The sequence below is a fragment of the Kluyvera huaxiensis genome (assembly GCF_040149365.1).
Classification (GTDB): Bacteria; Pseudomonadota; Gammaproteobacteria; order Enterobacterales; family Enterobacteriaceae; genus Kluyvera; species Kluyvera intermedia_A.
Genome location: NZ_JBEFLV010000016.1, coordinates 57,672 through 115,342 on the forward strand (window position 1 = coordinate 57,672; position 57,671 = coordinate 115,342).

Below are 57,671 nucleotides of genomic sequence, written 5' to 3' on the forward strand. Positions count from 1 at the left end.
TCCAGCAGGCCGAGCTTAACGAGCTGGCCGTCGGTGACGATCAGCGCCTTGCCCCACTGCTTACCAGCAACCAGATTGACCATATCGCCGATAGCGCCCGCGCCGTGCAGGCTGATCTTTGGCAGTGCTAACATAAAACTCATGGTGTTTCTCCTTGATACCTATTTGTGAAATCCTGCCCTCCCTCATCCGGTGGGGTGGCTTGAACTCCACGGTTTTGAGTTAGCTGGTTTGCAGGTAACAGAATTTTCCCCTGCGGAACGTTGCCCGCAGGAGCTATGCGACGCCCTTACTTGTACAGATTTAATGCGCTGGCCATCGGGGTGACGCCAAAGCGCTGGCCGAGGGCTATCAGTTCTTGCTGGGTGATGGTTTGCTTCATGCCGCCCATTGAGTACACCTTTACAAGGACTTCGGCGGATTTCTCGGCGGTATCAATCAGGCCAAAGGTTTCATCGAGCGTCGGGCCGCTGCCAAAGACGCCGTGGAACGGCCACAGCACCAGGGAGTGCTGCTGCATGGATACTGCGGTTGCCTGGCCGATTTCATCGGTGCCCGGCACCATCCACGGCAGAATTCCTACGCCGTCCGGGAAGACCACCAGACACTCGGTGCTGCCTTCCCACAGTTTTCGGGTAATCAGCGCGCTGTCGTTTTCCAGTACGTAGGTCAAGGCGATCAGGTTGGTGGCGTGGCAGTGCATGATCACGCGGTCTTTACCGCCGGTCAGCTTGATACGTTCACAGTGTGACAGGAAGTGCGCAGGCAGCTCGGACGTCGGTACCGCTTCGTGAGTCAGCCCCCACAGAATATGGTAGCCCGCACCGTCGCTATCGACCTTCACCACGCCAAGGTTGGCGGCAGGGTCGATCTGGACGTTACGGAAGAATTTACCGGAGCCGGTGACGATAAACGGTGTGTTTGCCAGCATTGGCATTGGCTGGCTCAGGGCGATATAGCGTGGCTTGGCGTGGAAATCTGCGGTGAATGGCGCGATGTCGGCTTCGTCCAGACGCAGGGTCAGGTTGCCGCCGTTACGCTCGTCCCAGCCTTTTAACCAGGCGTCGGAGGTGGCTTTGATCATGCCCTGAACGAACCAGGAATCGGTAATGTTGTGCATAGTATGGTTGTCCTGTGACTTTAATGTCCGATGGCGCTGCGCTTATCGGGCCTGCAATGACTGTTGTATTGGTGCGGGTTTTCCCCTCACCCTAACCCTCTCCCTACAAGGGAGAGGGAACCGTTCGGTGCTGCGGTTTACCCCATTGTGTGAGGGCGCTGTCCGGTTTTCTCCCTCTCCTCAAAGGGGATAGGGAACTGTTCGGTTTTCTCCCTCTCCCTTGCAGGGAGAGGGCCGGGGTGAGGGTCACTCACCCGCGCTTGCTCAGAACCTCTTTCTCGTAGCCACGAACGCTTTCCAGCCACTGGCTGCCAGCAGGGGTGTCGTTGCGCTGGCAATACATTTCCCACACCGCTTGCCACGGCAGGCATTTTTGCTCTTCCAGCAGCGCCAGACGTGCGGTGTAGTCGCCGGACGCTTCCAACTGACGTAGTTCGGCGGTAGGTTCCAGCAGCGCGCGCAGCAGGGCTTTCTTCATGTTGCGAGTGCCAATGACCCATGCTGCGATACGGTTGATTGAGGCGTCGAAGAAATCGAGGCCAATGTGGACGCGGTCGAACAGGTCGTGGCGGATGATTTCGCTGGCGATAGCCTGGGTTTCGTCGTCCAGCAGCACCACGTGGTCGCTGTCCCAGCGTACCGGGCGGCTCACGTGCAGCAGCAGATGAGGGACGTACAGCATGGCGGCAGAGATTTTGTCGGAGATCACTTCAGTCGGATGGAAGTGACCGGCATCCAGGCACAGTGCGGTCTGACGGCTGGTGGCATAACCCATATAGAATTCGTTGGAGCCGACGGTGTAGCTCTCAGCGCCAATACCGAACAGTTTGCTTTCTACAGCATCAATGTGGTGCGCCGGGTCGAGTTTTTCGCTGATGACTTCATCCAGCGCGGCGGCCAGACGCTGGCGTGGTGCCAGGCGGTCAACGGTTACGTCTTTCATACCATCCGGGATCCAGATATTCATCACCGATGGCGTACCCAGTTGCTCGCCAAAATAAGCGGACACGCGGCGGCTGGCTTTGCAGTGATCGATCCAGAATTGACGGATTTTCGGGTCAGCGTGGGACAAGGTAAAGCCATCAGAGCTCAGCGGGTGCGAGAAGCATGACGGGTTAAAATCGAGACCCAGCTTGTGTTCTTTCGCCCACTCAACCCAGTTTTTGAAATGTTCTGGTTTGATTTTGTCGCGCGCAACCGGGGTATCAGATTCCAGATAGATAGCATGCAGGTTCAGGCGTTTTGGCCCTGGGATCAGACTCAATGCTTGTTCCAGATCGGCACGCAGTTCGGTGGCATTACGCGCTTTGCCCGGATAATTACCGGTCGCCTGAATCCCACCCGTTAAATTACCTTCTGGGTTTTCAAAACCCGCTACGTCATCACCCTGCCAGCAGTGCATAGATACCGGTAAGCGGTCGAGCTGGCGTAAGGCTTCTTCGACGTCGATACCGACGGCGGCATAGCGTTGTTTCGCGAGTTCCCAGGCTTGGTCAAGTTGAGTGGTCATGCGCAAAGCTCCTTAGTCTGTCGTTGTTGCTGAAACTGCGCAACGTAACGGGCAATTTCATGGTCTGGATTAGGGGTAAAGGTCGTGAGACCGTAGTTGCCGGTCACGACCTTGCGGAAATCGTCGACGTTGGACAGCTCGTCCAGCGTCATTAACTGGATGCCGATATTGCCGAGGGTGGAGGCTTCAATTGGGCCCGCCACCACGGTGATACCGCAGGCATCGGCACACAGTTGGTTGAGTAGCTGGTTCTGACAACCACCGCCGACAATGTGCAGTTGGCTAAACGGCTTACCGCGCAGCTGTGCCAGTTCGTTTAATACGTCGGCGTAGAGCAGCGCGAGGCTGTCGAAAATGCAGCGCGCGAGTTCAGCCGCGGTCGATGGAACCGGCTGTGCGGTTTCGCGGCAGGCAGCCTGAATTTCGGCGCTCATATTTTCCGGGTTGATAAAGCGGTCATCGTTCGGAGTAATCAGGCTGCGACAGGTTGGCAGCGCCGCCGTTTCGGCAATCAACTCCGCCAGGTTGCGGATGTTTTGCTCTTTCAGTACGCGCTGTAACAGCCACAGCCCCATGATGTTTTTCAGCACTCGATAACGGCCTTCTGCGCCGCCTTCGTTGGTGATATTTGCGCGCTGCGCCTGCTCGCTGGTGTAGGGCTGTTTACTTTCAAAGCCCATTAGCGACCAGGTACCTGAAGAGAGATAGGCGGCGTCGGCACTCACCAATGGCGATGCAATCACGGCGCTAGCGGTATCGTGGCTGGCGACGGCAACAAGCGGAATTTGATTGCCCTGCGGGCAAATCCAGTGACCAACTACGTTGCCAGGATGGGTTGGCGTACCAAACCATGATGCCGGCGCACCGGTCCAGTTCAGCAGGTCTTCATCCCAGTTATCGCTGTCGATATTGATAAGCTGTGTGGTGGTGGCATTGGTGTATTCCCAGTTCATTTTTCCGGTCAGACGATAGCCGAAGTAATCCGGGATCAGCAGCGCATGAGCGGCTTGCGACACCAGCTCCGGCTGCTGTTCAACCAGCGCGCGCAGCTGATATAGCGTATTAAAGGGGAGAAACTGAATGCCGCTGCGGCGGTAGATGTTGCTTTTGCCCAGCTGGTCCATGGCGATAGCCATCACGCCGTCGGTGCGGCTGTCGCGATACGCCACCGGCAGGCCAACTCGTTGGCCATCTTTGCCCAGCAGCACATAGTCCACGCCCCAGGTATCAATACCGATACTGTCGATAAGAATGCCTTCATCGCACACTTTATTGAGCCCGATGCGGATCTCGGCTTCCAGGCCGTCGATATCCCAGGTCTCAAAACCGTCCTGTTTGTGCAGGTTGTTCACGAAACGGTGGATTTCGCGCAGTGACAACGAACGTTGTGCGGCATCGAAACGCGCCAGCATTACACGTCCGCTTGAGGCGCCTAAATCGACGGCCACGCAATGGCGAAAAGTCATGGTAAGAGTCCTTCTATGAGTCATTACCGCCCAGTCTAGAAAAAGGGCAATGACACAACCTTCTCGCCACTGACAGGCGAAATAGGGCGCTGGCAAGAAAGCAAAGATGAACGTGAGGGAGTTCACAAATTCCTGTGATGAGGCCATTTGGGGGCGGTGTGATGGCGACCTCATTTCCCGATCTTTCCGGCTGTTTCTTGAAAAAACGACCGGGTTTGCGCGCTTTAGTGTCAAAACGTCAAGGTCAGATCGCTCACCGACTATTACTATCCTGATAATATTTCTCATCTGTCGGGAGTCGTTATGACCGTACTACACAGCGTGGATTTCTTCTCATCAGGTCAATTGCCCGTTGCTATCGAACCACGACTTCCGCAGGCCGCCTTTCCCGAACATCATCATGATTTCAATGAGATTGTTATTGTTGAACATGGGTCAGGTATTCATGTGTTCAATGGTCAGCCTCATACCATTTGCGGAGGCACGGTTTGCTTTGTCCGTGACTTCGACCGACACCTCTATGAACACACCGATAATTTGTGTCTGACCAACGTGCTGTACCGTGCGCCGGATGCTTTCCAGTTTTTGTCAGGTCTGAACAAATTGCTGCCGCAGGAGCAGGACGGCCACTATCCTTCTCATTGGCGCGTGAACCAGAGTACGTTGCAGCAAGTCAGGTCTATCGTCAGCCAGATGGAAGCGGTGGAGGACGGCACCGATATGATGTCGCTGGCTAACCGTGAGATTCTGTTTATGCAACTGCTGGTCGTGCTACGAAAAGGCAGTCAGGAACAAGGGACCGAGGATAATGATGCCCGCCTTAACCAGCTGATGGCCTGGCTGGAAGAGAATTTTGCGCAAGAGGTATGTTGGGAAGGGCTGGCGGATGATTTTTCGCTCTCTTTACGCACGCTGCACCGGCAGTTGAAGCACTGTACAGGCCTCACGCCACAGCGCTATCTCAACCGTCTGCGCCTGATTAAAGCGCGTCATCTGCTGCGCCATAGCGATGAAAGCGTCACCGATATTGCCTATCGTTGCGGTTTTGGTGACAGCAACCATTTCTCGACGCTGTTCCGCCGGGAATTTAACTGGTCGCCGCGCGATATCCGCCAGGGGCGCGATACGATGCTTCAGTAACGCGAAGGTAATCACCGTTTTTTACCGCAAAACGGCTAATAATAAAAAGTTGTTAGCCGTGAGGTGCCCGCGTGTCAGGCCAGTTAATTCTTCGAAAATCCGACTTTTTCGCCAGCCCGACGCAGGCCGTCGCGGTGGCCGACCGTTACCCGCAGAACGTGTTTGCCGAACACACCCATGATTTCTGCGAGCTGGTGATGGTCTGGCGAGGCAACGGGCTACACATCCTGAACGATCGCCCCTATCGCATCACTCGCGGCGATCTCTTCTACATCCGTGCCGAAGATAAGCACTCCTACGCCTCGGTTAACGATCTGGTTTTACAGAATATTATCTACTGCCCCGAGCGCTTAAAGCTTAACGTTGACTGGGTTTCGCATATTCCAGGGCTGCACGGCTCACATTGGGCACCGCACTGGCGTATCGGTAGCACCGGTATGACCCAGGCGCGGCAGATAATGGCCCAGTTGGAACAGGAGAGTCGTAAAGACGATGCGTTAGCCAACGAGATGTCCGAGCTGCTATTTGCTCAACTGGTGGTCTGCCTTAAACGTTATCGTTACGCGACGGATAACCAGGCGGCGACGCAGAGCGAAGCGCTGCTGGATAAGCTACTGACGGTGCTGGCCGGCAGCCTTAATCGGCCGTTTGCGCTGGATATTTTCTGTGAGCAGCAGGGGTGCAGTGAGCGTACGCTGCGCCAGCAGTTCCGAAGCCAAACGGGGATGACGGTGAACCACTATTTACGTCAGCTGCGGATTTGCCATGCGCAGTACTTGCTGCAACACACCGAAATGCTCATTAGTGAAGTGGCGATGCTGTGCGGATTTGAAGACAGTAACTATTTTTCCGTGGTGTTTAACCGGGAGATTGGCGTTACGCCGGGGCAGTGGCGGCAGCGCAGTCGCGTTGCCGCCTAAGTGACTTAACTTGCCATACCTAAGCCAACAATGTTGGCGGCGATGATAATCACCACACAGCCCAGGCTCAACACGCTGACCGGACGGCTGCCCGCGTTTTTCCACTCTTTCAAGACCAGACCGACTATCCCACCGCAAAGCACGTAGAAGCTCATGTGCAGCATCCAGCTCATGTAGTCATACTGTGCGGGAATGCTGGCGTGGCCCCAGGCGTAGAAGAAGAACTGGAGATACCACATTAATCCGCCCAGGGCGGACAACAGGATATTGCTGACGATAAGCGGTTTTGCCAGCGAGAAGTCTGCTTTAATCGACAAGTTTTTGACTTTTACCAGACGAACAAAGCAGTACCCGAGATTGACCAGCGCGCCACCGCCCATGATCACCACGTAGCTAGGTAAGGCGACATACAGGGGGTCAACGCCTAATGCGGCCGCAGCCTCATGCATCGGTTTTGCGGCACTCATCGCAAAGGACATCCCGGCAGAGAAGATGCCGCACATGACGGCCAGCACCAGCCCTTTCTTGAGATTAAACTCTTCCGCTTTGATCCCCATATTGCGTTCTTTAAGCTGACCGGCCCGAGTCACAATGCCTACGCCGATGACGGCAACCATCACGCCAAGCAGCGTCATCTGGCCGCCTTTCGTGTGGATGAGTACGCCAAACTGGCCGTTAATAATGGGGGTGAGTAGCGTACCGACAATCAGCGTAATACCGATCGCGATGCCTATCCCCATCGACATGCCGAGATAGCGCATGGTCAGGCCATAGTTGATGTTACCAATCCCCCACATGGCGCCGAATAAGAACACCGGCAGGAGCGTTGAAGCGCTAAAAGAGTGGTAGTAAGCCCAAAAATCGGGAAGCAGTAAGGCACTGATTGTCCAGGGAAGCAGAATCCAGGAGACAATCCCGCCGATAGACCACATGGTTTCCCATGACCAACGCTGAACTTTCTTGAACGGGGCATAGAAACAGGCTGCACTGGCTGCACCTATCAAATGCCAAAAAATACCCATCGTAATTGCATGGTTCATTACTTTTATCCTCATCCGTTTTTTATCGTACGAATCGTCGTCCAACGTGATGAGTGTAAAAATTAGTCAATTTTTTGACCTTTCGGTCGTTGCCATTCATGAGTAAATACTGGCAGTGAACGGTGCAATAGGCTGTTCTTCCTCACAAAATGCTAACCATAACTCGCGGTTATATCCTTATAAAAACTACGGCATTGATAATCATTTTCAATATCATTTAATTAACTATAATGAACCAACTGATTACGCGGCGTTTACAGGTTTGCCGCCCGACAATAATGGAGATGATTATGAGCTATACCCTGCCATCACTGCCTTATGCGTACGATGCCCTGGAACCGCACTTCGACAAACAGACGATGGAAATCCATCACAGCAAGCACCACCAGGCTTACGTCAACAACGCTAACGCAGCGCTGGAGAGCCTGCCGGAGTTCGCTTCCCTGTCTGCGGAAGAACTGATCGCGAAACTGGATCAACTGCCGGCTGATAAGAAAACCGTTCTGCGTAACAACGCAGGTGGCCATGCTAACCACAGCTTCTTCTGGAAAGGCCTGAAAAAAGGCACCACCCTGCAGGGCGATCTGCTGGCAGCTATCGAGCGTGACTTCGGTTCCGTTGATAACTTCAAAGCTGAATTCGAAAAAGCAGCGGCGACCCGTTTCGGCTCTGGCTGGGCGTGGCTGGTGCTGAAAGGCGACAAACTGGCTGTGGTTTCTACCGCGAACCAGGATTCCCCGCTGATGGGTGAAGCTGTTTCTGGCGCGTCCGGTTTCCCAATTGTGGGCCTGGATGTGTGGGAACACGCTTACTACCTGAAATTCCAGAACCGTCGTCCGGACTACATCAAAGAGTTCTGGAACGTGGTGAACTGGGATGAAGCCGCGGCACGTTTCGCAGCTAAAAAATAATTTGCATTGCCGGTCTGTAGAAGCGAGTCTGATGACTCGCTTTTTTTGTATCCGCGTAAGGAGCAGCAGATGCATTATCCGGTTGACGTGTTCATTGGCAAAATCCGCGATTACGACGGTAGCCGCCCAAGTGCTATCGCTAAAGTGCAGATAGACGGCGAGCTGGAGCTCACCGATTTAGGACTGCTGGGCGATGAACAGGCGGAAAAAAAAATTCACGGCGGCCCTGACCGCGCCTTATGCCACTATCCTCGCGAGCATTACGCCGAATGGGCACGAGACTTCCCTGAACAGGCCTCTTTATTTTACGCCCCGGCATTTGGGGAAAACTTGTCGACGGAAGGTATGACCGAACACAACGTGTTTATCGGCGATATTTATCGCTGGGGTGAAACGTTAATCCAGGTCACTCAGCCGCGCTCTCCGTGCTTTAAGCTCAATTATCACTTTGCCATCAGCGACATGGCCTCGGTAATGCAAAACAGCGGCAAAACGGGCTGGCTGTATCGGGTGATTGCAGCGGGTAAGGTATCCAGCGATGCACCTCTGGAACTGGTATCGCGGCTGAGCGATGTGTCGGTGCATGAGGCGGGCGTTATCGCCTGGTCTATGCCGTTTGATGACGAGCAGTACCATCGGCTGCTGGCTGCCGCCGGGCTGTCGGTGAGCTGGAGCAGAACGATGCAAAAGCGCCGCTTAAGCGGCAAGATTGAAGATAATTCCCGAAGATTGTGGGGTAAATAGTCGGGGATAGCTCAGCGCTTATTCCGGCTGAAGACAACGCTAAAAAAATCGGCCTGCGCAAGCAGGCCGATATTGTTTTTAGGTTCGCTTATACAGCGGTAGCCAGAGCGTTAATCGCAAACCACCCAGCGGGCTGTCGTCGGCTTTGACCCAACCACGGTGCTGCTGAATGGCGCTTTCAACAATTGCCAGGCCAAGCCCTGTGCCGCCAGACTCGCGGTCGCGTGCCTCATCGGTACGGTAGAACGGACGGAAAATCTGCTCTCTGTCGTCCGGGCTAACGCCTGGGCCGTCATCATCGACATGGACGGTGATACCGTCTTTATCGACCGAGAAGCTCACCGCAATTTTGGTATGCGAATAACGCAGCGCATTGCGGACGATGTTCTCCAGCGCGCTTTCCAGCGCATTCGGGTTGCCGTACAGCGGCCATGGCCCTGGTGGATAATCGACGCTAAATGATTTACCCATCTGCTCCGCTTCAAACGCGGCGTTGTCCAGCACTTCGCCCCACAGCTGATTGGCTTTTAGCGTCTCGCTCAGTAGCGCATTCTTCTGCTGATTGCGCGACATGACCAGCATGTCATTAATCATGCTGTCGAGGCGCTGTGCTTCCGTCTCGATACGCTCCAGCTCCTTGCTTTCACCACTACGGCGACGCAGCAGGGCGGTGCCCAACTGCAGGCGCGTCAGCGGTGTACGCAGCTCGTGAGAGATATCGGAGAGCAGACGCTGCTGTGCGGTCATCATTTGCTCCAGCGCCATCACCATCTGGTTAAAGCTCGCGCCCGCCGCTAAAAACTCCTGCGGCCCGGCTTCCAGCTCCGGATGCTGACGCAGGTTGCCCTGGGCCACTTCATCGGCGGCGTTTTTCAGCTTACGCGCCGGTTTCGCCAGACTCCACGCCAGCCATAGCAATAGCGGCGCGCTGACCAGCATCGTGACAATCAGCAATAACAGCGGCCTGTCGAACAACAGGTTGATAAAATCGGACTGCGAGCTGCTGGCTGGGCGAATCAGGTATAACTGGTAGTTATCTTCACCGTCGCGGATAGAAAATGGCCCGACCAACTCTACGCGGCCGTATTTTTTCTTCTGCGGATGATCGGAATTGTCAGATTGGCCGATAAAGTTACGGATAATCTGCATCTCGTTGCGTTCAGCGCCGATCACGCGGCCTTCACTGGTGACCAGCAGCAGACGCTGGCCCGGCGGGGCCCATTTATCAATTGCGCGGAACAGCCGACGCCACCACATCAAATCATTGGGGGGATCGTTCGCCAGCTCTTCTTCAACGTGCTGCTCGATCATCAGACCCTGGCGCTGCTCGCTATCCAGCAGCTCCGTCATCTGGCGTGAATCAAGTTTTGGCAACATTAAAACCAGCATCAACACCAGCGCTAGCGTGAGCCAGAAGATGGCGAAGATGCGTGCGGTTAAACTTCCAATCATGAAGCGGAGACCATCAGGTAGCCACGACCACGCAGGGTTTTAAACCATGGATGACCGTCTTTACGCTCCGGCAGCTTCCGGCGCAGGTTGGAAATGTGCATATCAATGGCGCGGTCGAACGGTGTTAAGCGTTTACCTAGCACTTCCTGACTTAAGTGTTCGCGAGAAACCACCTGGCCCAGGTGCTGTGCGAGCAGATAAAGCAGGGTAAATTCGGTACCGGTCAACTCCAGCGTCTGGCCATCAAAGCTGGCTTCCTGGCGGCCTGGGTTCAGGCTCAGGGAATCCACTTCGACGGTTGGCGAACTGGTATCGCTATTTTGCTGCTGTTCGCTCCAGTGTGAACGGCGCAAAATAGCGCGAATACGCGCGACCAGCTCGCGATCGTTAAATGGCTTAGGCAAATAGTCATCTGCGCCCAGTTCGAGGCCCAGAACGCGATCCAGCTCGCTTCCGCGTGCGGTCAACATAATGACGGGTGTCTGGTGTGTCTGTCGCAATTCTTTAAGCGTGTCGATACCGTTCTTTTTCGGCATCATCACGTCGAGTAAAAGTAGGTCGATGCTGTCATCAATCAGCGCTAACGCTTGTTCGCCGTCGTGGGCGACAAGAACGTTAAAGCCTTCCATATCAAGGAGTTCCTTGAGCAGCGAAGTCAATTCCCGGTCATCATCAACTAACAAAATTTTATTCATATTTTAATCCCTCCGAGGCAGAAATTACGTCATCAGGGCTTGCTAATCCATGACTTTACGTTGTTTTACACCCCCTGACGCATGTTTGCAGCCTGAATCGTAAACTGTCTCTCGTTGATTCGCGACACAATAGTTTTTGGGAGCATGTGATGCGCAATGTTATCGCTGCCGTCATGGCCTCAACGCTGGCATTCAGTGCACTAAGCCAGGCAGATGAAGTCGTCACCAGCGTTAACTGGCACCCGGCGGAAGCTAACCCGCTAAGTAGTGGCCAGGGCCATATGTTCGACGGTATTAGTTTAACCGAACATCAGCGCCAACAAATGCGCGATCTGATGCACCGGGCACGACACGAACGTCCACCCGTTAATGTTAGCGAAATGGAGACAATGCATCGCCTTGTCACCGCAGAAAAATTTGATGAAGCCGCTGTGCGAACTCAAGCCGAAAAAATGGCTGAGGAGCAGGTGGACCGCCAGGTTGAACTGGCGAAGGTTCGCAACCAGATGTATCGCTTGCTTACACCTGAGCAGCAAGCGGCTTTAAACGAGAAGCACCAGCAGCGCATGGAGCAGCTGCGTGATGTTGCACGGATGCAACAAGGTTCGAGTAAGACCCTGTTTAGTAGCAATACCCGTAGCAACCAGTAACAACCCTGTTTTTCCTTGCCATAGACACCATCCCTGTCTTCCCCCACATGATGTGGGGGTTTTTTTTGTCTTAAATTCGTCACCGCGCACCCCCCATACATTCCGCTATAATACGCAGATCTGAAGGCGGGAGCGTTTATGAATCAAACTTATGGCCGACTGGTCAGTCGCGCGGCGATAGCGGCAACGGTGATGGCGTCGCTGTTGCTGGTGATTAAAATTTTTGCGTGGTGGTACACCGGGTCGGTAAGTATTTTAGCGGCCCTGGTGGATTCGCTGGTGGATATTGCCGCCTCGCTGACCAACCTGCTGGTGGTGCGCTATTCGCTGCAACCGGCAGATGAAGAGCATACTTTTGGCCACGGAAAAGCGGAGTCGCTGGCGGCGCTGGCGCAAAGTATGTTTATTTCAGGGTCGGCGCTGTTTCTGTTTTTAACCGGTTTTCAGCATCTGGCGCGTCCAACGCCGATGAGTCAGCCGGGCATTGGCGTCATCGTCACGGTGATTGCGCTTATCAGTACCTTAATTCTGGTAACGTTTCAGCGCTGGGTGGTGAGAAGAACACAAAGTCAGGCTGTACGCGCAGATATGCTTCATTATCAGTCTGATGTTATGATGAACGGTGCGATTCTTATCGCACTCGGCCTCTCCTGGTACGGCTGGCATCGTGCAGATGCGCTGTTTGCATTAGGAATTGGCATCTATATTCTATATAGCGCGTTACGCATGGGATACGAAGCGGTTCAGTCGTTACTGGATCGTGCTCTACCCGATGAAGAACGACAGGAAATTTTCGACATCGTTACCGCCTGGCCTGGCGTGAGCGGTGCTCACGATCTCCGAACGCGGCAGTCAGGGCCGACCCGCTTTATTCAGATCCATCTGGAAATGGAAGATGACCTGCCTCTGGTTCAGGCGCATTACGTTGCCGACCAGGTAGAGCAGGCGATTTTGCATCGTTTCCCCGGATCCGATGTGATTATTCATCAGGATCCCTGCTCTGTTGTCCCACAGGGCAGCAGAGGAATTTGAACTTTCGCAGTGGTTGTACAAAACGTGAGCTACATTGGCATTATTTGTATAAATAACCGCCGTTTAGCCTGACCTGAATCAATTCAGCAAGAAGCGCTTGATATACTATCTCTAGATAGAGTCGTTCTCTCCCTCGAGATTGATGGGAGCGCTTCGGGCAGAAGAATTAATTTTTAGCATTCCTAAGTTCAGAGGTAGTCATGATTAAGAAAATCGGTGTGTTGACAAGTGGCGGTGATGCGCCGGGTATGAACGCCGCCATTCGCGGTGTTGTGCGCGCAGCGTTGACGGAAGGTATAGAAGTCATGGGTGTCTATGACGGTTACCTCGGCCTGTACGAAGACCGTATGGTTCCGCTCGACCGCTACAGCGTGTCCGACATGATTAACCGTGGCGGCACATTCCTGGGCTCCGCTCGCTTCCCGGAATTCCGCGACGAAAATATTCGTGCAGTGGCTATCGAAAACCTGAAAAAACGCGGGATTGATGCGCTGGTTGTTATCGGCGGTGATGGTTCTTATATGGGTGCTGTGCGCCTGACTGAAATGGGCTTCCCATGCATCGGTCTGCCAGGCACCATTGATAACGACATCAAAGGTACTGACTACACCATCGGTTTCTTCACTGCGCTGAGCACCGTCGTTGAAGCGATTGACCGTCTGCGTGACACCTCTTCTTCCCACCAGCGTATTTCCGTTGTTGAAGTGATGGGCCGCTACTGCGGCGACCTGACTCTGGCGGCGGCAATTGCGGGCGGCTGCGAATTTATCGTGGTTCCGGAAGTTGAATTCAAACGTGACGATCTGGTTGCTGAAATCAAAGCCGGTATTGCGAAAGGTAAGAAACACGCGATTGTGGCGATTACCGAGCACATGTGCGATATCGACGAGCTGGCGCAGTTTATCGAAACTGAAACCGGCCGTGAGACACGTGCTACCGTTCTGGGCCACATTCAGCGCGGCGGCTCCCCGGTTCCTTACGACCGTATCCTGGCGTCCCGCATGGGCGCGTACGCGATTGAACTGCTGCAGCAAGGCTTTGGCGGTCGTTGCGTGGGTATCCAGAACGAAAAACTGGTTCACCATGACATCATCGACGCTATCGAAAGCATGAAGCGCCCATTCAAGGGTGACTGGCTGGAATGCGCTAAGATGCTGTACTAATTCGCCGTTTGCCCGGTAACGGGCAACGTACGGACGAAAAAAAAGCCTTCTCATTGAGAAGGCTTTTTTATGCCGAACTTACTCGATATCCAGCGGATCTTCCGACAGGATAATACCGGTGTTATCGGCATAGAGATGGTCGCCGGAGAAGAAGGTCACGCCGCCGAAATTGACGCGGACGTCGCTTTCGCCAATACCTTCGCCTGCGGAGCCTACCGGAATCGCGGCAATCGCCTGGATGCCGATATCCAACTCTTCTAAATCATCGACCTGACGGACTGCGCCGTAAACCACAATGCCTTCCCACTCGTTTTGCGTGGCCAGGCGGGCTAGGTCGGCATCAATCAGTGCGCGACGGACAGAACCGCCGCCGTCGACCAGCAGAATGCGGCCCCGGCCGTTCTGTTCGAGCAGATCGTACAGCAACCCGTTATCCTCGAAACATTTTACGGTGATAATTTGTCCACCAAACGACAACCGTCCGCCAAAGTTGGAGAACAGGGGTTCCACGACGTTGACATCTTCCTGGTAGATGTCGCAAAGCTCGGAAGTATCGTATTTCATAGGATTAACGCTCAGTTGCTGCGAGTGATTTTAGTATATCGCGCTCTATGCATTGTTGGCAAAATCATCAATTGTTAATTGATATTTGTCAGTTAAGCCAACGTCTTGCTCAGCACGATTCCGATGACGAACAGCAGGTTAGTTAATAGCGCACCTTTTACCGTCCGCTCGAGCATCGGCGGCATCGCCTGCGGCGAGAGTTCGCGCATCACGTAGCGCGCCTGTTTCACCAGCAGTGGCGCTGCCAGCACGAACAGCCAGCCCCACGGACTGTGCAGGGTGAAAAGGTTAAACAACGCCAGACAGACCAGTGTCCCCATCAGCAGACAAACGTGATACCGGCGGGCATTAATCGGCCCCAAGCGAACGGCCAGCGTGTTTTTACCGTTCTCACGGTCGCTGTCGATATCGCGCAGATTGTTGATATTGAGCACCGCCGTTGCCAGCAGGCCGCAGGCGGTAGCGGGCAGGATAATTGCGCTGCTCAGACTGTGCGCCTGTAAATACCAGCTGCCAATCACGCTCAGCCAACCGAAGAAAATCAGCACCGACACATCGCCCAGGCCAATGTAGCCGTAAGGGCGGGTACCGACGGTGTAGGTAATGGCTGCGATAATCGCCAGCAGCCCCAGCACCAGAAAGCCGATAAAGTCGCCCAGCGTCTGATAGGCCGTAAACAGCAAAGCCAGGCCAAAGAGGCAGATAAGCGCAACGGTAATCATCAGCGCCCGTTTCATCTGCTCCTGGGTAATCACCCCTTTTTGCATCCCGCGCAATGGGCCGATGCGATCCGGTTTATCGCTGCCTTTCACCGCATCGCCGTAGTCATTGGCGAGGTTAGAGAGGATTTGCAGCAGGCTGGCGGTAATCAACGACAGCACGGCAACGGCGGGATCAAAGTGTCCCTGCCACCAGGCGAGGGCGGTGCCTACGATTATCGCGGCACAGGCCAGAGGTAATGTTTTCGGGCGCAGACTTTCCAGCCAGGCCTGAGTGCGGCTTACAGGTGTATTTGTCATTAGTTATCAGCCAATAAAAATGGGGCTTTTCAGCCCCATCAATTTAAAGATGAAAATGCAGTGTCCGCGATTATAGGATAAAACGGCTCAGATCTTCATCTGCGACTAATGCATCCAGATGTTTGCTCACGTATTCCGCATCAATTGTGATGCTTTGGCCGTTCAGGTCGCTGGCGTCATAGGAGATATCTTCCATCAAACGCTCCAGAACGGTATGCAGACGACGAGCACCGATGTTCTCGGTGGTTTCGTTAACCTGCCAGGCTGCTTCGGCGATACGCTTGATACCGGACTCGGTGAATTCGATATTCACCCCTTCGGTTGCCATCAGCGCTTTGTACTGCACGGTAATGGACGCGTTTGGCTCGGTCAGGATACGCTCGAAGTCGCTGGTGGTCAGCGCCTGCAGTTCAACGCGAATTGGCAAACGGCCCTGAAGTTCTGGGATCAGGTCAGACGGTTTTGCCACCTGGAATGCGCCAGAAGCGATAAACAGGATGTGGTCGGTTTTAACCATACCGTGCTTAGTGGAAACGGTGCAGCCTTCAACCAGCGGCAGCAGGTCACGCTGTACGCCTTCACGAGAGACGTCAGGGCCGGAAGATTCACCACGCTTACAGATTTTATCGATCTCATCGATGAACACGATACCGTGCTGCTCAACCGCCTCGATAGCGTCTTGCTTGAGCTCTTCTGGATTCACCAGCTTCGCCGCTTCTTCTTCAACCAGCAGTTTCATCGCATCTTTGATTTTCAGCTTGCGAGGTTTCTGCTTCTGACCGCCCAGGTTCTGGAACATGGACTGCAGCTGGCTGGTCATCTCTTCCATTCCTGGAGGCGACATGATTTCTACGCCCATCGGAGCGGCAGCTAGATCGATCTCAATCTCTTTGTCGTCCAACTGGCCTTCGCGCAGTTTTTTGCGGAATGCCTGACGCGCAGCAGAAGGTTCAGACGGCTGTTCAGACTGGCCCCAGTTGTTTTTAGCCGGTGGGATCAGCACGTCGAGAATACGCTCTTCGGCCATCTCTTCGGCGCGATAGCGATTTTTCTCGATGGAGTGTACACGCACCATTTTGATCGCCGAATCGGTCAGATCGCGAATGATGGAGTCGACTTCTTTACCCACATAGCCCACTTCGGTGAACTTGGTGGCTTCAACTTTGATGAACGGTGCGTTGGCAAGCTTGGCCAGACGACGGGCGATTTCGGTTTTACCGACGCCGGTTGGGCCGATCATCAGAATGTTTTTCGGCGTTACTTCGTGGCGCAGCTCTTCATCAAGCTGCATACGGCGCCAGCGGTTACGTAAGGCGATAGCAACGGAGCGCTTGGCCGCGTCCTGACCGATGATGTGTTTGTTCAGTTCGCTGACAATTTCGCGTGGGGTCATTTCAGACATGGGAGATCCTTACGCCTTAGACGGTAATTCTTCGATGGTGTGGAAATGGTTGGTATAAATGCAGATATCACCTGCAATATTCAACGCTTTTTCAGCAATTTCACGCGCGCTAAGCTCGGTGTTTTCCAGCAGAGCACGGGCTGCGGCCTGGGCGTACGGGCCGCCAGAACCGATAGCAATCAGGTCATTTTCCGGCTGCACGACGTCACCGTTACCGGTGATGATGAGCGAGGCGGTTTCATCCGCGACCGCCAGCAGGGCTTCCAGCTTGCGCAGCATACGGTCGGTACGCCAGTCTTTAGCCAGCTCAACGGCGGCTTTAACCAGGTGCCCCTGGTGCATTTCCAGTTTACGTTCGAACAGTTCGAACAGCGTGAAGGCGTCCGCAGTACCGCCCGCAAACCCGGCGATTACTTTGTCGTTATACAGACGACGAACTTTTTTCACGTTGCCCTTCATGACGGTATTGCCCAGCGTGGCCTGGCCATCACCGGCAATTACAACGTGGCCGTTACGGCGAACACTTACTATTGTTGTCACGAGCAGACCCCTTTGTTGCAAATACGGAAATAGAGGCCCCGTACCGTGTACGGGGCAGAATGTAATTATAGATGGGGGGGATTTCGGGGGTTTCAACCCCCTGAAGCGAGCCTAATGCAGTTTGCGTGACCCGCCATCTTCAGGCGAGCAATGGTGCTATCGGCGTTATCCTTGCCTTTGACCGGGCCGATAACCACACGATTCCAGCCGTTATTGGTGGTGATTTTGGAGTCAAAGCCTTCAAAGGCCAGCTGTGCACGGACGGTTTCTGCCTGTTCAGCACCTTTAAATGAACCGCACTGCACCATCCAACGGCGCTCATCTTTTTTCTCGGTCGCTTTTGGCGGCGTGGTTTCACGCACAACCGGCGCAGCGGCCTGCGTTTTAGGCTGTGTGGCTGCGGTGTGCGCAGGCGTTTGCAGCAGATCCTGATACGCCGAGTTTGCAGCCGTAGATTTTGGCGGCTGCTGAGTTTGCGTTTGACGCGGTTGCTGAACCGGCTGAGGAGCACGTGTTTGCGGCTGTTGCACCGGCTGCGTTTGCGTCCACTGCTGTTGCTGAACCTGCTGCTGCGCCAGGCGTTGGCGCTGTAGCGTCTGCTGACGCTGGGCAGCCGTTTGCTCGTTCCACGGTACTTCGGTCAGTTGTGTAGGCTGCTGGCGCATATCTGCCTGCATTTGTGCCAATAGCTGACGCTGTTCGTCGGTGAGCTGATTTGGGTTGATAACTTCCCCGCCAGCAGACGGTTCGGTTGGCGCACGGGCGCCCGGCTGGCGGCTTTCCAGCTCTTTAATGTAACGCCAGCGTTCTTCCGGTTTCGGTGGCAGCCCATTCCCCGCGATCTGGCGGTTCTGTAGCGATTCGGACTCTTCTTTTTTGTGATGCGTGATGAAGTATAAACCGCCGATAAAAGCGACCACTACCGCCGCCGCAATCGCCACCATGGCAGGAGAGACCGCCGGAAAATTACTCTGCTTTTTCCGTGTATTCCGTGAAGCGCCGTTCTTTCGCCGCGAAGGTGCCTGCTGGCTGCGGCGTACATAGTCTCGTTGTGCCACTATCGTTTCGCTGTCTTTTTCCGTTAGTTAGCCCGACATGTTACTTAAGCGGCGGGGCTTTGACCAGACGAGCAAGTCCTAAAGCGCCCGGCTTTGTATCATATTTTGCTTGTACTGCCGCGAATAATCAGTTCGCAATCCAGAAGACGCGAACCGCTATCAACAACCTGCCCGCTCATTTGGTTCAACAGCAGCAACATCGCTTCCCGGCCGATATCAAAACGTGGCTGGGAAACGGTGGTCAGCGGTGGGTCGCAAAACTCCGCCAGCGAAATGTTATCGAATCCGATAATGGACAGATCGTCAGGGACTTTTAGCCCCCGGCGTTTTGCATAGGAGAGTGCGCCCAGTGCCATGATATCGCTGTGGCAGAAGACGGCAGTTGGTGGCTGCGGTAAGGCGAGCAGCTGTTCCAGCGCCGTGGCTCCGGCTTCAAAGGTGAAGTTGCCGCGAGCGATGTAGTGAGGGTCGACGGTAATACCGCAGCGGCGCAGCGCCTGAACGTATCCCTGCAGGCGATAGTGGCACAGCGGCATCTCCTCGGGGCCGGCGATACAGCCGATGCGCTGATGTCCCAGTTCATGCAGATAGTTTACGGCATCGAATGAAGCGGTGAGGTTGTCGATATGTACCGTGGGCAGCCCCAGCTCGGGAGCAAATTCGTTGGCCATGACCATCGGCGGCAGATTGCGCTGCTCTTCGATGCTGGCGTCAAATGGGAGACGAGAACCCAGCAGCAGCATGCCATCAATCTGCTTGGTGATGATTAAATCAATGAAGGTTTTTTCTTGCTGATTCTGATGCGCGCAGTCGCCAATCAGTACCAGATAACCCTGAGCTGCCGCGGTGACTTCGATCCCCCGGATCACTTCACTAAAGAAGGGATCGCAGATATCCGGGACGATAACCAGAATGGTGCGCGATTCATTGCGCTTCATGTTACGCCCCTGCAACTGCGGGAGATAACCTACCTCCAGCGCCGCCTGCTCAACGCGGTTGCGCGTCGCCTGCGAAACTTTTTCGGGATTCATCAATGCACGAGATACGGTTGCCGTAGAGACATTCGCTTGTAGGGCAACATCTTTCATGGTTGCGGCAACAACCGGTTTTTTAGCCTTCACCTGATTTTCTCCTCGACTCACTGGCGCAGGCACATCCTTTGTGACCTGACATCTGACACACTTTTATCAGATAGTTAGGGGGATCTGTTACAGAATTTTCATCAAAAGTGTGATGATTGTTTCATTTCACGATCCCGCTCTCAACTCTGCATTAACCTTCGATAGGGTCGACGTCGAGAACCCACTTCACTTTGCGGGATTCCGGGAGCGTATTGATGAGTGCCAGCGTGCCGGTAACAATGTGCTGCAAGCGTACACGTGAGGGATGTTGTAGCAGAATCTGCCAGCGGTAACGGCCGCCGCGCTTTGGAGCCAGGGCGGGAACCGGGCCAAGTACCCACAGCTTATCGTCCGCGAGCGGGCTTGCCTGAATCAGGTTACGTAGCTGTTGCAAGAACAGCGGCGCCTGCTGGTTGTTGTGATCTTCCGCGCGAATCAATACGTGGCTGGTGTACGGCGGAAGTTGCATGGTCTGGCGCTCCGCCAGCGCCTGTTCGGCAAAGGCGTCATAGCCTTTGTATAGCAACGTTTGCAGTAGCGGATGGTCTGGATGGTGGGTCTGCAGGACCACTTCGCCCTGTTTCCCTGCACGTCCGGCACGGCCAGAGACCTGGGTATACAGCTGAGCAAAGCGTTCCGCTGAGCGGAAATCGGCAGAGAAGAGTGCGCCATCAACGTCCAGTAGCGCAACCAGCGTGACGTCGGGGAAATGGTGTCCCTTTGCCAGCATCTGAGTGCCAATGAGAATACGTGCACCGCCGCGATGTACTTCCGCCAGATGCTGCTCTAACGCTCCTTTTCGACTGGTGGTATCGCGGTCGATGCGCGACAGCGGTACGCCAGGGAACATGGGGGCTAGAGCGTGTTCAAGCTGCTCCGTCCCCAGACCGACCGGCACCATATGCGTGGAGCCGCAGGATGGGCACTGACGCGGAATAGGGCGCTGGCTGTCGCAGTGATGGCAGCGTAGATGATGCTGCGCCTGGTGCAACGTGTAGTAGCTGTCGCAGCGCGGACATTCAGCAATCCAGCCGCAGTCATGGCACAAGAGCGTAGGCGCAAAGCCTCGGCGGTTCAGGAATAGGATTACCTGATTATCGGCCTGCAGGTGCTGACGCATACGGTTAATCAGCGCCGGGGAAAGCCCGGCTTGTAGATGTTGGCCCTTCAGATCGAGCACATGCTGGGTCGCCGGGCGCGCATTCCCCGCTCGGCGGGTTAAACGCAGCATGCGGTACTTATGTTGACGCGCGTTGAGCAATGTTTCCAGCGCGGGCGTAGCCGAGCCGAGAATAATCGGGATTTGTTCACTGTGGGCGCGCCACACGGCGAGGTCGCGTGCATGGTAGCGCCAGCCTTCCTGTTGCTTATAAGAGCTATCGTGCTCTTCATCAATGACGATGACGCCGAGATTTTTAAACGGCGTAAACAGCGACGAGCGGGTGCCGATAACAATCGCCGCCTCACCGTTTTTGGCTTTTAACCAAGCAGCAAGGCGTTCGCTGTCGTTAAGTCCGGAGTGCAGTACTTCCACCGGCGCGTTAAAACGTTCGCGAAAGCGAGCGATGGTCTGCGGCGTCAGGCCGATTTCCGGCACCATCACCAGCGCTTGTTTGCCCTGTGCCAGCACGTTCTCCAGCACGCTAAGATAGACTTCGGTTTTGCCCGAACCGGTGATGCCCTCTAGCAGCCAGGCAGAGAATTCATCGGAGGCGCTGTGGATAGCACCCACTGCCGTCGCCTGTTCGGTGTTCAGCCGCAGTCGTTCGCCCGGCACCGAGTAAGTTGTCCGCCAGTCGACGGTTTCCGGCGCAAGACTGCCGAGTTCGCAGAGCCCTTTTGTACGCAGCGCCTGCATGGCGCTCTCGTTGAACTCCATTTCCGCGACCTGATGACGCCAGATTTTCCCCTGGCGCAGCGCCGCCAGCGCTTGTTGCTGTTTCGGCGAACGTTTCAGGGTATTGATATCCACCGCCTGCCCCTGTTCGGTGGCAAACCAGAACCATTGTGGCGTGGCGCTGGCAGGTTTCCCCTGACGCAGCAGAATCGGCAGCGCGTGGAACAGCACGTCGCCAATCGGATGATGATAATAATCCGCCGCCCACAGCAGCAGGCGCCAGACGGCGGAGGAAAATACCGGTTCATCGTCCAGCACTTCGATAACAGCTTTCAGCTCATCGCGCGGCAGTTCGCTTTTTTCGCTGACCGCCACCACAATACCCACGCGCTCCTGGTGTTTGCCAAACGGCACGCGCACGCGGCAGCCTGCTTTGGCGCTGAGGCTATCAGGCAGCAGGTAGTCGAACGTACGGGGCAGTGGAACAGGCAGGGCAACGTGAGCAACGGGCATGTTTTCTTCCTGACTTGAAATCTGGCGAGACAGTATACACATTGTAGGAGTGCGGATCAGTTTGCATCTACTGGTCAAATTCTGTATGATTCGCCGCCTTTGATGCATTTTGGCATCAGGAAATATACTACATTAACATCGCGTGGTGTCTGGCGTTAGGGCTGGAAGAGCGACGCGGCCTTAACCGAGGTTTTCCCCATGAAAAAAGATATCCATCCTAAATACGAAGAAATTACTGCATCTTGCTCTTGCGGTAACATCATGAAAATCCGCTCTACCGTAGGTCACGACCTGAACCTGGACGTGTGCGGTAAATGCCACCCGTTCTACACTGGCAAGCAGCGTGACGTTGCTACCGGTGGCCGTGTTGACCGCTTCAACAAGCGTTTCAGCATCCCAGGCAGCAAGTAAGTTGCCAAGCGAAAAAAGCGCCTCAGGGCGCTTTTTTTGTATCTGAATTTTGGCCCATCAGCTATTTTTCGTGATCTCCATCACAAAAATATTGCACAGTTTCCCAGATAAGCTTAATATTTGCCCATCAAATGACCTTAAAATAAATATGGGTAAAGGTGTGACTATGCTGACCGCAATCAAAAACGTTTTTGTTTCCTACCTGATCTCTATGTCTGAGCTGCATCCAGAAGTAACGCGTTTCTAATACGCTGAAAAATTGCAAAAAAACCGCTTAACCAAGCGGTTTTTTTATATCGATTCTCCGGGCAGCCACGGGCTGTCAACGCGAATAGTATCCCGGTGAGTATCGCCATTGATGATGTGCAGGGCACTCAATCGGCCAATCTCATAGTGAGGGAGCTGCACCGTCGAGAGTGGCGGCAGGAACAAATTTCCAATTCCCACCATATTGTCGTAGCCGAGCACGGCCACGTCCTCGGGGATCCGTAGCCCCTGCGCCAGCAGCGTCTGATAAACCATAAACGCGATGCGATCGTTGCCGCAGATAATCGAGTCAAACAGCGGTTTGCCCTGCGCTATCTGCTCCAGAACACGGGCGGGAATATCGCGATAGTGTTCGTCACCATACTCCATATAGACATGCGTCAGTGCATCAGGGTTAATGCCTGCTTCCCGACAGGCGCGTTCCAGGCCGCGACGGCGGCGGATGGTCGCCAGATGATTTTGTGGTAAATGCAGGCACAGCGGGCGAGAGTATCCCGCTGCCAGCAGGCCAGTAACCGCCTCATACTGCCCTTGTTCATCGTCCGGGATATAGCTCGCAATCGGATGGTGCAGACTTTCACAGTTTGCCAAAACGCACGGCAGAGTCAGGAGTTTGGCAGGCACCGGCACTTGCCGAAGCCCCATGGTGGTGTAAATGATTCCACCAGGGCGATGGGACAGTAGCAGGTCGACAATCGCTTCCGGGCTATCGTCAGAAAACATGTTCACTACGAAGCTGTTCCAGCCGTGGGCCCGCGCCGTTTCCTCTATGGAAAGCGTAATCTCGACCGAGAAAGGCGTAGTCACCGTATCTAACGCCAGCACGCCGATGGTTTTTGCCGTGTCGTGCGCGCCGCGAATTTTTTTTGCCGACAGATCGGGGACGTAATTAGTTTGGGCAATGGCAGACTGAACGCGCGCCAGCGTTTCCGGCTTAAGCTGCTCCGGGCTGTTCAGGGCGCGGGAAACCGTCATCAGGGAGACGTTCGCCAGCTTTGCCACATCTTTCAAGGATGCCATTTTTTTACTCCACCGTTGCCACTAAATAACTAACCCACTGATGTTAAAGGATAGCGCGCTATTCTAGCGCACTCTATGCCGTTGGCATGGTATCAAATAGTTGATCATGATCTTATTTTTATTATGTTAACGTTAACTTTTGTGATTAACATCGGATATCGCAGCAAATTCGCATGAGTTATGTTTTTTGTTAACGTTACCATTGCGAGGTTAATCCACGATGAGATTGCCATGATGAAAGAACATCAACCCCGCAGTTACCTGATACTCAGTGCTTTGCTGTTTTTCTTTTTTGTCACCTGGTCCTCTTCCGGCTCGCTGCTGTCTATCTGGCTTCATCAGGAGGTAGGGCTGAAACCCGGCGATACCGGGATTATTTATGCCGTGTTGTCGGTTTCAGCGCTATTTGCCCAAATTTGTTACGGCTTCATCCAGGACCGGCTGGGCCTGCGTAAAAATCTGCTCTGGTACATCACCGTTTTACTGATTCTCTCGGGGCCTGCGTTTCTGCTCTTTGGCTATCTGCTCAAACAAAATATCCTGCTCGGCAGTATTTTTGGCGGCATCTACATCGGTTTGACCTTCAACGGTGGGATCGGTGTGCTGGAGTCGTACACCGAGCGCGTTGCGCGGCAGACCCACTTTGAGTTTGGTAAAGCGCGGATGTGGGGATCGCTGGGGTGGGCCGTCGCGACCTTTTTTGCTGGCCTGCTCTTCAATATCAACCCCAAGTTTAACTTCGCGGTAGCGACCTGCTCAGGGCTGGTTTTTTTCGTGTTAATGGTACGCCTACGCATTGCAACCGATGAGCCAGGCAAGGTCGCCGAAGAGTCTGGCGGTAAAGTGAAGCTGGAAGACGCACTGCGTCTGCTGGTGTTGCCGCGCTTTTGGGCATTGGTATTTTTCGTGGTCGGTACCTGTATTTACAGTGTTTACGACCAGCAGTTCCCCGTCTACTTCTCTTCTCAGTTCCCGACGCTGCAGGAAGGCAATGCCATGTATGGCTACCTCAACTCATTCCAGGTATTCCTGGAGGCTGCGGGTATGTTCTGTGCGCCGTGGCTGGTTAATCGTATTGGCGCCAAAAATGGGCTGATTTTCGCCGGCATGGTGATGGCGCTGCGGATGGTGGCCTCCGGGCTGGTGGAAGGGCCGGTGCTTATTTCGATAACCAAACTGCTGCACGGCGTTGAACTGCCGGTGCTGCTGGTTTCCATTTTCAAATACAACAGTGCCCATTTCGATAAGCGGCTCTCTTCCACGCTGTATCTGGTGGGGTTTGCCTGCACCAGTTCGGTGATTGCCACCGTGCTGTCGCCGCTCGCAGGCTATAGCTATGAAAAATATGGCTTTGCCGAATCCTATCTGTTCATGGGGACGCTGGTGTTCTGCACCACCTTTATCTCCATTTTCCTCTTACGCGCCAGCAAGCCAGCCACCGGCTCGCTCCTGCCGCAATCTTCGGTTGTCTGAATAAAGAGTAATGACTATGACCTTCTCAATTGCCAAAGCTGAACAGGAACTGCAGACCCGACGTGAGGCGCTGAATCCGCGGTGGTATCCGCGCTATCACCTCGCGCCCCGGGCCGGATGGATGAATGATCCCAATGGTCTGGTCTGGTTCGATGGCTGGTATCACGCGTTTTATCAGCATCATCCCTACTCAACAAAATGGGGGCCGATGCACTGGGGGCATGCCCGCAGCCAGGATCTGGTGCACTGGGAACATCTGCCGGTGGCGCTTGCACCAGAAGGGCCTGAGGATAAAGACGGCTGCTTTTCCGGTTCAGCGGTGGTGGATGGCGATACGCTCGCACTAATCTACACCGGGCATAAATTTCATGGCGATCCCAGCAGTGATGACAATCTCTATCAGGTGCAGTGCCTGGCGACCAGCCGGGACGGCATCCACTTTGAACGCCAGGGACAGGTCATTGATACCCCTGCGGGTTTGCACCACTTCCGCGATCCGAAGGTCTGGCGCGAGGGGGATGATTGGTACCTGGTTGTCGGTTCGCGGGTTGGCGATACCGGTCAGGTTCGACTGTATCGTTCGCGTGACCTCCGGGATTGGCAGGATGAAGGGATCCTCGCCGAAGCAAAAGAGGGGATGGGCTTTATGTGGGAATGCCCGGACTTCTTTATGCTCGACGGCAAACGGGTATTGATGTTTTCGCCGCAGGGAATGGCGGCGGAGGGCTATCGCAATCGCAATCTTTTCCAGAGCGGCTATTTGGTTGGCGACTGGCAGCCAAGGCAGCCGTTTGTGCCTGACGGTGAATTTATCGAAATGGATCACGGCCATGATTTCTATGCGCCGCAGAGTTTCCTGACGCCGGATGGTCGACGGATTGTTATAGGCTGGCTGGATATGTGGGAATCACCGATGCCGGAACAACGTGATGGCTGGGCGGGAATGCTCTCCTTGCCGCGTGAAATCCGCCTGGGTGCTGACAATCGTTTAAGAATGACGCCCGCAGAAGAAGTCGCGACGCTACGTGGGAGTTATTACCCCTTGTTGGCGCAGCATTTAAAGAACCAATCTGCGCCGATTATCGACGATGCAGAGGCTATTGAGCTGGAACTGGTATGGGATACCGGCAACGCAAGCGCTGAATGCTACGGTATCGCGCTGGGGGATGGCTTACGAATCTATGTTGATGCGCAGGCGCAACGGCTGGTGCTGGAGCGCCGCTACCCTCAGCTGATGTTGGAGGGGAGCCGCAGCGTGCCGCTGCCTGCCACCGATCGTCTTTCATTGCGGATTTTTATCGACCGCTCTTCCGTTGAGGTCTTTGTTAATGACGGTGATGCTTGCTTGAGCAGCCGTATCTATCCGCAAGACGATCAGCGCCAGCTCTGCATGTTTGCCAACCATGGCACTGCAACGCTGAATTCTGGCGGCTACTGGCCTTTGGATAAATAACGAGGAAATAGTTAGGCATCGGGTGATGTGGTGGCGCAGTTTGTGGGCAGTCCAACTGCTACCGGAGTATGAGATAAAATAAGCTCACCCTGAAAACGAAAAAGCCGGGAAACGCAGGCGCTTCCCGGCTTTTATGGGATTAATATTCCCACGTCTCCGGGTCAATCCCCAGCTCACGCATAATCACTTTCGCTGCTTCTGGAATTTCATCGCTGCGCTCTTTACGCAGGTCTTCATCGTTAGGCAACGGTTGACCGGTAAAAGCATGCAGGAACGCTTCACACAGCAATTCGCTGTTGGTGGCGTGACGCAGGTTGTTGACCTGACGACGCGTGCGTTCATCGGTGAGGATCTTCAACACCTTCAGAGGAATGGAAACCGTAATTTTTTTTACTTGCTCACTCTTCTTACCGTGCTCAGCGTATGGGCTGATATATTCGCCGCTCCATTCAGCCATGAGATACCTTTAATCCTCTAGTCATTAGTTAACAGGCCGATTCACGACCATGATCGCGCGCAGTTTACCGTACAGGCCCCGTTCTGGCACGAGTTAAGCCTTCGCAGATGTGCGCTAATGCATATAATTTTAACGGCTATTTGCCAATAGCTCAATCTATACGCAAAGAAGTTTAGAAGTCTAGATGTATTGACGGCTATGTAAACTATGTTTACTCTGGGGTCTGACTTTTCACAGACCTTGCCAGGAACGAATCCTCATGACCCGTAAACAGGCCACCATAGCAGTGCGTAGCGGTTTAAATGACGACGAGCAGTATGGTTGTGTTGTCCCGCCTATCCACCTTTCCAGCACCTACAATTTTACCGGTTTTAATGAACCGCGTGCGCATGATTACTCTCGTCGCGGGAATCCGACGCGCGATGTCGTTCAGCGGGCGCTGGCCGAGCTGGAAGGGGGCGCAGGTGCCGTGATGACCAATACGGGGATGTCGGCGATTCACCTGGTGACTACCGTATTCCTGAAGCCGGGCGACCTGCTGGTGGCTCCGCATGACTGCTACGGCGGCAGCTACCGTCTGTTTGACAGCCTGGCAAAACGTGGCTGCTATCGCGTGCTGTTTGTCGATCAGGGCAATGAAGCGGCGCTGAAAGCGGCACTGGCGGAAAAACCGAAGCTGGTGTTAGTCGAAAGTCCAAGCAACCCGCTGCTGCGCGTGGTCGATATCGCCAAAATCTGCGAGCTGGCACGCGAGGCCGGAGCGGTGAGCGTGGTGGACAACACCTTCCTGAGCCCGGCGCTGCAAAATCCGCTGGCGTTAGGTGCTGACCTGGTGCTGCACTCCTGCACCAAATACCTGAACGGCCACTCCGACGTGGTCGCAGGCGTAGTGATTGCAAAAGATCCGGATACCGTCACAGAACTGGCATGGTGGGCGAATAATATCGGCGTCACCGGCAGCGCGTTCGACAGCTACCTTTTGCTGCGCGGCCTGCGTACGCTCTCTCCACGTATGGAAGTGGCGCAACGTAACGCTTATGCCATTGTCGACTTCCTGAAAACACAGCCGCTGGTGAAAAAGCTGTATCATCCTTCTCTGCCGGAAAACCAGGGGCATGAAATTGCCGCGCGTCAGCAGAAGGGTTTTGGTGCGATGCTGAGCTTTGAACTGGGTGGCGATGAGCAAACATTGCGTCGTTTCCTGAGCGGGCTGTCGCTGTTCACGCTGGCAGAATCGCTGGGTGGCGTAGAGAGCCTGATCTCTCATGCGGCCACCATGACGCACGCCGGTATGGCGCCAGAAGCGCGCGCCGCCGCAGGTATTTCTGAGACGCTATTGCGTATCTCAACCGGTATTGAAGATAGTGAAGACTTAATTGCCGATCTGGAAAATGGATTCCGGATCGCAGCCGAGGGGTAAACATGAGTGTGATTGCGCAGGCAGGGGCGAAAGAGCGTCAGCTGCATAAATTTGGTGGGAGTAGTCTGGCGGATGTGAAGTGTTACCTGCGCGTTGCCGGTATTATGGCCGAGTACTCGCAGCCCGGCGATATGATGGTGGTTTCCGCCGCCGGTAGCACCACCAACCAGCTGATCAACTGGCTGAAGCTCAGTCAGACCGATCGCCTCTCTGCGCATCAGGTTCAGCAGGCGCTGCGCCGCTATCAGTCGGATCTGATTAGCGGCCTGTTACCGGCAGACATTGCTGACGGCATGATTGCCGATTTTATCCACGACCTGGAGCGTTTGGCCGGGCTGCTGGATGCGGGCGTCAACGATGCAGTGTATGCGGAAGTGGTCGGCCACGGTGAAATATGGTCGGCGCGTCTGATGGCGGAAGTCCTGAAGTTACAAAATATTGACGCCGCCTGGCTCGACGCGCGCGCCTTCTTACGCGCAGAACGCAGCGCCCAGCCGCAGGTCGACGAAGGCTTGTCTTACCCGCTGTTGCAGCAACTGCTGGCTCAACATCCGGGTAAACGTCTGGTGGTCACCGGTTTTATCAGCCGTAGTAACGCTGGTGAAACCGTACTGCTGGGGCGTAACGGTTCTGACTACTCGGCCACGCAAATCGGTGCGCTGGCGGGTGTTTCCCGCGTGACCATCTGGAGCGACGTCGCCGGTGTTTACAGCGCCGACCCGCGTAAAGTCAAAGATGCCTGTCTGCTGCCGCTGCTGCGCCTGGACGAAGCCAGCGAGCTGGCGCGTCTGGCGGCACCGGTACTGCACACCCGTACGCTACAGCCGGTTTCCGGTAGCGACATCGACCTGCAATTACGCTGTAGCTACACGCCGGATCAAGGCTCAACGCGCATTGAGCGCGTGCTGGCCTCCGGTACCGGCGCACGCATCGTCACCAGCCACGACGACGTCTGCCTGATTGAGTTTCGCGTTCCTGCCAGCCAGGACTTTAAGCTGGCGTACAAAGAAATTGACCAGTTACTTAAGCGTGCGCAGATCCGCCCGCTGGCGGTGGGCATTCATGCCGATCACCAGTTGCTGCAGTTCTGCTACACCTCGGAAGTCGCCGACAGCGCGCTGAAAATTCTTGATGAAGCCGGTCTACCGGGCGAACTGCGCCTGCGTCAGGGGCTAGCGCTGGTGGCGATGGTTGGGGCGGGCGTCACCCGTAACCCGCTGCACTGCCACCGTTTCTGGCAGCAGCTGAAAGGCCAACCGGTTGAGTTCACCTGGCAGTCGGAAGAGGGCATCAGCCTGGTCGCCGTGTTGCGCGCAGGCCCAACCGAAAGTCTGATTCAGGGGCTGCACCAGTCGCTGTTCCGCGCGGAAAAACGCATTGGTCTGGTGCTGTTTGGCAAAGGCAATATCGGCTCCCGCTGGCTGGAGCTGTTTGCTCGCGAGCAGGGTACGCTCTCGGCGCGTACCGGTTTTGAATTTGTGCTGGCGGGGGTGGTGGATAGTCGCCGCAGCCTGCTGAGCTACGAAGGGCTTGATGCTAGCCGTGCGCTGGCCTTCTTCGATGATGAGGCGGTTGAACAGGATGAAGAATCATTATTCCTGTGGATGCGCGCCCACCCGTATGACGATTTAGTGGTGCTGGATATTACCGCCAGCGAACAGCTGGCCGATCAGTATCTGGATTTCGCCAGCCATGGTTTCCACGTAATCAGCGCCAACAAACTGGCCGGGGCCAGCAGCAGCGATAAATACCGTCAGATTCACGACGCGTTTGAAAAAACGGGCCGCCACTGGCTGTATAACGCCACCGTTGGTGCAGGCCTGCCGGTGAACCATACCGTGCGCGATCTTATCGACAGCGGCGATAGCATTCTGGCCATCAGCGGTATTTTCTCCGGTACACTTTCCTGGCTGTTCCTGCAGTTTGATGGCAGCGTGCCGTTCACCGATTTGGTCGATCAGGCGTGGCAGCAAGGGCTGACCGAACCGGACCCGCGCGTTGACCTTTCCGGTAAAGACGTGATGCGTAAACTGGTGATTCTGGCGCGCGAAGCGGGCTACGACATCGAGCCGGATCAGGTGCGCGTTGAGTCTCTGGTTCCTGCGCACTGTGAAGATGGCTCCATCGACCATTTCTTTGAAAACGGTGATGAGCTCAACGAGCAAATGCTCCAGCGTCTGGAAGCGGCTCAGGAAATGGGACTGGTGCTGCGCTACGTGGCGCGTTTTGACGCCAACGGCAAAGCGCGTGTTGGCGTGGAAGCCGTGCGTCAAGAGCATCCGCTGGCGGCATTACTGCCGTGCGATAACGTGTTTGCTATCGAAAGCCGCTGGTATCGCGATAACCCGTTGGTTATCCGTGGGCCGGGTGCCGGTCGCGATGTTACCGCCGGGGCAATTCAGTCGGATATCAACCGTCTGGCGCAGCTGCTGTAATTCTCCTCTTCTTATCCGGCCTGCACATCATCCGCAGGCCGGATAAGCGCTTTCTACTGCTTTGCAAACACCTCTTTCGCCGCAAACAGCCCGTTCAATGCGGCTGGGAATCCGGCGTAAACCGCCATTTGCATAATCACTTCGATAATTTCTTCCTGGGTTAACCCCACGTGCAGCGCGGCGGCAATATGCACCTTGAGCTGCGGTGTCGCGGTGCCCATCGCGGTGAGCGCGGCGACGGTGGCAATTTCACGGCTGCGTAAATCCAGACCCGGACGCGCGTAAATATCACCAAACGGAAACTCCAGCAGATAGCGCGCAAAGTCCGGAGCAATATCTTTTAAGCTTTCGACGACCGCATCGCCGCCTTTGCCATCAACCTGTTGCAACATTTTCTGACCGGTAATAAAGCGTTCTGAAGGCATGGTTCGTTCCTCGTTGATAGGGGGGAATGGCGTGAGGATAGGGCGCGCAGATAGCTTTGGATAATACCGATTCCGTGATACCTTTTAGGTATGACTACTTCCGCACTTCACTCTCTGGATATTCGTCTGCTGCGCTACTTCGCCGTGGTGGCGGAGGAGAACAACATGAGCCGCGCTGCGCAGCGACTGTTTATGTCGCAGCCTCCGCTCAGCCGCCATATTCGCCAGCTCGAAGAACGGCTGGGGCTGACGCTATTTGTTCGCCATACCAAAGGGTTGATGCTCACCGATGAAGGGCTGCGGGTGCTGGAGATTATTCGCCCGCTGCTGGCGCAGCAGGATAAAACCTACGCCGCGCTCGGCAAGCTCGCGCAAACTGGCACACAGTCGCTGCGTTTGGGGTTGACCACGGCCTTTGAACAGGGCGTGTTTATGGCGCTGGAACAGCATCTTGCAGTGCGAATTGAGGCATTGAATATTGTGCGCCACGGTTCGCCGGAGCTGGCGCGTCAGGTACGGCGGGGGAAACTGGACGTGGCGCTGGTGGCGTTGCCGCTGGAGAGCGCAGGCTTAACCGTGATCCCGCTGGCTTTGCAGGAGCCGCTGATTGCCGCGTTGCCTGCCCACTGGCCGGAGGCTGACGTCGATTCGCTGGCGTTAAGCGCACTTAACGCAAGGCCGCTGTTTTGGTTTCAGCGTCAGCGTAATCCGGCATTCTTTGACTACACGCGGGATATCTTTCGCCAGGCGGGTTACGCGCCAACCTGTATTGAAGAGCCGCTGGAGCACGACGTGCTGCTGGCGCGCATTGCCCGTGGCGATGGATTGAGCCTGTTTCCGGCGTCATTTGCCGCGATACAGCGGCAGGGCGTGGTTTTTCGTCCGCTCAGTAGCGGTACGCTATGTATCCAATCAGGGTTAGTGATGCTGGCAGAGAACGAATCACGTTTGCGCTGGCTGGCAGACCTGATTTAAGCCGATTCGCGCGCTATCAACTGCCCGGAAAGCGTGATGGACTGGCTTTGTAGCGCCGGCTCTTTGAGTTTACGGATAATCAGCGTCGCCGCCTGGCGACCGGTCTCTTCGCTGGCCGAGGAGACATAGCTGAACGCCGGTGACGTGAGGTTAATGTGCAGCATATCCTCAAAGCCAATCAGCGCCACCTGCTGGGTCAGAAACACGTCTTTCCCCACGGTGCGACCCACTTTATGAATCCCATCAATACAGCCGATCATCGCATCCGGTGAATGGCACAGCACGGCGGTGATGGCGTTATTGTTTTCCAACAGCTGACGCGTCGCGAGGCTGGCTGCGTGGGTATCATCGCCGCAGGCCGGGGTGAACTCTTCACGCGGCGTAATGCCGTAGCGGGTGAGGGTGTTGCGAAAACCCTCCAGTCGCTGCTGGCGAATCAGGTTGTTGTTCTGCCCGCCCAGATAGGCGATGTAACGATGTCCGCGCTCGATAAGATAACGAGTGGCAAGGCTTGCCGCCTGTTGGTTATCGCGCAGCACCAGGTTGCAGGCTTCTTTGATCGGTGATTGCGACACCACCACCAACGGCAGTGGGCACTGGCGTATTTGCGCCGGAAGCGTGTCGCGGTTTACATCCGATGCCAGATAAATAACCCCGGCGACGCCCTGTTGTTTAAACGACAGCAGGCAGCGTTCAAGATGTTCATGTTCGTTGAGCGGCTGACCAAGAAAAACCATAAAGCCCTGCGACTCCAGCTCCTGAACAATGCTGGCCATCACTTTGATGGAGAAGCTGTCGCTAAAGTCTCTTAAGATCAGGCCAATCAGATTGGAGGTGTTGGCGCGAAGGTTAGCGGCGGCAATATTGTGAACATAGCCCAGCTCATTGATGGCAGCCTGCACTTTTTCGATAGTCGCATCGGAGATTTTGCCTTTCTGGCGAAGCACCAGCGACACGGTAGAGACCGAGACGCCTGCCCTTTTTGCGACATCAATTATGCTGACCTTCTTCAAAATCGCTCCCTGAGCCGTCTCACCAATCCACAAAAAACAAGAAGGTTCCCATCAGGGACGGGAACCTTCAACCGCCTCTAATCTTATGATTATTTGCCAATCATCGTCGACATGGTTTGCGCGATAAATTGCGCTCGCGCGCCAAATATCACCTGAATACCGTTATCGCCGACGAAAACAACACCGCGTGCGCCGATATTATTCAAACCGTCCTTATCCACCGCTTTTTTGTCTTCAACCTCAAGACGCAGTCGCGTGATGCAGGAACCCACGGAAGCGATGTTTTGCTCGCCGCCCAGCAGGCCGATGATATCGGTGGCCAGCTCGGTGTCACTCTTGTCATTGGCGGTTACCGTGGTTTCCGTGCGGCCCGGCGTTTTGACGTCGAAACGGCGGATCACAAAGCGGAAGGTGAAGTAGTAAATCAGCCCCATCGGCACGCCAACGATAATGGCGTTGAGGAAGTTGGTCTGATAACCGTTAAACGACGGCAGGATACCGAACGAGATGTAGTCGATAAGCCCGGCGGAGAACGACTTGGCAATGTGCGCATGCAGCAGGTACATCACCATGTAAGAGAGGCCAGCCATAATGGCGTTAAAGACGTAGAGAATCGGCGCGACAAAGATAAAGGTGAACTCTACCGGCTCGGTGATCCCCGTCAGGAAGCAGGTCAGCGCGGCGGAGAACAGAATACCGGCAGCGATTTTCTTATTCTTGGTATGCGCTTCGTGGTACATCGCCAGACAGGCAGCAGGCAGCGCGAACAGCATCAGCGGGAATTCCCCCTGCATGAACTTACCGGCGTCCTGGTAGGTATCGCTGCTAAAGGATTTCACTCCCTCTTCCAGCATTTTGAACCAGATAGTCTGGTCGCCATGAATGACCTGGCCTGCATGGGTGGTGTAATCGCCAAACGAGTACCAGAACGACGGGTACCAGATATGGTGAAGCCCTAGCGGGATCAGCGCACGTTCAACCAGGCCGAAGATAAAGGTCGACGCCGCCTGATTATCACCGTTGATGATAACCGACAGCGCATCGATGCCCGCCTGAATATGCTGCCAGATGTACGGCAGAATCAGCCCGAGCACAAACGACAGCAGGGCGGTAGCGATGGCGACAAAGCGCTTGCCGGAGAAGAAGCCGAGGAACTCCGGCAGCTGCATTTTATGGAAGCGGTTATAGCACCAGGCGGCAAGGATACCGCAGATCAGGCCGCCAAAGACGCCCATCTGCAGCGTTGGAATACCAACCACCATCGCGTATTTCCCGCCTTGCCCCGCCATTTCAGGGGTAATGCTGAGAACCGTACTGATGGTGATGTTGGTGACAAAGACCGAAACGGCCGCTGATAGCGCGGCGATTCCGGACTCAGAAGCCAGCCCAACCGCGGAACCGATAGCGAACAGCATCGGCAGGTTGTCGAAAATAATCCCGCCTGCGTTCATCATCAGCGGCAGATGAAATTTATCCCCGAACGCCAACAGCAGACCGGCCGCAGGCAGCAGCGAGATTGGCAGCATCAGCGCGCGACCAATCATCGACAGTTTAGAAAGCGATTTAATAACACTCGATATCAGACTCATACTGATTTCCCCCGAATAGCCGCCTCTGCGCGCGTGCTTTTCTTAACCCTGTTTATAGTGAGTATAACGTTTTAGTAGAACGTTCTACTTATCGTGAAACAACCCATTAACGTCTGCAATAGAATTTTGGTGCAGACCGACGATGTTTAAGGAATATGCGATGTACATCGCAATTTTAATTGCGTATAAAAAGTGAGGTTGTTAGCAAAATGGAGTGCAGGGAGTTGACGGTAAATGGCGTAATGCGCGGGCAGATGAATTAATTTCACCTTCGCTGAGTATTACTCACTTTTTAAACCGATCTTTCTATTGACGCCCGTCGCCTTTTGCGGCATTTTTACATCCAGACGTCTAAACGGATAGATGTTCACAACACAACAATAATGACACGCGATTGATGAGGTAAGGTATGAGCTTTTTTCACGCCAACCAGCGGGAAGCGCTGAACCAGAGTCTGGCCGAAGTTGGGCAGATTAACGTTTCCTTTGAGTTTTTCCCGCCGCGCACCAGTGAAATGGAGCAAACCCTGTGGAACTCTATCGATCGCCTAAGCAGCCTGAAGCCGAAATTTGTTTCGGTAACTTACGGCGCAAATTCCGGTGAACGCGACCGTACGCACAGCATTATTAAAGGCATTAAAGACCGTACCGGTCTGGAAGCCGTGCCGCACCTGACCTGCATTGACGCCAGCCGTGATGAACTGCGCGCTATCGCCCAGGACTACTGGAACAATGGCATTCGCCACATTGTGGCCCTGCGTGGCGATCTGCCGCCGGGCAGCGGCAAGCCGGACATGTATGCTGCCGACCTGGTGACGCTGCTAAAAGACGTCGCGGATTTTGATATCTCCGTTGCCGCTTATCCGGAAGTGCATCCGGAAGCGAAAAGCGCTCAGGCCGACCTGCTCAACCTGAAACGTAAAGTGGACGCCGGGGCAAACCGCGCGATCACCCAGTTCTTCTTCGATGTCGAAAGCTACCTGCGTTTTCGCGACCGCTGCGTGACCGCTGGTATCGATGTTGAAATTATCCCCGGTATTCTGCCGGTATCGAACTTCAAGCAGGCGAAGAAATTTGCCGACATGACCAATGTGCGCATTCCTTCCTGGATGTCGCAGATGTTCAACGGTCTGGATGATGATGCCGAAACCCGCAAGCTGGTGGGTGCTAATATCGCCATGGATATGGTGAAAATTCTCAGCCGTGAAGGGGTGAAAGATTTCCACTTCTACACCCTGAACCGCGCGGAAATGAGCTATGCCATCTGCCATACGCTGGGTGTACGCCCGGCGTAATCATCTGCCGGAGGGTATCCGGCCAGCAATATTGAACTGCCCGGCAAACGATATGCCAGCGGACAATTCCGGACAAAAGCCCTGTTTGTACAGGGCTTTTGCGCAGTATAGTAACGGTCATCACATCACTGTTACGGACCCACCATGTCTACCGAAGGGAAAAGCAATCCGCTGGCGCTTGTCGGCCTGCTCGCGCTGACGCTTATCTGGAGCTACAGCTGGATTGCGATGAAACAGGTGACGCTCTACATTGGCGCCTTCGACTTCACTGCACTTCGCTGTATTTTTGGCGCAATTTTGTTGTTTATCGTGTTATTTCTTCGCGGTCGCGGTATGCGACCTACGCCCTTTGGCTACACGCTGGCTATCGCCTTACTGCAAACCTGCGGCATGATTGGGCTCGCCCAGTGGGCGCTGATGAGCGGCGGTGCGGGCAAGGTGGCTATCCTCACCTACACCATGCCGTTTTGGGTGGTGATTATGGCGGCGCTGTTTCTCGGCGAACGCATGCGTCGGCTGCAATATGGCGCGATTGGCGTGGCGGCGGTGGGGCTATGTTTGGTTATGCAGCCGTGGCAGCTTGACCTGACTTCGCTGAAAAGCGCGCTGCTGGCGATTCTCTCCGGCATCAGTTGGGGGGCGAGCGCGATTGTCGCTAAACGCCTGTATCAGCGCCACCCAGGGCTCGATCTGCTGGCGCTGACCAGTTGGCAAATGCTCTATGCTGCGCTGGTGATGAGCGTGGTGGCGCTACTGGTGCCACAACGACCTATCGACTGGCAGCCGGGCGTCTTCTGGGCGTTAGGCTATAGCGCTATCCTGGCGACGGCATTGGCCTGGAGTCTCTGGCTATATGTTCTGCGTAATCTTCCCGCTAGCATTGCTAGCCTGAGTACGCTGGCCGTACCGGTCTTTGGCGTACTGTTTTCCTGGTGGCTATTAGGTGAAAAGCCAGGCAGCCTGGAAAGCTGCGGTATTGTGCTGATTGTCTGCGCATTGGCGATTGTTAGCCTTAAAAAGCGGGCTTCTCAGCTACGCAGCACCGCTGAGGATTAAGTAATTCCTTACATTTTTCGTGGGTTATTATCAATTTTCCCTATCGATCACAGTAGATTACCGCGCAATATGTAAGGATAAGGCTGACCTGCGCAGAAATTCCTCTCTGACAAGGGAAAAATAAGAGGAATTAACTATCAAATCCGTGGGCCATTTCAGCTATAACTTATCAGCAGGGGTGTATATCTTAATGATAAATACTGTAAGGGAGCATAGTGATGAGCACGCCAGACGATACCCAGAACGCAGGTAAATGTCCTTTCCACCACGGTGGTGGGCACGATCAGAGCGCAGGCGCTGGCACCAGTAGCAAAGACTGGTGGCCGAAGCAGCTCCGCGTCGATCTTCTTAATCAGCATTCCAATCGATCCAACCCGCTGGGTGAGGATTTCGATTACCGCAAAGAATTCAGCAAACTGGACTACTCCGCGTTAAAAGGTGATATCCGCGCGTTGTTAACCGATTCCCAATCCTGGTGGCCAGCCGACTGGGGCAGCTACGTAGGGTTGTTTATCCGCATGGCATGGCACGGTGCGGGCACCTACCGTTCACTGGATGGTCGTGGTGGCGCTGGCCGTGGTCAGCAACGTTTCGCCCCGCTGAACTCCTGGCCGGACAACGTGAGCCTGGATAAGGCGCGCCGTCTGCTGTGGCCAATCAAACAAAAATACGGCCAGAAAATTTCCTGGGCTGACCTGTATATCCTCGCGGGTAACGTGGCGCTGGAAAACTCCGGCTTCCGTACCTTCGGCTTCGGTGCCGGTCGTGAAGATGTGTGGGAGCCGGATCTGGACGTCAACTGGGGCGATGAAAAAGCCTGGCTGGCGCACCGAGACCCAGAAGAGCTGGCGAAACGTCCGCTAGCAGCTACTGAAATGGGCCTCATCTACGTGAACCCGGAAGGGCCAAACGCCAGCGGTGAACCGCTGTCAGCGGCGGCGGCGATTCGCGCCACCTTCGGTAACATGGGGATGGACGACGAAGAGACCGTAGCGCTGATCGCTGGTGGTCATACATTGGGTAAAACCCACGGCGCGGCGGAAGCTACGCATGTTGGGGCTGACCCGGAAGCTGCGCCAATTGAGTCGCAGGGCCTCGGCTGGGCAAACAGCTTCGGCAGCGGCGCTGGCGCGGACGCCATTACCTCTGGTTTGGAAGTGGTCTGGACACAGACGCCAACCCAGTGGAGCAACTACTTCTTCGAGAACCTGTTCAAATACGAATGGGTGCAGACCCGCAGCCCGGCTGGCGCAATCCAGTTCGAAGCGGTTGATGCACCGGACCTGATCCCCGATCCGTTCGACCCGTCGAAAAAACGTAAACCAACCATGTTGGTGACTGACCTGACGCTGCGCTTCGATCCGGACTTCGAGAAGATTTCTCGTCGTTTCCTTAACGACCCGCAGGCCTTTAACGAAGCTTTTGCCCGCGCGTGGTTCAAACTGACCCACCGTGATATGGGGCCAAAAGCGCGCTACATCGGCCCGGAAGTACCAAAAGAAGATCTGATTTGGCAGGATCCGCTGCCGCATCCGTTCTTCCAGCCATCCGCTGATGATATCGAAAGCCTGAAGGCTGAGATTGCGGCTTCTGGCTTGACCGTAAGCGAGTTGGTTTCCGTGGCCTGGGCTTCGGCTTCCACCTTCCGCGGCGGTGACAAACGCGGCGGCGCGAACGGCGCTCGTCTGGCGCTGGCTCCGCAGAGAGGCTGGGACGTTAACGCCACGGCGGCGCGTGTTCTGCCGGTGCTGGAAGGCATCTATAAGTCGGCGCACAAAGCATCACTGGCCGATATCATCGTGCTGGCAGGCGTTGTTGGCGTCGAGAAGGCGGCGCAGGCGGCTGGCGTGAACATCAAGGTGCCATTTGCTCCGGGCCGCGTAGATGCGCGTCAGGATCAGACCGATATCGAGATGTTTGAACTGCTCAAACCGATTGCCGATGGTTTCCGTAACTATCGCGCAGCACCGGGCGAAGCGACGACCGAATCTCTGTTGATTGATAAAGCACAGCTGTTGACGCTGACTGCACCGGAAATGACGGTGTTGGTAGGCGGTCTGCGCGTGCTGGGCGCGAACTTTGATGAAAGCCAGCACGGTGTTCTGACCGACAACGTGGGCGTACTCAGCACCGATTTCTTTAGCAATCTGCTGGATATGCGCACCGAGTGGAAAGCGACCGATGCCTCTTCAGAGCTGTTCGAAGGCCGCGATCGCGCCAGTGGTGAAGTGAAATACACCGCGACTCGTGCTGATCTGGTCTTCGGCTCCAACGCCGTACTGCGCGCGCTGGCGGAAGTTTATGCTTCCAGCGATGCGAAAGAGAAGTTTGTGAAAGACTTCGTGGCGGCTTGGGTAAAAGTGATGAACCTGGATCGTTTTGACCTGCTGTAAGGGTTAAAACGAGATAAAAAAATCCCCGCGAATGCGGGGATTTTTGTTTGTGCGGTGAGGGGAAAATTATTCCCACTCGTGCAGGAAACGCTGCCCATACTGGTCGGCAACCAGCAGCGCCGCGTAAACGCGGTCAGGATCGGCGCCGCCAGGCATGTTGTGAATAGTTTCACCTTCCGCGCAGGCGGCTTCCGCCACCAGACGCATTTTCGCCGGGATATCCTCTTTGATATCCAGCTGTGCCAGGGTAATTGGCAAGCCAACGCTGTGGCACAGTGCGGCAACGGTTTCAATCTCTTCTACCGAAGCGTTTTCCAGAACCAGCTGAGTCAGCGTACCAAACGCGACTTTTTCGCCGTGATAGAAGTGGTGTGCGTCCGGGATTGCCGTCATGCCGTTGTGAATAGCATGCGCCGCTGCCAGACCGCCGCTTTCAAAACCAACGCCGCTCAGGTAGGTGTTGGCCTCGATAATACGCTCCAGTGCCGGGGTGACCACGTGCTGCTCGGCGGCCAGCATCGCTTTTTCGCCTTCTTCAATCAGCGTGTTGTAGCACAGTTCCGCTAACGCTAGCGCGGCCTGAGTGCATTGGCCTCCGGCCATGGTGGTGGCTCCGCTGCGCGAGCAAGCGCGAGCTTCAAACCAGGTGGCCAGCGCATCGCCAATCCCGGCAGCCAGCAGACGGGCTGGGGCACCGGCAACAATTTTGGTGTCGACGATAACCATGTTTGGGTTATGCGGCAGCATCAGGTAGCGATCAAATTCGCCGTCATCGGTATAGAGCACGGAGAGCGCGCTGCAAGGGGCATCGGTGGAAGCGATGGTCGGCACAATGGCGACCGGCAGATTCATAAAATGGGCCAGCGCTTTGGCGGTATCCAGCGTTTTCCCACCGCCGATGCCTAAAATGGCGCTGCATTTGGCGCTATTCGCCACATCCTGCAGACGGTTGATTTCGTTTTGCGAACATTCGCCGCCAAACGGGGCGATTTCGACCGACAGGCCCGCGCCGGTCAGGCTTTTGCGCAGTTTCTCTTCAGCAAATCCCAGCACAAACTTGTCGCCGACGACCAGCCAGCTGTTAGCCATTGGCGTGAGGTAATCGCCAAGACGCGTGATGACGTCGGCGCCCTGAATATACTTACCTGGTGATTGAATAATGCGATCCATACATTTCTCCCCTACAGGTTTAGATTTCCGAATGCGTTTTTCCAGTCTTGCTCGAACTTCTCTATAGCTGACTCTACCGCGGGCGTGCCGAGCATTTGTTGCGCTACATCTAAAGGAAGGGTGATGGCTTCACATCCTGTTAATAAACAGTCCAGCGCCTGGCGAGGCGTTTTAAAGCTGGCCGCCAGGACTTTGCTGTCAGGTGCGTGCAGTTCCAGCAGAGACTGCAGCTCCTGTACCATGCGAATACCGTCGCCGCCCTGGGCATCAACGCGGTTGACGTAAGGGGCTACGTACTTCGCGCCGGCGAGTGCTGCCAGTAAGCCCTGTGAGGCGCTGTATACGGCGGTGCCCAGTGTGGTAATTCCCTCTTTTTTAAGCTGTTTGATTGCCGCCAGCCCTTCTGCTGTCACCGGAACCTTGACCACAATGCCGGGAATAGCGTCATGGAGTTTGCGGGCGTCGGCGACCATGCCGTCGGCATCGCGGCTCATGGTCTGGGCAAACAGCGTGCCGTTTTCACCGATGACGTGTTTCAGGCGCGGCAGCACATCCCAGATAGACTCGCGGCTGGCGGCGATAATGCTCGGGTTGGTGGTCACACCGGCAATCGGGAAAATACGGGCCAGACGTTCAACTTCCTGCACATTAGCGGTATCCAGATACAGTTCCATGTTATTTCCTCTTAAAGTTCCAGTTCGTGTTGCAGCAGGCTGGCAATGGCGTCGGTAGAGTCGGCGTTAACCAGTGAGTTGCGGAATTCGGCATGCATGATGCGACGCGCCAGGCGCGAGAAAATGCGCATGTGCTGATCGCCAGCGGCATGTTTGTTGAGCGTCAGCATAATAATGAACTGCGCTTCTTCATCGCCCCAGGCGACGGGGGCGGGCAGCCGGGCAACGCTGATGGTCGATTGTTCGATATGTTCGGACTTGCTGTGCGGAATGGCAAAGCTAAAGCCCAGCCCGGTGGAGAACACCGCTTCACGCGCCCATAAATCGGCTTCCAGCTTGCGCGGGTAGCGGCAGCGCCCTGCGAGCAGCAGGTTATCGGTCATTCCTTTGATCACCTCTTCTTTGCTGCGCCAGTCGTTATCCAGCGAGATGCAGCGCGGGGTAATCAGCGGTGCGTCCTGTTGACTCATGCGGAACTGGGCCAGCAGATGCTCTACTTCAAGTGAGGTGCGACAGGCCATGGCCTGGTTGAGTAACTGGCGGCAGGCGCGGCTGTCGAGCTGCGCCAGACGAGCTTTGGTTGCGGGAATCGACGGTGCGCTCATGCTGATTTCATCCAGCCCCAGGCCCACCAACAGCGGCAGCACCGAGCCTTTTGCTCCCAGTTCGCCGCACAGGCCAATCCATTTCCCCTGACGGTGCACCGCCTGCACGGCGAAATCGAGTGCGCGCAGGAAGGCCGGGTTCAGGCTGTTGTAATGGCGGGTCACCTTGGCGTTGTCACGGTCCACCGCCAGCAGGTATTGCGTCAGGTCATTGCTACCGATGCTAAAGAAATCAATCTCTTCGCAGCACTGGTCGATGATAAACATCACCGACGGCACTTCCAGCATGATGCCCAGCGGAATGCGCTCATCAAACGCCACGTGCTCGCTGCGGAGCTGCTGTTTGGCTTCGGCCACTTTCTCTTTAACCCAGAGGATCTCTTCCATTGAGGAGATCATCGGGATCATTATTTTCAGGCTGCCGTGCGCCGAGGCGCGCAGGACTGCCCGTAGCTGAGTGGTGAAAAGCTGCGAGTACTCTTCATAAATACGTACCGCGCGGTAGCCGAGGAACGGATTGTTTTCTGCCGGAATATTGAGGTAGTCCACCGGCTTGTCGCCGCCGATATCCATGGTTCGGATAATAATGCTGCGCCCGTCAGCGGATTCCAGCGCCTGACAAAAAATGTTGTACAGCTCGCTTTCACTTGGCTCGCTGGTGCGATCCATATAGAGCATTTCAGTGCGGAACAGACCTACCGCTTCTGCACCGTTGCCAAACGCCGTCTGGGATTCCACTGAATGAGCAATATTGGCGGCCACCTCAAGGCGAATGCCATCGGCGCTGCGCGCTTCTTTGTGTAGCCACTCGCTTTGCTGCTCACGAATCGCCGCTTGCACGCGCGCCTCTTGCTGGTAATAGCGGGTAACGGCTTCGGTTGGCGCAACAACCACCGCACCGGCGTTACCGTCGAGATAGACTGTCTGATTCTGCCACGGCGTAAGTGCTGAAATATCCACGCCTACAAGCGTCGGAATATTAAAGGAGCGGGCGAGGATGACGGTATGTGAGGTCGTCCCGCCGCTTTCCAACAGCAGACCTTTGAGCAGCGTTTTATCCAGCTCAAGAAACTGGCTTGGGGTTAACTCTTCGGCGACGCAGATAGACGGCTGAGTGAGCTGTCCTGGCGCCGGAAAGCGCTGCTCGCCATAAATATGCTGTAGCAGCTGGAAGCCCACGTCGCGCATATCAAGCGCGCGTTCCTGCAAATAGCTGCTGCTGGAGCGGGCAAATTCGTCGCAGAAATGACGGGTACTCTCGATGACGGCTTGTGCGCAGCTTAGGCCGCCGTTCACACCGGCCAACAAATGCTGGCGCAGCGTGGTGTCGGTGGCCAGCGAGCGGTGCGCTTCAAGAATCGCGCTGGCGGTACTGTCGTTTTCCAGCAGGCGCAGCTCCAGCGTTTTGACCAGCATGGTTAAGCCGCTATCGAGAGCGGATTGCTCGTGCTCCGGGTTTTTTGCTGGCGGCAGTTCGCCGAGGTTGTTGAAGTCCAGTGCGGCAAGAGGCGTTAGCACACCGCCTGCGCTGCCGCTACAGACCGACTGAGCGCGAAAAATCGTGGGGTTTAAACGGGTTAAGGATTCTGGCAGCGCCTCTTGCTCTACGCTGGCCGCCTGTGCCAACGGAGCGTCGCACAGCGGGAATTCTTCCTTGAGCCATACGGCGAGGTGTTGATGGGCGGCTTGCTCATCAGCACCGCTTATCAGCAGCTGGCAGCTATCGCCCGCCAGCGTGTCGGTGCCGATAATCGCCAGCGCGCTTTTAGCGTTGCCCTTACGGTTCGTACGCAGGTTATGCCATTCAATCTCGCAGCTAAACGTGTTGCACAGCGTTTCGACATGGCTGGCAGGACGGGCGTGCACGCCATTCGGTAATTCGCAGACAAATTCAACAACCAACGTCATAACCCTATCTCCCAAATCATTCGATATGGGTAACAGAATAGGGGGCTTGTTATCGGCACGGCTATCTGACATTTATGTCAAAAACTGGACAAATGTATGGTTCACTAGAAAATGCGAGCGACCTCACACGTTGCATTCTCTGCTTATAAAGACGCAGTTAATACCAACTTTAGAGGTCGCTCGCATTTTTCTGCTGACATTACAAAAATCCAGTAAATGCACTTTTTGTCCACTGTCTGTCCCGCCGCCAATTGCCTATTGTTTGCCACAACACCTTAATAGACATGGGCTCATAAAGCCCAGGAGCGACTGATGAAAGAATTAGTGCAAATACTCAGAAATACCCGTCAGCATTTGATGACGGGGGTGTCGCACATGATCCCGTTTGTCGTAGCAGGGGGTATCTTACTGGCGGTCTCCGTCATGCTGTACGGAAAGGGCGCTGTCCCGGATGCCGCCACCGATCCCAACCTGAAAAAGCTGTTCGATATTGGCGTCGCGGGCCTGACGCTGATGGTTCCATTCCTCGCCGCCTACATTGGCTACTCCATCGCCGAGCGCTCCGCGCTGGCACCCTGCGCGATTGGCGCGTGGGTGGGCAATAGCTTCGGTGCCGGCTTCTTTGGCGCTCTGATCGCCGGGATTATCGGCGGTATCGTCGTCTACTATCTGAAGAAAATCCCGGTGCATAAAGTCCTGCGCTCGGTGATGCCGATTTTCGTTATCCCGATTATCGGCACGCTGATTACCGCAGGCATCATGATGTGGGGGCTGGGGGAGCCGGTCGGCATGCTGACCAGCGGCCTGACCCACTGGCTGCAAGGGATGCAAGCCGGCAGCATCGTGGTGCTGGCGGTGATTATGGGGCTGATGCTGGCGTTCGATATGGGCGGCCCGGTGAATAAAGTGGCCTACGCCTTCATGCTGATCTGCGTCTCTCAGGGTGTTTATACCGTGGTGGCAATCGCCGCCGTGGGTATCTGCGTGCCGCCGCTGGGGCTGGGATTAGCCACGCTGATTAATCGTAAAAACTTCAACAACGAAGAGCGCGAAGCCGGGAAAGCCGCGTTGGTGATGGGCTGCGTCGGCGTGACCGAAGGGGCGATTCCCTTCGCCGCCGCTGACCCGCTGCGTGTGATCCCATCCATTATGCTGGGCTCGGTGTGCGGTGCCGTGACCGCCGCGCTGATGGGGGCACAGTGCTACGCCGGATGGGGCGGTTTGATTGTCCTGCCGGTGGTGGAAGGCAAGTTGGGTTATCTGTTGGCAATCGTCGTGGGTGCGGTGGTGACCGCCGTGAGCGTCAACCTGCTGAAAAGTCTGGCGCGGAAGAACAAAAAAGTGGCCGTCGAAAAAGAAGACGACCTGGATCTGGATTTCGAAATTAACTGATTAAGAAGGTGAAGATTATGACCAATATTATTGCGGTAACGGCTTGTCCTTCCGGCGTGGCACATACCTATATGGCAGCGGAAGCGCTGGAGAGCGCGGCAAAATCGAAAGGCTGGCACGTCAAGGTCGAAACGCAGGGGTCGATTGGTCAGGAAAATGAGCTGACGGCAAGCGACGTGGCGGCCGCTGACATGGTGATTCTGACCAAAGATATCGGCATCAAGTTTGAAGAGCGTTTCGCGGGCAAAACGATTGTGCGGGTAAATATTAGCGATGCGGTTAAACGTGCCGACGCTATTATGAATAAGATTGAGGCACACTTATCGCAGAGCGCTTAAGACGAGCTTCGATATCATCAACATACATTACAGGTGGGCGCGAAATAGATTATTTGCGCCCGCCTACGTGTGTTTTCTGCAAGGAGAGGACGATGACGGCAACGAGCGGACGAATGTTAGTGGCGGTAACGGCCTGCGTAAGCGGGGTCGCTCATACCTATATGGCGGCTGAACGTCTGGAAAAACTCTGCCAGCAGGAAAAGTGGAGCATAAAAATTGAGACCCAGGGGGCGCTGGGGATTGAAAACGCGCTAACTGAAGAGGATATCCGTCGGGCGGATGCGGTGTTATTGATTACCGATATTGAGCTCAATGGTGCAGACCGCTTTATCCAGAGTCGCTACGTACAGTCTGGAATCAGCGCTTTTTTGCGTGAGCCGCAGAAGGTCATGAGTGCGGTGCGTAAACTGCTATCCGCGCCGCAGCACACGCATATCATTCTGCCATAGTGAGTTGGCTGTGATACTGGCGGCGATACTCGGACGGCGAGCGATCGGTATTTTTGCGAAACAGCCGGCAGAAGTAGTTGCTGTCGACAAAGCCACAGGCATGAGCAATCTCTTTTACCTTCAGGTCATACCCTTTCAACAGCCTTCTGGCGTGCTCCAGGCGGGTGTGGTTGAGATACTCGTTAAATCCCATAATTCCGTTTTTCTGGAACAGATGTGACAGATAGTTGGGTGAGATATAGAACGCCTGTGCCACCGATTCTCGGGTTAATGGCTCGGCAAAGTGGGTATCGATGTATTCACGGATAGCATCAAACAGCGCCTGACTGCGCGAAGAGGTCTGGATTTGGCTGCTGAGTAGGTCGGCGCAGTGGCTAATCAGGCTGCTGGCAGTCAGCCGGGCGGTTTGTTGATCCTGCGGCTGCATTTGAATCTCGCCCATGGTTTGCAGCAGGAATGAGCCCACTCGCGGCCCACGGCGCGCAACGTGTTGCTTCGAGACGTTTCTTAACTGGCTTCCATCCCACTGTTGAACGCTAAATCCTAGCTGTTGCTTTCCAAACAGTATGCTCAGGGTGGTGGCGGGCTGATCCCATAGCGGATAGTTCCAGCCGCCAGCCGGGACATATAGCGCATCCAGCCCATTCATTCGTACCTCGTCACCATGAAGCCCGGCGTCCGCTAGTTGCCCCGAAAGCACAATCTCCAGGCGCGGAAAATCGACCTGAAATGCCATCTCCGGCGCAGGTATATGGTCTACAGCAAACCATATTTTTTGCAGCGGGGTGGTGCCTGAGGCAATGTGGGAAAGCAGTGGGTTGATGTCGAAAAACATGAGGCTCCCTGTCGTTTTTTACAACGTAGAAACCTTAACCGAGGGTATAAAAAAAGGCCACAAAGAATGTGGCCTTTTGCTGCTGGCTTCACTGTCCCCATGGTATTACTGCGTACGGGGACGGTGTGAATGATTAACCGGTGTTACGCATACCGGCGGCAACGCCCGCGATAGTGACCATCAGCGCTTGCTCAACGTTAGGGTCCGGCTCCTGGCCTTCTTCTTCCGCTTTACGTGAACGGTGCAGCAGTTCGGCCTGCAGAACGTTCAGCGGGTCGGTGTAGATGTTACGCAGTTGGATAGATTCGGCAATCCACGGCAGGTCGGCCATCAGGTGTGCATCGTTGGCGATATCGAGCACTACTTTGATGTCGGCTTCCAGCAGGTCGCGCAGTTCGGTACCCAGCGCCCACAGTTCCGGTTTCACCAGACGCTGATCGTAGTATTCCGCCAGCCACAGGTCGGCCTTCGAATAAACCATCTCCAGCATGCCCAGACGGGTAGAGAAGAACGGCCAGTCACGGCACATGGTTTCCAGCTTGCTCTGTTTACCGTCTTCGACCACTTTTTGCAGCGCGGCACCGGCACCCAGCCAGGCTGGCAGCATCAGGCGGTTCTGGGTCCAGGCGAAGATCCACGGAATGGCGCGCAGAGACTCCACGCCACCGGTTGGACGACGTTTTGCCGGACGAGAACCCAGAGGCAGTTTACCCAGCTCCTGCTCCGGCGTAGCGGAACGGAAGTAAGGGACGAAATCTTTGTTTTCACGCACATAGCCACGGTACATCTCGCAGGAGATATCCGACAGCTCGTCCATGATGCCGCGCCACTCTTCCTTCGGTTCCGGCGGTGGCAGCAGGTTGGCTTCCAGAATGGCGCTGGTGTACAGCGACAGGCTGCTGACGGTGACTTCCGGCAGGCCGTATTTAAAGCGGATCATCTCGCCCTGCTCGGTGACGCGTAGACCACCTTTCAGGCTTCCCGGAGGCTGGGACAGCAGCGCGGCGTGAGCGGGTGCGCCGCCACGGCCGATGGAACCGCCGCGCCCGTGGAACAGCGTCAGCTCAATGCCGGCTTTCTCGCAGGTTTTGATCAGCGCATCCTGTGCCTGGTATTGCGCCCAGGACGCGGCCATTACGCCCGCATCTTTTGCCGAGTCAGAATAGCCAATCATGACCATCTGTTTGCCCTGAATAAAGCCGCGATACCAGTCGATGCTCAGCAGCTGCGTCATCACGTCGTCGGCGTTATTCAAGTCGTCCAGCGTTTCAAACAGCGGAGCAACCGGCAGCGCAAACGGGATACCCGCTTCTTTGAGCAGAAGATGTACGGCCAGCACGTCGGACGGCGTCTTCGCCATTGAGATGACGTAGGCGGCAACCGAACCCTGCGGAGCATCAACAATCGCTTTGCAGGTGTTGAGCACTTCGCGGGTGTCGTTGCTTGGTTCCCAGCTACGTGGCAGCAGCGGGCGTTTAGAATTCAGTTCGCGGATCAGGAAGGCCTGTTTGTCGGCTTCTGACCAGCTTTCATAGTCGCCGATACCCAGATAACGGGTCAGCTCGCCCAGCGCTTCGGTGTGGCGAGTGCTTTCCTGACGCACGTCGATACGTACCAGCGGTACGCCAAAACATTTCACGCGGCGCAGGGTATCGAGCAGTTCGCCGTTGGCGATGATGCTCATCCCGCAGGCCTGCAGCGATTTATAGCAAGCGTATAGCGGTTCCCACAGCTGCTCGTTCTGGCTAATCAGACCGGCCGGTTTTGGCAGACGTTGGCCTTTCAGACGTGCTTCCAGCCAGGCTTGGGTCGCCATCAATTGGCCGCGCAGGGTTTTCATCAGGTAGCGGTACGGTTCGGTCGCGCCTGCTTCACCCACCAGCTCGCGTAGCTCGTCGGTACATTCAACCATCGACAGCTCAGAAATCAGCACCTGGACATCTTTCAGGAACAGATCGGTGGCTTTCCAGCGGCTCAGTAACAGCACGTGGCGGGTAATTTCGGCCGTCACGTTCGGGTTGCCGTCGCGGTCACCGCCCATCCAGGAAGTGAAGCGCACCGGCACAAAGTCGACCGGCAGTTTATAGCCGAGGTTTTCTTCCAGCTGTTCGTTCAGCTCGCGCAGGTAGTTGGGAACGCCTTCCCACAGGCTGTTTTCGACCACCGCAAAGCCCCACTTGGCTTCGTCAACCGGGCTTGGGCGATGTTTACGAATTTCATCGGTATGCCAGGACTGGGCAATCAGCTGGCGCAAACGGCGCATCACTTGGTTGCGTTCGTAGTCGGCAATATCGGTATTATCGAGCTGTTTTAAGCAGTTGTTGATTTCGCCCATCTTGTGGATCAGCGTACGACGCGTGATTTCGGTCGGGTGCGCGGTTAGCACCAGCTCCAGCGACAGGGATTCAACTGCCTGTTTAATGGTGGTTTCGTTGAGATCGGGTTGGTCTTTGAGTTTACGCAGAGTACGGGCAATCACTTCCGGGTTGCTCGCCGCTTCGCCTTTTGGCGAAATGCTGTGATATTGCTCGGCGGTGTTGGCCAGATTCAGGAATTGGCTAAACGCACGGGCGACCGGTAGCAGCTCATCGTTGGACAGGTTCTGCAGCGTGCTGAGCAGCTCCTGGCGATTGGCTTCGTTGCCCGCACGAGAAGATTTGGACAACTTACGGATCGTTTCTACACGGTCAAGAATGTTCTCACCAAGCGCATCCTTGATGGTATCGCCTAGCACTTTACCGAGCATACTGACATTACTACGCAACGCGGAATATTGTTCGTTCATTAACCCAGACACCCCATCTCATTTTATTTTGTTATATCCCGGCCTCGGAACGGAAGGGCGAGATAAAGACACCTCTTTTATAAAGCCACGTAAAAACCCGTACGTCAATTGCTGCGAAATCGCTTCAGCAAACGAATAAATCGCGGCAATTTACGAAATTTAATTTGCTTCCTGCCAGATAAGAAATGCTTATGAAAATGTGAACGAGATCGCGGGAATAGACGATGCTGTGAAGGCGAGTGGGGGGCGGGCTGCGCGCTGTGTTGCCCGGGAACCTTCGGCCACCGGGCAACACAGATTAATGCCAACAGAAGTGATGGACGACCTGAGAAATTAATTCGCGTGTCGGTTTGATAAAGCGGGTTTCCAGGTACTCGTCCGGCTGGTGCGCCTGGTTAATTGAGCCAGGACCTAAGACGATGGTCGGGCACAGGTTCTGAATAAACGGTGCTTCGGTGCAGTAGTTAACGACTTCAGTTTTGGTGCCGAGCAGTTTTTCCAGCACTTCAACCAGCTGGTGATCCGGCGGGCATTCATAACCCGGAATCGGCGGATGCAGTTCGCTGATGGTCAAACGGCCAGGCCACTGGGCACTAACCGGTTCCAGCGCTTCATCCAGCAGGCCGTTAAGGTCGTTGAGCGTCATGCCCGGGAGTGGGCGAATATCCATATGCAGCTCACAGCAGGCGCAAATACGGTTAGAAGCGTCGCCGCCGTGGAGGCTACCCAGGTTGAGCGTCGGGTACGGTACGGTGAAGGCGTCATAGTGATAACGCTCTTTCAGCGAATCGCGCAGCTGCATCACCCGGCCAATGGCGTCGTGCATGATTTCAATGGCGTTCACGCCGCGCGCCGGATCGCTGGAGTGGCCGGACTGGCCGAGCACGCGAATAGCATTAGACATATGGCCTTTATGGGCGCGTACCGGTTGTAGCGATGTCGGCTCGCCGATAATTGCGCAGTCCGGGCGCAGCTCGGTGGATTCGGCAAAGTAGCGCGCGCCGGCCATACTGGTCTCTTCGTCGGCAGTCGCCAGGATGTAGAGCGGTTTTTTCAGCGTCGTCACATCGACATCACGCAGAGCGTCGAGGATAAATGCAAAGAAACCTTTCATATCGGCGGTACCCAAACCGTAGAGCTTGTTGTCATGTTCGGTGAGGGTGAAGGGATCGCGGGTCCAACGGCCGTCGTCGAAGGGGACGGTATCGGTATGTCCGGCGAGTAACAGACCGCCCGCACCTTGACCGGTGCTGGCGAGCAGGTTGAATTTATTGCGGGTACCAGGGACCGGCTGCACCTCAACCTGGAAGCCTAAAGAGGCGAACCAATCGGCGAGCAGAGTGATTAAAGACGCATTGCTCTGATCGAGCGCTTCTTCGGTTGCGCTGATGGACGGGGTGGCGATCAACGCACGGTAAATCTCGATAAATGGGGGTAAATTGTTTTTCATTGTTGACACACCTCGGGTCGTGATAGTATCAATATTCATGCAGTATTTGTGAATAAAAATACATTATCATTAGGCGTAATAAAACCCACCAACTGTAGGGTGAAGTGATTACGCTTAATCAGGCAAACAGACATAAGAAGGTGAACTGCACCGATGTTGAATACGCTGATTGTGGGCGCGAGCGGTTATGCTGGCGCAGAGCTTGTGACCTATGTAAATCGCCATCCTCATATGAACATAACCGCTTTGACGGTCTCAGCGCAAAGCAATGATGCAGGAAAGCTAATCTCCGATTTGCATCCACAGCTAAAAGGCATTGTCGACCTGCCGTTGCAGCCGATGTCCGACATCAGTGAATTCAGCGCGGGAGTCGACGTGGTGTTTCTCGCCACTGCGCATGAAGTGAGCCACGATCTGGCACCGCAGTTCCTGGCGGCAGGCTGTGTGGTATTCGACCTGTCCGGTGCGTTCCGCGTGAACGACGGCGCCTTCTATGAAAAATATTACGGCTTTACTCATCAGCATCCGGAGCTGCTGGCGCAGGCGGTGTATGGCCTTGCCGAGTGGAGCGCCGACGCGCTGAAAGAGGCGAAGCTGATTGCGGTACCGGGCTGTTATCCAACGGCGGCACAGCTGTCGCTAAAACCGCTGATCGATGGCGATTTGCTGGATCTTAATCAGTGGCCGGTGATCAACGCCACTTCCGGCGTCAGCGGCGCGGGGCGTAAAGCGGCGATCTCCAATAGCTTCTGTGAAGTGAGCCTGCAGCCGTATGGCGTGTTTACCCACCGTCATCAGCCGGAAATTGCCAGCCATCTTGGTGCGGATGTGATTTTCACCCCGCATCTGGGCAACTTCCCGCGCGGTATTCTGGAAACCATTACCTGCCGTCTGAAGCCGGGCGTCACGCAAGCGCAGGTGGCCGAGGCGCTGCAGCAAGCCTACGCCGACAAGCCGATGGTCCGTTTATACGACAAAGGTGTGCCAGCGCTGAAAAACGTGGTTGGCCTGCCGTTCTGCGATATCGGTTTTGCCGTGCAGGGTGAACACCTGATCGTGGTGGCGACCGAGGACAACTTATTAAAAGGTGCTGCCGCACAGGCCGTGCAGTGCGCCAATATCCGTTTCGGCTTCGCTGAGACGCAGTCTCTTATCTAAGGTGTGATGACCATGAATCCATTAATTATCAAACTGGGCGGCGTGTTACTGGATAGCGAAGAAGCGCTGGAGCGTCTGTTTACCGCGCTGGTGAACTATCGCGAATCGCACCAGCGCCCGCTGGTGATTGTCCATGGCGGCGGCTGCGTGGTGGATGAGCTGATGAAACAGCTTAACCTGCCGGTGAAAAAGAAAAATGGCCTGCGCGTTACGCCTGCCGACCAAATCGACATCATTACCGGTGCGCTGGCGGGGACCGCCAACAAAACGCTGCTGGCGTGGGCGAAGAAACATGATATTGCCTCCGTTGGCCTGTTCCTTGGCGACGGCGACAGCGTAAACGTGACGAAACTGGATGAAGAGCTGGGCCACGTAGGTCTGGCGCAGCCAGGCTCACCGAAGCTGATTAACCTGCTGCTGGAAGGCGGGTTCCTGCCGGTGGTGAGCTCCATCGGCGTAACCGCCGAGGGGCAGTTGATGAACGTCAACGCTGACCAGGCGGCAACGGCGCTGGCTGCTACGCTGGGTGCGGACCTGATCCTGCTTTCCGACGTTAGCGGTATTCTGGACGGCAAAGGCCAGCGTATTGCTGAGATGACGGCGGCGAAGGCCGAACAGCTGATCGACCAGGGAATTATTACCGACGGCATGATTGTGAAGGTGAATGCGGCGCTCGATGCGGCACGTACCCTGGGTCGCCCGGTCGATATCGCCTCCTGGCGTCATGCCGAGCAACTGCCGGCGCTGTTTAACGGCACGCCGATCGGTACGCGTATTTTGGCATAAGTTTTTATGTGTCGGATGGCGGCTGCGCTTATCCGACCAACGTGAACAGAACCTGTAGGCCGGATAAGCGCAGCGCCATCCGGCAGTGAAATCGAAGAATTTAAGGAAATTTGTTATGGCACTTTGGGGCGGGCGTTTTACTCAGGCAGCGGATCAGCGGTTCAAACAGTTCAACGACTCTTTACGCTTTGATTATCGCCTGGCCGAGCAGGATATTGTCGGTTCTGTTGCCTGGTCGAAAGCGCTGGTGACGGTTGGCGTACTGACCGGGCAGGAACAGATCCAGCTGGAAGAGGCGCTGAGCGTGCTGCTGGAAGAGGTTCGTGCGAACCCACAGCAAATCCTCGAAAGCGATGCCGAAGATATTCATAGCTGGGTTGAAGGCAAGCTTATCGACAAAGTCGGCCAGTTGGGTAAAAAACTGCACACCGGGCGTAGCCGTAACGACCAGGTAGCGACCGATCTCAAATTGTGGTGTAAAGACACCGTAGCCGAGCTACTGGCGGCAAACCGTCAGCTGCAAAGCGCGCTGGTGGAGACTGCGCAGGCCAACCAGGATGCGGTGATGCCGGGTTATACCCACCTGCAGCGCGCGCAGCCGGTGACTTTTGCTCACTGGTGCCTGGCCTACGTTGAGATGCTGGCGCGTGATGAAAGCCGCCTGCACGATACCCTCAAGCGTCTCGACGTGAGCCCGCTGGGCTGCGGTGCGTTGGCGGGTACTGCGTATGAGATTGACCGTGAACAGCTGGCCGGCTGGCTGGGCTTTGCCTCCGCGACCCGTAATAGCCTCGATAGCGTTTCTGACCGTGACCACGTGCTGGAGCTGCTCTCCAATGCTTCTATTGGTATGGTGCACCTGTCGCGTTTCGCCGAAGATCTGATCTTCTTTAATACCGGTGAAGCCGGTTTCGTTGAGCTTTCTGACCGCGTGACCTCCGGCTCTTCGCTGATGCCGCAGAAGAAAAACCCGGATGCGCTCGAGCTTATTCGTGGCAAATGCGGCCGCGTGCAGGGCGCGTTGACCGGCATGATGATGACGCTGAAAGGTCTGCCGCTGGCTTACAACAAAGATATGCAGGAAGACAAAGAAGGGGTCTTCGATGCGCTCGATACCTGGATGGACTGTCTGCACATGGCGGCGCTGGTGCTTGACGGCATTCAGGTGAAACGTCCACGTTGCCAGGAAGCGGCGCAGCAGGGTTATGCCAACGCCACTGAACTGGCGGACTATCTGGTCGCGAAAGGCGTTCCGTTCCGTGAAGCGCACCATATCGTGGGTGAAGCGGTGGTTGAAGCGATTGCCCAGGGCAAACCGCTGGAAGATCTGGCGCTGGCTGACCTGCAGAAATTCAGCGCGGTGATTGGCGATGATGTCTATCCGATTCTGTCGCTGCAATCTTGCCTTGATAAACGTGCAGCCAAAGGCGGCGTGTCGCCGCAGCAGGTGGCGCAGGCCATTCGCGATGCGCAGGTGCGTCTGGCGTAACCTTTGTCTTTGTAGGCCTGATAAGCCTAGCGCCATCGGGCGGATCGGCGCACGTTGCCGGATGATGGCTTCGCCTTATCCGGCCGACATAGTAAAGTGCCATCAGGTAATATTGAGGCCCGGTCGAGCATAGCGAGGCCGGGTTTTTGACGCGCAAAAAAAAGCGGGCCACGGGGCCCGCAAACGTTCATGTTGGCTTTTGTTAGTCGAGTTCGAGAGAAACTCCGATTCAGTGTGACGACTTCAAGGGTTAAACGAGGGTCACCTGTTTCTGTGGTGTATTATTAAACAGAATCCTTGATAGGGATAATCATTCGTTGCTATTCTATCTATCGCCATGGGCTATCGTGGCGATGGAGGAAGAATAATGAATATTCGCGATCTTGAATACCTGGTGGCGTTAGCTGAGCATCGGCACTTCCGCCGGGCGGCAGATTCCTGCCATGTCAGTCAGCCAACCCTCAGCGGGCAGATTCGTAAACTGGAAGATGAACTGGGCGTGATGTTGCTGGAGCGTACCAGCCGCAAAGTGCTGTTTACCCAGGCTGGGCTGCTGCTGGTGGACCAGGCGCGTACCGTGTTACGCGAGGTCAAAGTGCTTAAGGAGATGGCAAGCCAGCAGGGGGAGACGATGTCCGGCCCGCTGCATATCGGCCTGATTCCAACCGTTGGCCCGTATCTGTTACCTCATATTATCCCAATACTGCATCAAACCTTCCCGAAGCTGGAAATGTATCTGCATGAAGCGCAAACCCATCAGCTGCTGGCGCAGCTCGACAGCGGTAAGCTGGATTGCGTGATTCTGGCGCTGGTGAAGGAGAGCGAGGCATTTATCGAAGTTCCGCTGTATGACGAACCGATGCTGCTGGCGATCTACGAAGATCACCCGTGGGCGGAACGCGATCGCGTGCCGATGTCGGATCTGGCGGGCGAAAAGCTGCTCATGCTGGAAGACGGTCACTGCCTTCGCGATCAGGCGATGGGCTTCTGTTTTGAAGCCGGGGCGGATGAAGATACCCATTTCCGCGCAACCAGTCTGGAAACGCTGCGTAATATGGTGGCGGCGGGAAGCGGAATTACTTTGCTACCTGCGCTGGCGGTACCGCCGGAACGCAAACGCGACGGCGTGGTGTATCTGCCGTGTATTAAGCCGGAACCACGCCGTACCGTTGGCCTGGTTTATCGTCCGGGGTCGCCGCTGCGCAGCCGCTATGAGCAGCTGGCAGAGGCCGTCCGTGAAACGATGGACGGCCATTTCGACAAAGCGCTAAAAAAGGCGATTTAAGCCGTTAAGCGCCGCTACCCGATAGGCTTCCGCCATTGTCGGGTAGTTAAAGGTGGTGTTAACGAAGTACTCAATGGTGTTACCACCACCTTTCTGCTCCATAATCGCCTGACCGATATGAATAATCTCGGCTGCGCGTTCGCCAAAGCAGTGAATGCCGAGGATTTCCTTGGTCTCCCGATGGAACAGGATCTTCAGGCTACCCACGCTCATCCCGACGATTTGTGCTCGCGCCAGGTGTTTAAACTGCGCACGACCTACTTCATACGGCACTTTCATCGCCGTCAGCTGCTGTTCGGTTTTACCGACGGAGCTGATTTCCGGAATGGTGTAGATCCCGGTTGGAATATCTTCAATCAGATGCCCGGCAGCTTCGCCTTTCATCAGCGCCTGTGCGGCGATGCGGCCCTGATCGTAGGCGGCGGAAGCGAGGCTCGGATAGCCGATAACGTCACCGACGGCATAGACGTGCGGCTGCGCGGTCTGATAGAGGCTGTTCACTTTCAACTGGCCACGGCCATCGGCCTGAAGGCCAATGTTTTCCAGCGCCAGCGGTTCGGTGTTACCGGTGCGGCCATTGGCAAACAGCAGGCAGTCGGCCTTGAGCTTTTTGCCGGACTTCAGGTGCATGATGACCCCATCGTCCACACCTTCAATCTTCTCGTACTCTTCGTTGTGGCGAATGACCACGCCGCTGTTCCAGAAGTGATAGGACAGCGAATCTGACATCTCCTGATCGAGGAACGCCAGCAGACGGTCGCGGGTGTTGATGAGATCAACTTTCACGTCCATGCCGCGGAAGATAGACGCATATTCACAGCCGATAACCCCTGCGCCGTAGATAATGACGTGGCGAGGTTCATGGTGCAGGCTGAGAATAGAGTCGCTGTCATAAATGCGCGGATGATTAAAGTCGACGTCCGCCGGGCGGTACGGGCGGGAACCGCAGGCAATCACGAACTTTTCGGCGGTCAACGTTTCGACTGAACCATCCGGGCATTTCAGCGCGATGGTGTGTTCATCGACAAAGTGGGCGTCGCCCTGCAGCATTTCACAGTGGTTGCGCTCATAAAAGCCCTGACGCATACGCGTCTGCTGATTAATCACGCTATCGGCATGATTCAGGATGTCGGCAAATGAGGAACGGAGAAGTCGGCTGTGGTCGCTGTAGAGAGGGTTCTGGTTGAATTCGATAATACGGCTGACGGCATGGCGAAGTGCTTTGGATGGGATTGTGCCCCAGTGGGTACAACCGCCGCCGACATTATGATAACGCTCAATAACGGCGACGTGGGCTCCTTGCTTCACCAGACCCATAGCAGCGCCTTCGCCGCCGGGGCCGGAACCAATAATTACTGCATCATAATCGTAGGAATGTGGCATGGTAAGGCTTACCTGTTCTTATACATAAAAGCAACAGAATCATAACATCATCGAGGGAATAACCCAATTATCGTTGGGCTTTTTTCATACGGAATAGCATAAATAGCATGTAAACAATCATTAACAAAGCTGCGTAAGTGGAATCGTTTTAATCTCTGGTATAGTGCCAGCACGGCATATGGAAGGATTCAGTTATCGTGATGGGTGTAAGAGCACAACAAAAAGAAAAAACCCGGCGTTCGCTGGTGGAAGCGGCATTCAGTCAACTCAGTGCCGAGCGTAGTTTTGCCAGCCTGAGTCTGCGTGAAGTCGCACGTGAGGCGGGAATCGCGCCAACGTCCTTTTATCGCCATTTCCGCGATGTCGATGAGCTGGGGCTGACGATG

General features: G+C 55.3%; 49 protein-coding genes and 1 pseudogene (2 of these 50 cut by a window edge). 24 read left to right on the forward strand and 26 right to left on the reverse strand.

The features are described 5' to 3' along the window. From fucO to rhaB, 4 genes are all read right to left on the reverse strand, one after another. Window positions 1-143 carry the beginning of a lactaldehyde reductase gene (gene fucO, locus ABOC97_RS16460; protein WP_349599772.1) on the reverse strand. It extends 1,006 nt beyond the left edge of the window, so the window shows 143 of its 1,149 coding nt (coding positions 1-143); the start codon lies at window positions 141-143; its stop codon lies beyond the left edge, outside the window. A gap of 146 nt (window positions 144-289) precedes the next feature. Next, window positions 290-1,120: a rhamnulose-1-phosphate aldolase gene (rhaD, locus tag ABOC97_RS16465; RefSeq protein ID WP_349599775.1), complete on the reverse strand. Its 831-nt coding sequence runs from the start codon at window positions 1,118-1,120 to the stop codon at window positions 290-292. Between the two features lie 250 nt (window positions 1,121-1,370). Next, a complete protein-coding gene (gene rhaA, locus ABOC97_RS16470) occupies window positions 1,371-2,630 on the reverse strand; it encodes an L-rhamnose isomerase (RefSeq protein ID WP_349599777.1) in 1,260 nt (419 codons plus the stop codon). After that, window positions 2,627-4,096, reverse strand: coding sequence for a rhamnulokinase (gene rhaB / locus ABOC97_RS16475; protein ID WP_349599780.1), 1,470 nt, complete (start codon window positions 4,094-4,096; stop codon window positions 2,627-2,629). The genes rhaA and rhaB overlap by 4 nt, the downstream gene beginning before the upstream one ends. Window positions 4,097-4,399: 303 nt before the next feature. Here rhaB and rhaS point away from each other — a divergent pair, with 303 nt between their 5' ends. Both rhaS and rhaR read left to right on the forward strand, forming a co-directional pair. Beyond that, window positions 4,400-5,236: an HTH-type transcriptional activator RhaS gene (gene rhaS / locus ABOC97_RS16480; RefSeq protein ID WP_349599783.1), complete on the forward strand. Its 837-nt coding sequence runs from the start codon at window positions 4,400-4,402 to the stop codon at window positions 5,234-5,236. A 71-nt stretch (window positions 5,237-5,307) separates the two neighbouring features. Further along, window positions 5,308-6,156, forward strand: coding sequence for an HTH-type transcriptional activator RhaR (gene rhaR, locus ABOC97_RS16485; protein ID WP_349599785.1), 849 nt, complete (start codon window positions 5,308-5,310; stop codon window positions 6,154-6,156). A 5-nt stretch (window positions 6,157-6,161) separates the two neighbouring features. Here rhaR and rhaT read toward each other — a convergent pair whose 3' ends face one another. Continuing rightward, complete coding sequence (gene rhaT, locus ABOC97_RS16490) at window positions 6,162-7,196, reverse strand: L-rhamnose/proton symporter RhaT (RefSeq protein ID WP_349599788.1); 1,035 nt, start codon at window positions 7,194-7,196, stop codon at window positions 6,162-6,164. Between the two features lie 290 nt (window positions 7,197-7,486). Here rhaT and sodA point away from each other — a divergent pair, with 290 nt between their 5' ends. Both sodA and yiiM read left to right on the forward strand, forming a co-directional pair. Beyond that, on the forward strand, window positions 7,487-8,107 hold the full coding sequence (sodA, locus tag ABOC97_RS16495; RefSeq protein ID WP_234507873.1) for a superoxide dismutase [Mn]: 621 nt from the start codon (window positions 7,487-7,489) through the stop codon (window positions 8,105-8,107). 6 nt (window positions 8,108-8,113) lie between these two features. Continuing rightward, window positions 8,114-8,851 carry a 6-hydroxyaminopurine reductase gene (gene yiiM, locus ABOC97_RS16500; protein WP_349599792.1) on the forward strand — a complete coding sequence of 246 codons (738 nt, stop codon included), beginning with the start codon at window positions 8,114-8,116 and terminating at the stop codon, window positions 8,849-8,851. A gap of 78 nt (window positions 8,852-8,929) precedes the next feature. Here yiiM and cpxA read toward each other — a convergent pair whose 3' ends face one another. After that, on the reverse strand, window positions 8,930-10,303 hold the full coding sequence (gene cpxA, locus ABOC97_RS16505; RefSeq protein WP_052284212.1) for an envelope stress sensor histidine kinase CpxA: 1,374 nt from the start codon (window positions 10,301-10,303) through the stop codon (window positions 8,930-8,932). Then, window positions 10,300-10,998: an envelope stress response regulator transcription factor CpxR gene (gene cpxR, locus ABOC97_RS16510; RefSeq protein WP_052284213.1), complete on the reverse strand. Its 699-nt coding sequence runs from the start codon at window positions 10,996-10,998 to the stop codon at window positions 10,300-10,302. Before cpxR ends, cpxA begins: the two co-directional genes overlap by 4 nt. A gap of 149 nt (window positions 10,999-11,147) precedes the next feature. Between cpxR and cpxP the strand changes: the two genes are divergently transcribed. From cpxP to pfkA, 3 genes are all read left to right on the forward strand, one after another. Next, the gene (cpxP, locus tag ABOC97_RS16515; protein WP_349599796.1) at window positions 11,148-11,648 is read left to right on the forward strand and encodes a cell-envelope stress modulator CpxP; all 501 of its coding nucleotides are present in this window, start codon (window positions 11,148-11,150) and stop codon (window positions 11,646-11,648) included. A gap of 138 nt (window positions 11,649-11,786) precedes the next feature. Continuing rightward, window positions 11,787-12,680 carry a CDF family cation-efflux transporter FieF gene (gene fieF, locus ABOC97_RS16520; protein ID WP_349599799.1) on the forward strand — a complete coding sequence of 298 codons (894 nt, stop codon included), beginning with the start codon at window positions 11,787-11,789 and terminating at the stop codon, window positions 12,678-12,680. A 200-nt stretch (window positions 12,681-12,880) separates the two neighbouring features. Continuing rightward, window positions 12,881-13,843 (forward strand): 6-phosphofructokinase, encoded by a 963-nt coding sequence (pfkA, locus tag ABOC97_RS16525; RefSeq protein ID WP_234507866.1) that lies wholly within the window; start codon window positions 12,881-12,883, stop codon window positions 13,841-13,843. A 78-nt stretch (window positions 13,844-13,921) separates the two neighbouring features. On the opposite strand, the gene rraA is transcribed toward pfkA, so the two are convergent. From rraA to priA, 7 genes are all read right to left on the reverse strand, one after another. Beyond that, window positions 13,922-14,407, reverse strand: coding sequence for a ribonuclease E activity regulator RraA (gene rraA / locus ABOC97_RS16530; protein WP_052284217.1), 486 nt, complete (start codon window positions 14,405-14,407; stop codon window positions 13,922-13,924). A gap of 92 nt (window positions 14,408-14,499) precedes the next feature. Further along, window positions 14,500-15,426, reverse strand: a complete 927-nt coding sequence (gene menA, locus ABOC97_RS16535; RefSeq protein WP_349599803.1) for a 1,4-dihydroxy-2-naphthoate polyprenyltransferase — start codon at window positions 15,424-15,426, stop codon at window positions 14,500-14,502. Between the two features lie 70 nt (window positions 15,427-15,496). Continuing rightward, window positions 15,497-16,828 (reverse strand): HslU--HslV peptidase ATPase subunit, encoded by a 1,332-nt coding sequence (gene hslU / locus ABOC97_RS16540; protein ID WP_234507862.1) that lies wholly within the window; start codon window positions 16,826-16,828, stop codon window positions 15,497-15,499. A 9-nt stretch (window positions 16,829-16,837) separates the two neighbouring features. After that, the gene (gene hslV / locus ABOC97_RS16545; RefSeq protein WP_052284220.1) at window positions 16,838-17,368 is read right to left on the reverse strand and encodes an ATP-dependent protease subunit HslV; all 531 of its coding nucleotides are present in this window, start codon (window positions 17,366-17,368) and stop codon (window positions 16,838-16,840) included. A gap of 92 nt (window positions 17,369-17,460) precedes the next feature. Continuing rightward, window positions 17,461-18,426: a cell division protein FtsN gene (gene ftsN, locus ABOC97_RS16550; protein WP_349599807.1), complete on the reverse strand. Its 966-nt coding sequence runs from the start codon at window positions 18,424-18,426 to the stop codon at window positions 17,461-17,463. 98 nt (window positions 18,427-18,524) lie between these two features. Beyond that, complete coding sequence (cytR, locus tag ABOC97_RS16555) at window positions 18,525-19,547, reverse strand: DNA-binding transcriptional regulator CytR (protein ID WP_234507859.1); 1,023 nt, start codon at window positions 19,545-19,547, stop codon at window positions 18,525-18,527. Window positions 19,548-19,698: 151 nt separating this feature from the next. Next, window positions 19,699-21,897, reverse strand: coding sequence for a primosomal protein N' (gene priA, locus ABOC97_RS16560; protein ID WP_349599810.1), 2,199 nt, complete (start codon window positions 21,895-21,897; stop codon window positions 19,699-19,701). Between the two features lie 198 nt (window positions 21,898-22,095). Between priA and rpmE the strand changes: the two genes are divergently transcribed. After that, window positions 22,096-22,308, forward strand: coding sequence for a 50S ribosomal protein L31 (rpmE, locus tag ABOC97_RS16565; protein ID WP_234507856.1), 213 nt, complete (start codon window positions 22,096-22,098; stop codon window positions 22,306-22,308). Window positions 22,309-22,599: 291 nt separating this feature from the next. Here rpmE and ABOC97_RS16570 read toward each other — a convergent pair whose 3' ends face one another. After that, window positions 22,600-23,595, reverse strand: coding sequence for a LacI family DNA-binding transcriptional regulator (locus ABOC97_RS16570; protein WP_349599813.1), 996 nt, complete (start codon window positions 23,593-23,595; stop codon window positions 22,600-22,602). Between the two features lie 231 nt (window positions 23,596-23,826). Here ABOC97_RS16570 and ABOC97_RS16575 point away from each other — a divergent pair, with 231 nt between their 5' ends. Together ABOC97_RS16575 and ABOC97_RS16580 are read left to right on the forward strand one after the other, a co-directional pair. Further along, the gene (locus tag ABOC97_RS16575) at window positions 23,827-25,068 is read left to right on the forward strand and encodes an MFS transporter (protein ID WP_349599816.1); all 1,242 of its coding nucleotides are present in this window, start codon (window positions 23,827-23,829) and stop codon (window positions 25,066-25,068) included. Between the two features lie 16 nt (window positions 25,069-25,084). Next, window positions 25,085-26,521 (forward strand): glycoside hydrolase family 32 protein, encoded by a 1,437-nt coding sequence (locus tag ABOC97_RS16580; RefSeq protein WP_349599819.1) that lies wholly within the window; start codon window positions 25,085-25,087, stop codon window positions 26,519-26,521. Between the two features lie 139 nt (window positions 26,522-26,660). Here the strand turns inward: ABOC97_RS16580 and metJ are convergent, their stop codons facing one another. Continuing rightward, entirely contained in the window at window positions 26,661-26,978 is a 318-nt protein-coding gene (gene metJ, locus ABOC97_RS16585; RefSeq protein ID WP_349599822.1) for a met regulon transcriptional regulator MetJ, read from the reverse strand. 259 nt (window positions 26,979-27,237) lie between these two features. Here metJ and metB point away from each other — a divergent pair, with 259 nt between their 5' ends. Together metB and ABOC97_RS16595 are read left to right on the forward strand one after the other, a co-directional pair. Further along, window positions 27,238-28,398 (forward strand): cystathionine gamma-synthase, encoded by a 1,161-nt coding sequence (gene metB, locus ABOC97_RS16590; RefSeq protein WP_349599824.1) that lies wholly within the window; start codon window positions 27,238-27,240, stop codon window positions 28,396-28,398. 2 nt (window positions 28,399-28,400) lie between these two features. Then, the gene (locus ABOC97_RS16595; protein WP_349599827.1) at window positions 28,401-30,833 is read left to right on the forward strand and encodes a bifunctional aspartate kinase/homoserine dehydrogenase II; all 2,433 of its coding nucleotides are present in this window, start codon (window positions 28,401-28,403) and stop codon (window positions 30,831-30,833) included. 53 nt (window positions 30,834-30,886) lie between these two features. Here the strand turns inward: ABOC97_RS16595 and ABOC97_RS16600 are convergent, their stop codons facing one another. Then, window positions 30,887-31,258 carry a carboxymuconolactone decarboxylase family protein gene (locus ABOC97_RS16600; protein ID WP_349599830.1) on the reverse strand — a complete coding sequence of 124 codons (372 nt, stop codon included), beginning with the start codon at window positions 31,256-31,258 and terminating at the stop codon, window positions 30,887-30,889. A 90-nt stretch (window positions 31,259-31,348) separates the two neighbouring features. Between ABOC97_RS16600 and ABOC97_RS16605 the strand changes: the two genes are divergently transcribed. Continuing rightward, window positions 31,349-32,233 carry a LysR family transcriptional regulator gene (locus ABOC97_RS16605; protein WP_349599833.1) on the forward strand — a complete coding sequence of 295 codons (885 nt, stop codon included), beginning with the start codon at window positions 31,349-31,351 and terminating at the stop codon, window positions 32,231-32,233. On the opposite strand, the gene malI is transcribed toward ABOC97_RS16605, so the two are convergent. Together malI and ABOC97_RS16615 are read right to left on the reverse strand one after the other, a co-directional pair. Then, on the reverse strand, window positions 32,230-33,246 hold the full coding sequence (gene malI, locus ABOC97_RS16610; RefSeq protein ID WP_349599836.1) for a Mal regulon transcriptional regulator MalI: 1,017 nt from the start codon (window positions 33,244-33,246) through the stop codon (window positions 32,230-32,232). The genes ABOC97_RS16605 and malI overlap by 4 nt on opposite strands. Before the next feature lie 89 nt (window positions 33,247-33,335). Further along, entirely contained in the window at window positions 33,336-34,835 is a 1,500-nt protein-coding gene (locus tag ABOC97_RS16615) for a PTS transporter subunit EIIC (RefSeq protein ID WP_052284233.1), read from the reverse strand. A gap of 409 nt (window positions 34,836-35,244) precedes the next feature. Between ABOC97_RS16615 and metF the strand changes: the two genes are divergently transcribed. The 3 genes from metF (at window position 35,245) to katG (ending at window position 39,578) form a co-directional block, all read left to right on the forward strand. Further along, a complete protein-coding gene (metF, locus tag ABOC97_RS16620; protein ID WP_166517128.1) occupies window positions 35,245-36,129 on the forward strand; it encodes a methylenetetrahydrofolate reductase in 885 nt (294 codons plus the stop codon). Between the two features lie 144 nt (window positions 36,130-36,273). Continuing rightward, a complete protein-coding gene (locus tag ABOC97_RS16625; protein ID WP_349599840.1) occupies window positions 36,274-37,185 on the forward strand; it encodes a DMT family transporter in 912 nt (303 codons plus the stop codon). A 218-nt stretch (window positions 37,186-37,403) separates the two neighbouring features. After that, window positions 37,404-39,578, forward strand: a complete 2,175-nt coding sequence (katG, locus tag ABOC97_RS16630) for a catalase/peroxidase HPI (RefSeq protein WP_234507831.1) — start codon at window positions 37,404-37,406, stop codon at window positions 39,576-39,578. A 66-nt stretch (window positions 39,579-39,644) separates the two neighbouring features. Here the strand turns inward: katG and gldA are convergent, their stop codons facing one another. The 3 genes from gldA to ptsP are packed head-to-tail and all read right to left on the reverse strand — an operon-like array spanning window position 39,645 to window position 43,935. Then, complete coding sequence (gene gldA / locus ABOC97_RS16635; RefSeq protein ID WP_349599843.1) at window positions 39,645-40,748, reverse strand: bifunctional L-1,2-propanediol dehydrogenase/glycerol dehydrogenase; 1,104 nt, start codon at window positions 40,746-40,748, stop codon at window positions 39,645-39,647. Between the two features lie 11 nt (window positions 40,749-40,759). Beyond that, entirely contained in the window at window positions 40,760-41,422 is a 663-nt protein-coding gene (fsa, locus tag ABOC97_RS16640; protein WP_349599846.1) for a fructose-6-phosphate aldolase, read from the reverse strand. Window positions 41,423-41,433: 11 nt separating this feature from the next. Beyond that, window positions 41,434-43,935 carry a phosphoenolpyruvate--protein phosphotransferase gene (ptsP, locus tag ABOC97_RS16645; RefSeq protein ID WP_349599849.1) on the reverse strand — a complete coding sequence of 834 codons (2,502 nt, stop codon included), beginning with the start codon at window positions 43,933-43,935 and terminating at the stop codon, window positions 41,434-41,436. A gap of 312 nt (window positions 43,936-44,247) precedes the next feature. On the opposite strand from ptsP, the gene ABOC97_RS16650 reads away from it, so the two are divergent. The 3 genes from ABOC97_RS16650 to ABOC97_RS16660 all read left to right on the forward strand — a co-directional run bounded on the left by ABOC97_RS16650 (window position 44,248) and on the right by ABOC97_RS16660 (window position 46,114). Continuing rightward, window positions 44,248-45,327, forward strand: coding sequence for a PTS fructose transporter subunit EIIC (locus ABOC97_RS16650; protein ID WP_349599851.1), 1,080 nt, complete (start codon window positions 44,248-44,250; stop codon window positions 45,325-45,327). A 17-nt stretch (window positions 45,328-45,344) separates the two neighbouring features. After that, window positions 45,345-45,665 carry a PTS fructose-like transporter subunit IIB gene (locus tag ABOC97_RS16655; RefSeq protein WP_349599854.1) on the forward strand — a complete coding sequence of 107 codons (321 nt, stop codon included), beginning with the start codon at window positions 45,345-45,347 and terminating at the stop codon, window positions 45,663-45,665. 92 nt (window positions 45,666-45,757) lie between these two features. Further along, entirely contained in the window at window positions 45,758-46,114 is a 357-nt protein-coding gene (locus ABOC97_RS16660; protein WP_349599857.1) for a PTS fructose-like transporter subunit IIB, read from the forward strand. On the opposite strand, the gene ABOC97_RS16665 is transcribed toward ABOC97_RS16660, so the two are convergent. The 3 genes from ABOC97_RS16665 to argE all read right to left on the reverse strand — a co-directional run bounded on the left by ABOC97_RS16665 (window position 46,101) and on the right by argE (window position 51,184). After that, window positions 46,101-46,949, reverse strand: a complete 849-nt coding sequence (locus ABOC97_RS16665; protein WP_349599860.1) for a helix-turn-helix transcriptional regulator — start codon at window positions 46,947-46,949, stop codon at window positions 46,101-46,103. The two genes, ABOC97_RS16660 and ABOC97_RS16665, sit on opposite strands and share 14 nt — an antisense overlap. 133 nt (window positions 46,950-47,082) lie before the next feature. After that, window positions 47,083-49,734, reverse strand: coding sequence for a phosphoenolpyruvate carboxylase (ppc, locus tag ABOC97_RS16670; RefSeq protein ID WP_234507816.1), 2,652 nt, complete (start codon window positions 49,732-49,734; stop codon window positions 47,083-47,085). A 298-nt stretch (window positions 49,735-50,032) separates the two neighbouring features. Then, a complete protein-coding gene (gene argE, locus ABOC97_RS16675) occupies window positions 50,033-51,184 on the reverse strand; it encodes an acetylornithine deacetylase (protein ID WP_349599863.1) in 1,152 nt (383 codons plus the stop codon). Between the two features lie 153 nt (window positions 51,185-51,337). Here argE and argC point away from each other — a divergent pair, with 153 nt between their 5' ends. The 4 genes from argC to oxyR all read left to right on the forward strand — a co-directional run bounded on the left by argC (window position 51,338) and on the right by oxyR (window position 55,902). Continuing rightward, window positions 51,338-52,342 carry an N-acetyl-gamma-glutamyl-phosphate reductase gene (gene argC / locus ABOC97_RS16680; RefSeq protein WP_349599866.1) on the forward strand — a complete coding sequence of 335 codons (1,005 nt, stop codon included), beginning with the start codon at window positions 51,338-51,340 and terminating at the stop codon, window positions 52,340-52,342. A 12-nt stretch (window positions 52,343-52,354) separates the two neighbouring features. After that, window positions 52,355-53,128 (forward strand): acetylglutamate kinase, encoded by a 774-nt coding sequence (gene argB, locus ABOC97_RS16685; RefSeq protein ID WP_052285750.1) that lies wholly within the window; start codon window positions 52,355-52,357, stop codon window positions 53,126-53,128. A gap of 115 nt (window positions 53,129-53,243) precedes the next feature. Next, window positions 53,244-54,617: an argininosuccinate lyase gene (gene argH, locus ABOC97_RS16690; protein WP_349599869.1), complete on the forward strand. Its 1,374-nt coding sequence runs from the start codon at window positions 53,244-53,246 to the stop codon at window positions 54,615-54,617. A 367-nt stretch (window positions 54,618-54,984) separates the two neighbouring features. After that, the gene (gene oxyR / locus ABOC97_RS16695; RefSeq protein ID WP_234507807.1) at window positions 54,985-55,902 is read left to right on the forward strand and encodes a DNA-binding transcriptional regulator OxyR; all 918 of its coding nucleotides are present in this window, start codon (window positions 54,985-54,987) and stop codon (window positions 55,900-55,902) included. Here oxyR and sthA read toward each other — a convergent pair. Beyond that, window positions 55,885-57,285 (reverse strand): Si-specific NAD(P)(+) transhydrogenase, encoded by a 1,401-nt coding sequence (sthA, locus tag ABOC97_RS16700; RefSeq protein ID WP_234507805.1) that lies wholly within the window; start codon window positions 57,283-57,285, stop codon window positions 55,885-55,887. The genes oxyR and sthA overlap by 18 nt on opposite strands. Window positions 57,286-57,482: 197 nt before the next feature. Between sthA and fabR the strand changes: the two are divergent. After that, a pseudogene (gene fabR / locus ABOC97_RS16705) lies at window positions 57,483-57,671 on the forward strand (HTH-type transcriptional repressor FabR) (it continues 446 nt past the right edge of the window).

Coding starts and splice junctions, on each gene's coding strand:
- rhaD (WP_349599775.1), bottom strand. CDS start 1,120: ATGCACAACATTACCGATTCCTGGTTCGTTCAGGGCATGATCAAAGCC.
- rhaA (WP_349599777.1), bottom strand. CDS start 2,630: ATGACCACTCAACTTGACCAAGCCTGGGAACTCGCGAAACAACGCTAT.
- rhaB (WP_349599780.1), bottom strand. CDS start 4,096: ATGACTTTTCGCCATTGCGTGGCCGTCGATTTAGGCGCCTCAAGCGGA.
- rhaS (WP_349599783.1), top strand. CDS start 4,400: ATGACCGTACTACACAGCGTGGATTTCTTCTCATCAGGTCAATTGCCC.
- rhaT (WP_349599788.1), bottom strand. CDS start 7,196: ATGAACCATGCAATTACGATGGGTATTTTTTGGCATTTGATAGGTGCA.
- sodA (WP_234507873.1), top strand. CDS start 7,487: ATGAGCTATACCCTGCCATCACTGCCTTATGCGTACGATGCCCTGGAA.
- cpxA (WP_052284212.1), bottom strand. CDS start 10,303: ATGATTGGAAGTTTAACCGCACGCATCTTCGCCATCTTCTGGCTCACG.
- cpxR (WP_052284213.1), bottom strand. CDS start 10,998: ATGAATAAAATTTTGTTAGTTGATGATGACCGGGAATTGACTTCGCTG.
- cpxP (WP_349599796.1), top strand. CDS start 11,148: ATGCGCAATGTTATCGCTGCCGTCATGGCCTCAACGCTGGCATTCAGT.
- fieF (WP_349599799.1), top strand. CDS start 11,787: ATGAATCAAACTTATGGCCGACTGGTCAGTCGCGCGGCGATAGCGGCA.
- pfkA (WP_234507866.1), top strand. CDS start 12,881: ATGATTAAGAAAATCGGTGTGTTGACAAGTGGCGGTGATGCGCCGGGT.
- rraA (WP_052284217.1), bottom strand. CDS start 14,407: ATGAAATACGATACTTCCGAGCTTTGCGACATCTACCAGGAAGATGTC.
- menA (WP_349599803.1), bottom strand. CDS start 15,426: ATGACAAATACACCTGTAAGCCGCACTCAGGCCTGGCTGGAAAGTCTG.
- hslU (WP_234507862.1), bottom strand. CDS start 16,828: ATGTCTGAAATGACCCCACGCGAAATTGTCAGCGAACTGAACAAACAC.
- priA (WP_349599810.1), bottom strand. CDS start 21,897: ATGCCCGTTGCTCACGTTGCCCTGCCTGTTCCACTGCCCCGTACGTTC.
- rpmE (WP_234507856.1), top strand. CDS start 22,096: ATGAAAAAAGATATCCATCCTAAATACGAAGAAATTACTGCATCTTGC.
- ABOC97_RS16570 (WP_349599813.1), bottom strand. CDS start 23,595: ATGGCATCCTTGAAAGATGTGGCAAAGCTGGCGAACGTCTCCCTGATG.
- ABOC97_RS16575 (WP_349599816.1), top strand. CDS start 23,827: ATGATGAAAGAACATCAACCCCGCAGTTACCTGATACTCAGTGCTTTG.
- ABOC97_RS16580 (WP_349599819.1), top strand. CDS start 25,085: ATGACCTTCTCAATTGCCAAAGCTGAACAGGAACTGCAGACCCGACGT.
- metJ (WP_349599822.1), bottom strand. CDS start 26,978: ATGGCTGAATGGAGCGGCGAATATATCAGCCCATACGCTGAGCACGGT.
- metB (WP_349599824.1), top strand. CDS start 27,238: ATGACCCGTAAACAGGCCACCATAGCAGTGCGTAGCGGTTTAAATGAC.
- ABOC97_RS16595 (WP_349599827.1), top strand. CDS start 28,401: ATGAGTGTGATTGCGCAGGCAGGGGCGAAAGAGCGTCAGCTGCATAAA.
- ABOC97_RS16600 (WP_349599830.1), bottom strand. CDS start 31,258: ATGCCTTCAGAACGCTTTATTACCGGTCAGAAAATGTTGCAACAGGTT.
- ABOC97_RS16605 (WP_349599833.1), top strand. CDS start 31,349: ATGACTACTTCCGCACTTCACTCTCTGGATATTCGTCTGCTGCGCTAC.
- ABOC97_RS16615 (WP_052284233.1), bottom strand. CDS start 34,835: ATGAGTCTGATATCGAGTGTTATTAAATCGCTTTCTAAACTGTCGATG.
- metF (WP_166517128.1), top strand. CDS start 35,245: ATGAGCTTTTTTCACGCCAACCAGCGGGAAGCGCTGAACCAGAGTCTG.
- ABOC97_RS16625 (WP_349599840.1), top strand. CDS start 36,274: ATGTCTACCGAAGGGAAAAGCAATCCGCTGGCGCTTGTCGGCCTGCTC.
- katG (WP_234507831.1), top strand. CDS start 37,404: ATGAGCACGCCAGACGATACCCAGAACGCAGGTAAATGTCCTTTCCAC.
- gldA (WP_349599843.1), bottom strand. CDS start 40,748: ATGGATCGCATTATTCAATCACCAGGTAAGTATATTCAGGGCGCCGAC.
- fsa (WP_349599846.1), bottom strand. CDS start 41,422: ATGGAACTGTATCTGGATACCGCTAATGTGCAGGAAGTTGAACGTCTG.
- ptsP (WP_349599849.1), bottom strand. CDS start 43,935: ATGACGTTGGTTGTTGAATTTGTCTGCGAATTACCGAATGGCGTGCAC.
- ABOC97_RS16650 (WP_349599851.1), top strand. CDS start 44,248: ATGAAAGAATTAGTGCAAATACTCAGAAATACCCGTCAGCATTTGATG.
- ABOC97_RS16655 (WP_349599854.1), top strand. CDS start 45,345: ATGACCAATATTATTGCGGTAACGGCTTGTCCTTCCGGCGTGGCACAT.
- ABOC97_RS16660 (WP_349599857.1), top strand. CDS start 45,758: ATGACGGCAACGAGCGGACGAATGTTAGTGGCGGTAACGGCCTGCGTA.
- ABOC97_RS16665 (WP_349599860.1), bottom strand. CDS start 46,949: ATGTTTTTCGACATCAACCCACTGCTTTCCCACATTGCCTCAGGCACC.
- ppc (WP_234507816.1), bottom strand. CDS start 49,734: ATGAACGAACAATATTCCGCGTTGCGTAGTAATGTCAGTATGCTCGGT.
- argE (WP_349599863.1), bottom strand. CDS start 51,184: ATGAAAAACAATTTACCCCCATTTATCGAGATTTACCGTGCGTTGATC.
- argC (WP_349599866.1), top strand. CDS start 51,338: ATGTTGAATACGCTGATTGTGGGCGCGAGCGGTTATGCTGGCGCAGAG.
- argB (WP_052285750.1), top strand. CDS start 52,355: ATGAATCCATTAATTATCAAACTGGGCGGCGTGTTACTGGATAGCGAA.
- argH (WP_349599869.1), top strand. CDS start 53,244: ATGGCACTTTGGGGCGGGCGTTTTACTCAGGCAGCGGATCAGCGGTTC.
- oxyR (WP_234507807.1), top strand. CDS start 54,985: ATGAATATTCGCGATCTTGAATACCTGGTGGCGTTAGCTGAGCATCGG.
- sthA (WP_234507805.1), bottom strand. CDS start 57,285: ATGCCACATTCCTACGATTATGATGCAGTAATTATTGGTTCCGGCCCC.